General features: G+C 63.1%; 50 protein-coding genes and 1 pseudogene (1 of these 51 running past the window's edge). 14 read left to right on the plus strand and 37 right to left on the minus strand.

Features of this window, described 5'->3' with window-relative positions:
- Window positions 1-202 precede the first annotated feature (202 nt).
- The 4 genes from D0N36_RS04110 to D0N36_RS04125 form a co-directional block, all read right to left on the minus strand.
- Complete coding sequence (locus tag D0N36_RS04110; RefSeq protein WP_190242511.1) at window positions 203-1,990, minus strand: hypothetical protein; 1,788 nt, start codon at window positions 1,988-1,990, stop codon at window positions 203-205.
- 516 nt (window positions 1,991-2,506) lie between these two features.
- Window positions 2,507-4,093: a BatA domain-containing protein gene (locus tag D0N36_RS04115; RefSeq protein ID WP_190242512.1), complete on the minus strand. Its 1,587-nt coding sequence runs from the start codon at window positions 4,091-4,093 to the stop codon at window positions 2,507-2,509.
- A gap of 251 nt (window positions 4,094-4,344) precedes the next feature.
- Window positions 4,345-5,220, minus strand: coding sequence for a DUF58 domain-containing protein (locus tag D0N36_RS04120; RefSeq protein ID WP_116940008.1), 876 nt, complete (start codon window positions 5,218-5,220; stop codon window positions 4,345-4,347).
- 106 nt (window positions 5,221-5,326) lie between these two features.
- The gene (locus D0N36_RS04125) at window positions 5,327-6,304 is read right to left on the minus strand and encodes an AAA family ATPase (protein ID WP_116940010.1); all 978 of its coding nucleotides are present in this window, start codon (window positions 6,302-6,304) and stop codon (window positions 5,327-5,329) included.
- 166 nt (window positions 6,305-6,470) lie between these two features.
- Here D0N36_RS04125 and D0N36_RS04130 point away from each other — a divergent pair, with 166 nt between their 5' ends.
- Both D0N36_RS04130 and D0N36_RS04135 read left to right on the plus strand, forming a co-directional pair.
- Complete coding sequence (locus tag D0N36_RS04130) at window positions 6,471-6,677, plus strand: DUF2059 domain-containing protein (RefSeq protein WP_116940012.1); 207 nt, start codon at window positions 6,471-6,473, stop codon at window positions 6,675-6,677.
- 37 nt (window positions 6,678-6,714) lie between these two features.
- Complete coding sequence (locus D0N36_RS04135) at window positions 6,715-7,137, plus strand: hypothetical protein (RefSeq protein ID WP_116940014.1); 423 nt, start codon at window positions 6,715-6,717, stop codon at window positions 7,135-7,137.
- 16 nt (window positions 7,138-7,153) lie between these two features.
- Here D0N36_RS04135 and D0N36_RS04140 read toward each other — a convergent pair whose 3' ends face one another.
- The 14 genes and pseudogenes from D0N36_RS04140 to D0N36_RS04205 form a co-directional block, all read right to left on the minus strand.
- Window positions 7,154-7,780: a DUF4159 domain-containing protein gene (locus D0N36_RS04140; RefSeq protein ID WP_116940016.1), complete on the minus strand. Its 627-nt coding sequence runs from the start codon at window positions 7,778-7,780 to the stop codon at window positions 7,154-7,156.
- Between the two features lie 91 nt (window positions 7,781-7,871).
- Entirely contained in the window at window positions 7,872-8,294 is a 423-nt protein-coding gene (locus tag D0N36_RS04145; RefSeq protein WP_116940018.1) for a hypothetical protein, read from the minus strand.
- The gene (locus tag D0N36_RS04150) at window positions 8,294-9,298 is read right to left on the minus strand and encodes a phosphatase PAP2 family protein (protein ID WP_199798302.1); all 1,005 of its coding nucleotides are present in this window, start codon (window positions 9,296-9,298) and stop codon (window positions 8,294-8,296) included. The genes D0N36_RS04145 and D0N36_RS04150 overlap by 1 nt, the downstream gene beginning before the upstream one ends.
- A complete protein-coding gene (locus tag D0N36_RS04155; protein ID WP_199798303.1) occupies window positions 9,217-9,633 on the minus strand; it encodes a hypothetical protein in 417 nt (138 codons plus the stop codon). The genes D0N36_RS04150 and D0N36_RS04155 overlap by 82 nt, the downstream gene beginning before the upstream one ends.
- Before the next feature lie 100 nt (window positions 9,634-9,733).
- Window positions 9,734-11,563: a bifunctional alpha/beta hydrolase/class I SAM-dependent methyltransferase gene (locus D0N36_RS04160; RefSeq protein ID WP_116940020.1), complete on the minus strand. Its 1,830-nt coding sequence runs from the start codon at window positions 11,561-11,563 to the stop codon at window positions 9,734-9,736.
- 58 nt (window positions 11,564-11,621) lie between these two features.
- A complete protein-coding gene (locus tag D0N36_RS04165; RefSeq protein ID WP_116940022.1) occupies window positions 11,622-12,359 on the minus strand; it encodes a lysophospholipid acyltransferase family protein in 738 nt (245 codons plus the stop codon).
- A 114-nt stretch (window positions 12,360-12,473) separates the two neighbouring features.
- Window positions 12,474-13,448, minus strand: coding sequence for a phosphatidate cytidylyltransferase (locus D0N36_RS04170; protein ID WP_242478792.1), 975 nt, complete (start codon window positions 13,446-13,448; stop codon window positions 12,474-12,476).
- Window positions 13,449-13,486: 38 nt separating this feature from the next.
- Window positions 13,487-14,083, minus strand: coding sequence for a CDP-alcohol phosphatidyltransferase family protein (locus D0N36_RS04175; protein WP_116940026.1), 597 nt, complete (start codon window positions 14,081-14,083; stop codon window positions 13,487-13,489).
- Between the two features lie 303 nt (window positions 14,084-14,386).
- Window positions 14,387-15,712 (minus strand): TldD/PmbA family protein, encoded by a 1,326-nt coding sequence (locus D0N36_RS04180; protein WP_116940028.1) that lies wholly within the window; start codon window positions 15,710-15,712, stop codon window positions 14,387-14,389.
- 177 nt (window positions 15,713-15,889) lie between these two features.
- Window positions 15,890-17,488, minus strand: coding sequence for a TldD/PmbA family protein (locus D0N36_RS04185; protein ID WP_190242513.1), 1,599 nt, complete (start codon window positions 17,486-17,488; stop codon window positions 15,890-15,892).
- 212 nt (window positions 17,489-17,700) lie between these two features.
- Window positions 17,701-19,019 (minus strand): annotated as a pseudogene (locus tag D0N36_RS04190) (TldD/PmbA family protein).
- 99 nt (window positions 19,020-19,118) lie between these two features.
- The gene (locus D0N36_RS04195) at window positions 19,119-20,768 is read right to left on the minus strand and encodes a TldD/PmbA family protein (protein ID WP_116940030.1); all 1,650 of its coding nucleotides are present in this window, start codon (window positions 20,766-20,768) and stop codon (window positions 19,119-19,121) included.
- 247 nt (window positions 20,769-21,015) lie between these two features.
- Complete coding sequence (locus tag D0N36_RS04200) at window positions 21,016-22,047, minus strand: 5-methylcytosine restriction system specificity protein McrC (RefSeq protein WP_116940032.1); 1,032 nt, start codon at window positions 22,045-22,047, stop codon at window positions 21,016-21,018.
- Between the two features lie 149 nt (window positions 22,048-22,196).
- Window positions 22,197-23,570 carry an AAA family ATPase gene (locus D0N36_RS04205; protein WP_116940034.1) on the minus strand — a complete coding sequence of 458 codons (1,374 nt, stop codon included), beginning with the start codon at window positions 23,568-23,570 and terminating at the stop codon, window positions 22,197-22,199.
- 277 nt (window positions 23,571-23,847) lie between these two features.
- Here D0N36_RS04205 and D0N36_RS04210 point away from each other — a divergent pair, with 277 nt between their 5' ends.
- Window positions 23,848-24,306: a BLUF domain-containing protein gene (locus D0N36_RS04210; protein ID WP_116940036.1), complete on the plus strand. Its 459-nt coding sequence runs from the start codon at window positions 23,848-23,850 to the stop codon at window positions 24,304-24,306.
- 129 nt (window positions 24,307-24,435) lie between these two features.
- Here D0N36_RS04210 and D0N36_RS04215 read toward each other — a convergent pair whose 3' ends face one another.
- From D0N36_RS04215 to D0N36_RS04225, 4 genes are all read right to left on the minus strand, one after another.
- Entirely contained in the window at window positions 24,436-25,473 is a 1,038-nt protein-coding gene (locus D0N36_RS04215) for a hypothetical protein (RefSeq protein WP_190242515.1), read from the minus strand.
- 179 nt (window positions 25,474-25,652) lie between these two features.
- On the minus strand, window positions 25,653-26,516 hold the full coding sequence (locus D0N36_RS04220; RefSeq protein WP_242478804.1) for an energy transducer TonB: 864 nt from the start codon (window positions 26,514-26,516) through the stop codon (window positions 25,653-25,655).
- Window positions 26,450-27,049, minus strand: a complete 600-nt coding sequence (locus D0N36_RS19475; protein WP_242478793.1) for a hypothetical protein — start codon at window positions 27,047-27,049, stop codon at window positions 26,450-26,452. Before D0N36_RS19475 ends, D0N36_RS04220 begins: the two co-directional genes overlap by 67 nt.
- On the minus strand, window positions 27,006-27,440 hold the full coding sequence (locus tag D0N36_RS04225) for a BlaI/MecI/CopY family transcriptional regulator (RefSeq protein WP_116940040.1): 435 nt from the start codon (window positions 27,438-27,440) through the stop codon (window positions 27,006-27,008). The genes D0N36_RS19475 and D0N36_RS04225 overlap by 44 nt, the downstream gene beginning before the upstream one ends.
- A 219-nt stretch (window positions 27,441-27,659) precedes the next feature.
- On the opposite strand from D0N36_RS04225, the gene D0N36_RS04230 reads away from it, so the two are divergent.
- Window positions 27,660-28,895 carry an alpha/beta hydrolase family protein gene (locus D0N36_RS04230; protein ID WP_116940041.1) on the plus strand — a complete coding sequence of 412 codons (1,236 nt, stop codon included), beginning with the start codon at window positions 27,660-27,662 and terminating at the stop codon, window positions 28,893-28,895.
- Between the two features lie 19 nt (window positions 28,896-28,914).
- Here D0N36_RS04230 and D0N36_RS04235 read toward each other — a convergent pair whose 3' ends face one another.
- The 4 genes from D0N36_RS04235 to D0N36_RS04250 all read right to left on the minus strand — a co-directional run bounded on the left by D0N36_RS04235 (window position 28,915) and on the right by D0N36_RS04250 (window position 33,579).
- The gene (locus tag D0N36_RS04235; RefSeq protein WP_116940044.1) at window positions 28,915-29,262 is read right to left on the minus strand and encodes a hypothetical protein; all 348 of its coding nucleotides are present in this window, start codon (window positions 29,260-29,262) and stop codon (window positions 28,915-28,917) included.
- A 15-nt stretch (window positions 29,263-29,277) separates the two neighbouring features.
- Window positions 29,278-31,767: a penicillin acylase family protein gene (locus tag D0N36_RS04240; RefSeq protein ID WP_116940046.1), complete on the minus strand. Its 2,490-nt coding sequence runs from the start codon at window positions 31,765-31,767 to the stop codon at window positions 29,278-29,280.
- 251 nt (window positions 31,768-32,018) lie between these two features.
- Window positions 32,019-32,603: a hypothetical protein gene (locus D0N36_RS04245; protein WP_116940048.1), complete on the minus strand. Its 585-nt coding sequence runs from the start codon at window positions 32,601-32,603 to the stop codon at window positions 32,019-32,021.
- A 160-nt stretch (window positions 32,604-32,763) separates the two neighbouring features.
- Window positions 32,764-33,579 carry a septal ring lytic transglycosylase RlpA family protein gene (locus D0N36_RS04250; protein ID WP_116940050.1) on the minus strand — a complete coding sequence of 272 codons (816 nt, stop codon included), beginning with the start codon at window positions 33,577-33,579 and terminating at the stop codon, window positions 32,764-32,766.
- 367 nt (window positions 33,580-33,946) lie between these two features.
- On the opposite strand from D0N36_RS04250, the gene D0N36_RS04255 reads away from it, so the two are divergent.
- Window positions 33,947-34,861 carry a DUF72 domain-containing protein gene (locus D0N36_RS04255; protein ID WP_116940052.1) on the plus strand — a complete coding sequence of 305 codons (915 nt, stop codon included), beginning with the start codon at window positions 33,947-33,949 and terminating at the stop codon, window positions 34,859-34,861.
- A gap of 35 nt (window positions 34,862-34,896) precedes the next feature.
- On the opposite strand, the gene D0N36_RS04260 is transcribed toward D0N36_RS04255, so the two are convergent.
- Window positions 34,897-35,610: a hypothetical protein gene (locus D0N36_RS04260; protein WP_116940054.1), complete on the minus strand. Its 714-nt coding sequence runs from the start codon at window positions 35,608-35,610 to the stop codon at window positions 34,897-34,899.
- 173 nt (window positions 35,611-35,783) lie between these two features.
- Here D0N36_RS04260 and D0N36_RS04265 point away from each other — a divergent pair, with 173 nt between their 5' ends.
- Window positions 35,784-37,862, plus strand: a complete 2,079-nt coding sequence (locus tag D0N36_RS04265) for a matrixin family metalloprotease (protein WP_190242517.1) — start codon at window positions 35,784-35,786, stop codon at window positions 37,860-37,862.
- A gap of 178 nt (window positions 37,863-38,040) precedes the next feature.
- Here the strand turns inward: D0N36_RS04265 and D0N36_RS04270 are convergent, their stop codons facing one another.
- The gene (locus tag D0N36_RS04270) at window positions 38,041-38,988 is read right to left on the minus strand and encodes a 3-oxoacyl-ACP synthase III family protein (RefSeq protein ID WP_116940058.1); all 948 of its coding nucleotides are present in this window, start codon (window positions 38,986-38,988) and stop codon (window positions 38,041-38,043) included.
- 158 nt (window positions 38,989-39,146) lie between these two features.
- Here D0N36_RS04270 and D0N36_RS04275 point away from each other — a divergent pair, with 158 nt between their 5' ends.
- Complete coding sequence (locus D0N36_RS04275; protein ID WP_116940060.1) at window positions 39,147-39,734, plus strand: hypothetical protein; 588 nt, start codon at window positions 39,147-39,149, stop codon at window positions 39,732-39,734.
- A gap of 149 nt (window positions 39,735-39,883) precedes the next feature.
- On the opposite strand, the gene D0N36_RS04280 is transcribed toward D0N36_RS04275, so the two are convergent.
- Both D0N36_RS04280 and D0N36_RS04285 read right to left on the minus strand, forming a co-directional pair.
- Entirely contained in the window at window positions 39,884-40,600 is a 717-nt protein-coding gene (locus D0N36_RS04280) for a head GIN domain-containing protein (RefSeq protein ID WP_116940062.1), read from the minus strand.
- A 104-nt stretch (window positions 40,601-40,704) separates the two neighbouring features.
- Window positions 40,705-42,756: a M13 family metallopeptidase gene (locus D0N36_RS04285; protein WP_116940064.1), complete on the minus strand. Its 2,052-nt coding sequence runs from the start codon at window positions 42,754-42,756 to the stop codon at window positions 40,705-40,707.
- A 108-nt stretch (window positions 42,757-42,864) separates the two neighbouring features.
- On the opposite strand from D0N36_RS04285, the gene D0N36_RS04290 reads away from it, so the two are divergent.
- Both D0N36_RS04290 and arfB read left to right on the plus strand, forming a co-directional pair.
- Window positions 42,865-43,287, plus strand: a complete 423-nt coding sequence (locus D0N36_RS04290; RefSeq protein WP_147320747.1) for a hypothetical protein — start codon at window positions 42,865-42,867, stop codon at window positions 43,285-43,287.
- A gap of 62 nt (window positions 43,288-43,349) precedes the next feature.
- Window positions 43,350-43,757: an alternative ribosome rescue aminoacyl-tRNA hydrolase ArfB gene (gene arfB, locus D0N36_RS04295; protein WP_116940068.1), complete on the plus strand. Its 408-nt coding sequence runs from the start codon at window positions 43,350-43,352 to the stop codon at window positions 43,755-43,757.
- Between the two features lie 86 nt (window positions 43,758-43,843).
- Here the strand turns inward: arfB and D0N36_RS04300 are convergent, their stop codons facing one another.
- From D0N36_RS04300 to mgtE, 3 genes are all read right to left on the minus strand, one after another.
- Complete coding sequence (locus tag D0N36_RS04300) at window positions 43,844-44,581, minus strand: hypothetical protein (protein ID WP_116940071.1); 738 nt, start codon at window positions 44,579-44,581, stop codon at window positions 43,844-43,846.
- 31 nt (window positions 44,582-44,612) lie between these two features.
- Window positions 44,613-45,530, minus strand: a complete 918-nt coding sequence (locus D0N36_RS04305; protein ID WP_116940073.1) for a magnesium transporter CorA family protein — start codon at window positions 45,528-45,530, stop codon at window positions 44,613-44,615.
- A gap of 76 nt (window positions 45,531-45,606) precedes the next feature.
- Window positions 45,607-46,992, minus strand: a complete 1,386-nt coding sequence (mgtE, locus tag D0N36_RS04310) for a magnesium transporter (RefSeq protein ID WP_116940075.1) — start codon at window positions 46,990-46,992, stop codon at window positions 45,607-45,609.
- 290 nt (window positions 46,993-47,282) lie between these two features.
- Here mgtE and D0N36_RS04315 point away from each other — a divergent pair, with 290 nt between their 5' ends.
- The 3 genes from D0N36_RS04315 (at window position 47,283) to D0N36_RS04325 (ending at window position 50,956) form a co-directional block, all read left to right on the plus strand.
- A complete protein-coding gene (locus D0N36_RS04315; RefSeq protein WP_147320748.1) occupies window positions 47,283-48,125 on the plus strand; it encodes a cyanophycinase in 843 nt (280 codons plus the stop codon).
- Window positions 48,126-48,256: 131 nt separating this feature from the next.
- A complete protein-coding gene (locus D0N36_RS04320; RefSeq protein WP_116940079.1) occupies window positions 48,257-49,507 on the plus strand; it encodes an OmpP1/FadL family transporter in 1,251 nt (416 codons plus the stop codon).
- A gap of 27 nt (window positions 49,508-49,534) precedes the next feature.
- Window positions 49,535-50,956 (plus strand): SGNH/GDSL hydrolase family protein, encoded by a 1,422-nt coding sequence (locus D0N36_RS04325; protein ID WP_242478794.1) that lies wholly within the window; start codon window positions 49,535-49,537, stop codon window positions 50,954-50,956.
- A 169-nt stretch (window positions 50,957-51,125) separates the two neighbouring features.
- Here D0N36_RS04325 and D0N36_RS04330 read toward each other — a convergent pair whose 3' ends face one another.
- Window positions 51,126-52,145 carry a YpdA family putative bacillithiol disulfide reductase gene (locus tag D0N36_RS04330; RefSeq protein ID WP_116940083.1) on the minus strand — a complete coding sequence of 340 codons (1,020 nt, stop codon included), beginning with the start codon at window positions 52,143-52,145 and terminating at the stop codon, window positions 51,126-51,128.
- 291 nt (window positions 52,146-52,436) lie between these two features.
- On the opposite strand from D0N36_RS04330, the gene D0N36_RS04335 reads away from it, so the two are divergent.
- Together D0N36_RS04335 and D0N36_RS04340 are read left to right on the plus strand one after the other, a co-directional pair.
- Window positions 52,437-52,898 (plus strand): hypothetical protein, encoded by a 462-nt coding sequence (locus D0N36_RS04335; protein WP_147320749.1) that lies wholly within the window; start codon window positions 52,437-52,439, stop codon window positions 52,896-52,898.
- A 355-nt stretch (window positions 52,899-53,253) separates the two neighbouring features.
- A complete protein-coding gene (locus D0N36_RS04340; RefSeq protein ID WP_116940087.1) occupies window positions 53,254-53,709 on the plus strand; it encodes a lipocalin family protein in 456 nt (151 codons plus the stop codon).
- Between the two features lie 78 nt (window positions 53,710-53,787).
- Here D0N36_RS04340 and D0N36_RS04345 read toward each other — a convergent pair whose 3' ends face one another.
- The 3 genes from D0N36_RS04345 to polA form a co-directional block, all read right to left on the minus strand.
- Entirely contained in the window at window positions 53,788-54,210 is a 423-nt protein-coding gene (locus D0N36_RS04345; protein WP_116940089.1) for a DoxX family protein, read from the minus strand.
- A 142-nt stretch (window positions 54,211-54,352) separates the two neighbouring features.
- Window positions 54,353-54,832, minus strand: a complete 480-nt coding sequence (locus tag D0N36_RS04350; protein ID WP_116940091.1) for a DinB family protein — start codon at window positions 54,830-54,832, stop codon at window positions 54,353-54,355.
- Between the two features lie 16 nt (window positions 54,833-54,848).
- Window positions 54,849-56,924: the 3' portion of a DNA polymerase I gene (gene polA / locus D0N36_RS04355; RefSeq protein ID WP_116940093.1), read on the minus strand. Its footprint extends 831 nt past the window's final position; the window shows 2,076 of its 2,907 coding nt (coding positions 832-2,907); its start codon lies beyond the right edge, outside the window — the gene reads right to left on this strand; it ends in the stop codon at window positions 54,849-54,851.

Consider the following 56,924-nt stretch of genomic DNA (forward strand, 5'->3'; position numbering starts at 1 on the left):
CAGCCCGGCCGCCACGCGTAGCCCCCGCCGCCGCGTATCGGCGCGGCGCAGGGCCAGCACTGTGAGCAGCACGGCCAGCAGCAGAGGGAGCAGGTAGAGCATTTTTTAGTGCGTAGAGCTTAGCAGTTAGTGCTTAGAGTGTCATTGAACTGATGTAGCGCGAACCGGAGCTTAGCTTCGCTGTCCTTCGGTTCGCGTTGCATCAGTTCAGCAGGTTGAAATAGCGGCGGGTGAGCTGGTTGTTAGGGGCGGGGCGGGCGGTGGGGGCCGGGGCGGGTACGGGTAGCAGATTGGTGAGGGCGCGCTCCAGGGAGGGCAACCGAGTTTTATCAACGGGCTGGCGGGCCCGAAGGGCGGCCGCTACTTCGCGCAGATTGCGCAGGGCGGCGAGGTAGCGGCCGGGCGTTTGCAGGGCAGCGCGCGAAAGCTCGGGCCCTACTTGCTCCAGGGCCGCCGCAGCCCCGGCGGGGGGCGGTCCGGCCGCCCGTAGCTGCCGCACTACGGTCAGCGCGGCCCGTAGGGTGGGTTGCTGGGGTGGGGCATCAAGCTGGCGCTGACGGCGGGGGGCGGCGGCCCCGGTCAGGTCGCCGGTGAGGCGGGTGGTGGCCTCGGGCATGGGCGGCGGCGTGAAGCCGGCCTTTTTCACGTAGGCCCGGGTCTGCTGCTGCACTTCCTTCAGCAGCCGCAGGGCGCGATACTCGAAGGGCAATGCCTCGCGCAGCTGCCCGGTACGCAACCGCAGCTCCGACTCCCACATCTGGGCCAGCACGGCCTGCAGCTTGGCCTTCACGGCGGGCTCCAGAAAATCGGCCGTTTCCGAATCGTCGTGGCGGTGCATGTAGGGTTCCATCAGCTCGGCCGTGCGCGCCTCGGCGGCCGACTGCCCGGTCCCCGCCGGTAGGCCGGCGCTGTGGTCGTGGCCGTCGTTTTCGTGATGCTCCTCGGCAGCGGCGGCAGCAGGTTCGGGGGTGGTGTGGTCTTCGGCTACCACCGAGCCCATGCCCGGCGGGTCGACGGGTTTGGTGGCCTGGTCCTGCTCATCAGGGCGGGTGGCGCCGCCGATGCTTTCGTCGGTTTCCTCGCCCAAAAACTTGCCGTAGCGCATGCGCAGCAGCTTCTGGTCAACGCCGATGCTGTTGGCACGCTCCTGCACCGTGGCGGCGGGCAGCCGGCTCTGCTCGGCCAGCAGCTTTTCGGTGTCGATAATAATCTGGCGCTGGCTGCGGAAATAGGCCGGTGCCGTATTCACGCCCAACGAGGCATCGAGGGTGCTATTCTGCACCGTCGTGTCTTCCCACTGCACCAGGTAGGTGTCGGAGCGGGTCAGCTGTTGGCGGTTGTCCCAGGCCTGCAGGTAGAAGTACACCTCGTCGCCGTAGCTCAGGCCCAGGGCCCGCAGGTTGAGGACGGGGCGCAGCGTGGCGGTAGTCGGCTGGCCGCTCAGGCCGGTGCTCAGCTCGGTTATTACTTCCGTAAACTTCACCGCCTCGCCCTGGCCCTGGGCCACGGTGGCCACCAGCCGGGCCCGGCTCAGGCCGTAATCGTCCTTCAGCTGGGCCTCAATGGCTACCCGCGGCGGCTGGCCAAACTCCACCAGCGTGTAGGCTTTGGGCTGGATGAGGCGAATAACCGGGGCCTGGTCGGGCACTACTTCAATCGAATAATCGTCGGAAACCTGCCCGCCCAGCCGCAGCCGGTACAGCGCCGAGGCCGACAGCACTTCCTCATATCCAAAAGCCAGCGAATCGCCCGGCACCGGCCGCAGCGGCAGCTTGCGGGTACCCAACTCCAGCACCGGCGGCGTTTTCGAAGGGCGACTCAGCCGCACCTGCCAACGCACCCGGCTGCCGGCCGCGCACCGAAATGAGCCCGCCGCTGGCGCAAAGGCGGCCTGGCGGGTGTAAGCGGGCGGCTGCACCCGCAGCCGGGTCTCCACGATGCGCGGGGCCGTGGCGGGTTGGGCCGGAGTTTCCTGAAAGCGCAGGGCCACCGGGGCCCCAACCGTGGCCGGGGACGCTGCCCGCGCCGGGCCGCTGCCACCACACCAGCGCCGCTAGCAACAACAGCGCCGCCGCGCCGCCCAAAGCCGGCCGAAAACTGACGGGTAGTAGTGGTCCGGCGGCAGCCAAGTTCGGCAACCGCTCCTGTAGCCGTTGCTGCTGCAGGTGCTCCAGCAGGTTCAGTTGGTGGGTAGGTTGCAGCAGCAGCGCGGCGCTGTCTTCCAGAGCGGGGTGCTGCTGGTTGAGGCGGCGGGCAATGGTGGCGGGCGACTCGCGCCAGATTTGCCAGAGCGCCCAACCGGCTAGCCCGGGTAGCGCCAGCGCTATACCCGCCACGAAATAGCGCGAGCCGGGCCAGGCGGTGGCTACCGTCAGCAGTAGGGCAACGGCGGCCAGAGTGGGTAGCAGCAGGGCTAGGGTAAGGCGGCGGGCCCGGCTGCGGCCGGCGGCCAGCACCAGCCCAACCGGGGCAGCAGCTTCGGTGGCGACGGAGGCAACCGCGGGGCTCATGCGGGCTGGCGTTGGGCGGTGGAAGATTGGGAAGCAGGCGCGGTGACTGGTGCGGAACGACTGCGGCGGGCGGCCAGCAGCCGTTCCAGCGCAAACAGCAGGCCCGCCGCCAGCACCAGCCAAGGCGCCAGAGCCCGGCGCGGGGCCGTCGGTTCTGCGCCATCAATTACCGCCGCTATCGGTCCGCGCAGCTGGCTCAGGGTCAGCTGCCGCGAGTCGGGCTGGAAGGTAGCGGGAGTGGGCGGTAGCAGTAGCGGCAACAGCAGCACAGGCAGCTCGGGGCTGTCGGCGAGGGTGCTCCAGGGGGCATCGAAGCGGGTGTGCAGCCGGTAGCGGCCGGTTGGATGCCAGCTCAGCAGCGGCCGGCCGGCGGTAGTAATCCATACCGGCAGCGCCCCCGGCCGGGCAGCTGTATCGAGCCGGGAAATAGAACTGATGTCGGCGCTGGCGGCGAACTGGAATTCGGTGGTGAAAGCCTTGGTAGCGGAGCCGGCTTCCTGCCAGACGTGCACCGCTGGGTCAGCAGCCCAACGAGCGGGCAGCGGGGCGTCGCGCAGCCAGAACAGCCAGTCGAGCGAGTCAGGTGGTAGCACTTCTGAGGTGGAAACAACTAGCCGGGGCGGCAGCGGCAGTACCGGGGCCACGGCCCGCAAGGCGGCCGCCAGTACCCGGGCCGAGGCGGCGTGGGCCTTGTCGTGGCTCAGGTGCCAGCGCGGTGTCCGGCGCAGCAGCGGCAAGGTGCGGCGGCGGCCGTTTTCGGTTACGAGCAACTCCTGTTGATTTGCCAGCCTGATTTCCGCCCCGCCCCAACTACCACTTATGGGTTGCCCCAGGTCCGGCCGCCGCACGCGCACTTTCTGGTAGGATATGGCCAACTCCGAGCCGTTCGCTACCAAAATCAGCAGGCTGTCGGGGTGCGTGCGCCAGGCGGCTACGGGCCAGCGGCTCGAATCGGGCGGGGGCAGGGGCAGCCAACGCACGGCCGCCGGCAGCGCCGGGCGGGTTCCCCGGAATGCGGCCACGCTCAGCGGCACAACCACCACCAGCGGCCGGCCGGGCAACGAATCGGCGGCGAGCTGCACGGTGCTCCAGAGGTTGGGCGCGGCTACCAAAACAGTGTCAGCAGTGAGGCGGGCCGGGGCCTGCGCGGTGGTGTCGCCGAGGCCCAGCGCCGCCCACGGCCGGGCTGCACTAACGGGGCGTGAGTTGGAAAGCTGGCGCAACTCGTAGCCGCGCTGCCGCAACGAATCGAGCATTGGGCGCATCGGGGCCAGAGCGGCGGGGGTTATGCCGGGAGCCAGCAGCACCTGCCCGCGGCGGGGCGGCACCGGCAGCAGTTGCAGTGGTTCGGCCACAGCCAGCGCCACCAGCCCCAGCACGGCGGCCCGCAGCAGAAACAGCAGCAGCTGCTCAGGTTTGATGTTGCGTAGGCGCTGGTTGGCGGCCGCTTCCAGCCACCGCACGCTGCCCACCCGCACCACCCGGCCCGGCCGGCGGTTCCAGAGGTAAATGGCCAGCGGTACGGCCAGCCCCAGCAGGGCCAGCCAACCAGCGGCGGCGTGAGAGAAGAAAATCGGCGGCACAGGTTGGACTACTCGAAGGGTAAAATCGATTTCACGCAGTGTTTCGCAGTGTTTCGCAGTGGATGACGCAGGGTCTCGCAGTGCCGTTCAACGGCCACCCCGATACCCTGCGTCATCCACTGCGAAACACTGCGTGCAAAGAATATAGGGCTGGAAGCACGAAAAATACAGACAAGCTGAAAAACAGACGCAAATCGGCGGTGGTAGTTGCGGCGGGTTGTACCGCGAAGCAGCGCTGGGCGGTATGGAGGTTATGATCCCCGGGCACGGCGGCGCAGGAATTCGCGTAACGCGTCGGTAAGAGGTTCGGCGGTGCTTAGGAGCTGGTAGTCGAAGCCGAGGGTGCGGGCGCGGCGGGCGGTGGCCTGCAGCCAGGGTTGCAGCTGCTGCTGCCAGGCGCGGCGTTGCTGGCCGGCATCGAGCTGGAGTTGCTGGCCGGTTTCGAGGTCCTCGAACGTTACGGCCCCGCGAAACGTGAATTCCAGCTCGTTGCGGGCCATCAGGTGCAGCACCAGCACCTCACCCGCGGCCGCCCGCAGCCGTGTCAGCAGCCGCTCGACTTCGCCGTTTTCCTCGTACCAATCGGTTACGCAGATGGTGAGGGCGGGCTGGCGGCGGGCGGTGAGGGGCGCGAGCGTGGCAGTGTCGGGGAATTGGCCGGCGGCGTCGGCGGTTTCGAGGGCGTGGTAGAGGCGGGCCAGCTGGCGGGCGTCGGCCCGGGACGGCAGGTGGCGCAGGCCGGCGGGGTGCAGCACCGTGAGGGCTACCGCGTCGCCCTGCTGGGTGGCCACGTAAGCCAGCGTGGCGCACAGCAGGCGGCCGTATTCGAGCTTGCTCAGGCCGTTGTCGTCGCGGTGGTTCATGCTGGCCGTGGCATCGAGCACCAGGTGTACCGTCAGGCTGGTATCCACCTCAGATTCGCGCAGGTAATAACGGTCAGAACGGGCCGCTAAGCGCCAGTCGAGGCGGCGCAAATCGTCGCCGGGCTGGTAGGGGCGGTACTGGCTGAACTCCATGCCCGCGCCCTTGCGCCGGCTTAGGTGGGCACCGTGCAGCAGCCCCTCGGCGGCAGTTTTGGCGGCCAGCGGCAGGTTATGCAAGGCGTGCAGGTGTTCGGGAGTCAGCATAAGGATTTCACGCAGGGTCTCGGGGTGGGTAACGCAGGGTCTCGGGGTGGCCGTTGAACGACACTGCGAGACACCGCGTCATCCACCCCGAGACCCTGCGTGAAATTTATAACTGTACGTCCCGCAGCAACGCCACCACCGCATCTTCCGTCGTCAGGCCCTCGGCTTCGGCGTTGAAGTTGAGTAGGATACGGTGGCGCAATACGGCCGGCGCCAAGGCCCGCACATCATCCTGCGTAGCAGCGAAGCGGCCCTGCAGCAGGGCGCGGGCTTTGGCGCACAGAATCAGGGCCTGGCCCGCGCGCGGGCCGGCGCCCCAACGGCCGTAATCCTGAATAAATTTGACCTGGGAGGTAGCCGGGCGGGTGGCCCGCACCAAGCGGTTCACCTGCTGCACCAGCTCCTCGCTGATGCTCACTTGGCGGGTCAGGAGCTGCAGCTGGCGCACATCGTCGCCGCTGAGGATGGGCTGCACCTCGGGCCGGGCGGTGCCGGTGGTGCCCGTGAGTACGGCCAGCTCCTCCTGCTCGGTGGGGTAGCCGATGCGTACGTAGAGCAGAAACCGGTCGAGCTGGGCCTCGGGGAGCGGGTAGGTGCCGCTCTGCTCAATGGGGTTCTGGGTGGCCAGCAGAAAGAACGGCTTGGGCAGTGCGTGCTCCTGGCCGGCGTAGGTTACGTGGCCTTCCTGCATGGCTTCGAGCAGCGCGGCCTGGGTTTTGGGCGGCGTCCGGTTGATTTCGTCGGCCAGCACCAGGCTGGCGAAAATAGGGCCGGGGTTGAACTTGAACGAGCGGTGGCCGGTGCCGTGGTCTTCCTCCAGAATCTCGGTGCCCAGAATGTCGGTGGGCATGAGGTCGGGCGTGAACTGGATGCGGCGGAAGGGCAGGTCGGTGGCCTGGGCCAGCGTGCGCACGAGCAGGGTTTTGGCCAGCCCCGGCACGCCTTCGAGCAGGGCGTGGCCGCCGGCCAGCAGCGCCACCAGCACTTCTTCCAGCACCTGCTGCTGACCCACAATTACTTTCCCTATTTCAGCCTTGAGCAGCGGAATTTTCGCCAGCAGGCGGTGTACGTCTTGTTCGGTCATTTGTGGGGTCTGGAAGACTTGGGAACTGGGGCTGAGGTAAAGTCTGGTAAAAGTGTCGGAAGGATGCGTGGCAGGCGGATTCGATGGCTATATTCCTGTCATCACGAAGTCTGATTCAACCCAAACCTGGTTTGTGCTCCGGCAAAGTAGGCGCTTGTTTCGAGCTATGAAAACAACGCTACGTTTTGCCACACTGTTTTTGCTGCTGCTGAGTGGCGGCGCGGCCTTCGCCCAGACGCCCCCCGCTTCGGAGCCAGCAGCAGTGCGGGCGTACCGCAACGTGGTGCGGCTAGATGTTCTCGCGGTGTTCACGCGCAATCGGTCCCGTTTGGTGTATGGCGAAACGGCCCTGCCGCTGCTGCTGAGGCTATGAGCGGCAGGTTGGCCAGCGCCTGAGCGGCAGCGTAGAAGTGCTGCTCAACGCCAACGACTCCAAGGACCATATAACGGGGCTGGCGCTGCAAATGCGCTACTACGTTCCCCAATCGCGTAATCCGGCCGCCCTGACCGGCTTCTACGTGGCCCCTACGCTCAGCACCCGGCGGGTAAAGCAGAGCGATAGGGTGCTGGTGGCCTGCTACGGCACACCGAACTACACGCCGGGGGGACGCAGCCGGGCGCTGGGCGGCGCGGGTCTGCTGGTAGGGCGCCAGACGCCTATCGGCCAAAAGAAGCGCGTTCTGGTAGATGCATCGGTGGGGCTGATGAGCTGGCAACCGTGGGATAAGTCGGCGGCCCCATATGGCTGCCCAGGCTACTCTAACGACTTCACGAAATACGAGCGGCACACGCTCGTGCCGGATGGCCGCCTGAGCCTGGGCTACCGCTTTTAGCAACCCCGTAACGACATCAGGCTGTTAGTGCGTAGAGGATGATGTTGACGCCGAATTTGGTGTTGTCTTCGGCCAGGAAACGCTTGTTGCGGAAGTCGTAGTCCCACTCGCAGCCGTAATCTTTGTTGGAGTACAGCACCCGCAGGCGGCCGTCTATTTCGATGCCTTTGAGGTAGTCATGCACCAGGTCGTCGCCCCAGCCGTTGAGCTCGAAGCCGGTGTTGGGCGGGCCCTCCGGAAACTGGAAAAACTGCGAGTAAACCGGGTGCGACTTCGGCAGCTTCTTCAGCGCCCCGGCCCCGAAACACACCCGCATCTGCTCCTCGAAAGAGCGCGCAAACAGCCCGTCGATATCGTGGTTGCAGTCATCGACAAACACGAAGCCACCGCCGCGCACGTACTGCTCGAAGTTCTTCTTTTCGGCCGCCGAAAACTGCACCAGCCGATGGCCCGAGAGGTAGCAGAACGGGTAGCGAAACAGCTCCTCCGAATCGAGAGCCACTACTTTTTCCTTGGGCGCCACCGGCACCTTGGTGTACTGTACCAGTGAGTGCAGCAGGTTGGCTGGCATCCGCTCATCCACCGCATCCCAGTCGCCGGAGCGGTAACTGAGGCGCACAAAGGTAAAAGCAGCAGCGGGCATGAGGATGGTTTGAGTTGTAATGATACGGGCTGTCAGGCAAGGAAACGCGGCCGCCCCCAGAGTTGCACGCGTGCCGGGCTTTTGTGTCGGTTTAGCGGCCCCAAATCAGCAGCGTTCCTAACGCCAGCAACTGCGCCGCCACAACCAGCGCCTGCCGCATCACCAGCTGCCGGCCCCCGCGCCAGCGGCTTTCCGGCGTCCGGGGCGGCGGGGCGGGGCGGCCCAGAAATTTGGCCAGCGTCGCATCAAAGTCAGCGGTAACTTCATGTTGCTCGTGCAGCAAGGCGAAGAACTCGGCGTCAAGAGCCATACGCCACGCATAGTACTTGGCCAGCGCGGCCAGCAGCAGGGCCCCAACCAGCCCAATAACCACACCCGGTCCCGCCGGCAGCGGCAGCAGCGCCTGCCCCAGCGTGCCCAGCAGCAGCACCGACGAGGCCCCGTCGAGCACCCGGCCGGCCCGCAGAAAGCCCTGCGTTACGCGGTAAATCAGCGGGTTTTCGGGAGGGAGCATCAGCTTAGGGCGGGTTGAGGTTCGACGGCTAAGGTAGCCTGATATGCGGCCAGCACCGCCAAGTGGCGTTCGGTGAGGTGCACCTGGGGCCGGGCGACCCGCAATTGCGCTACGGCTTCGGCGGGTGTAGCGGCGCGGCCGGTAGCCAGCAGCCAGGCCGCCACAACCAGCGCACTCCGCGAGTAGCCCAGGGCGCAATGCACCAGTACCGGCTGGTGCGGCCACAGCGTATACAGGGCCTCCACGGCATGCTGTAGTTCTTCTGAAGAAGGCAGCACTAAATCCAGCAGCGGTACGCTTTGATGGGGCCGGGCACGGGCCTTTGGGTTTAGGTTGAACTCGGCCGTGAGGTCGAGCACCGCGCCATAGGCAGGTTCGGGCCAGTCGGCGCGGCCGGGGGCGCGGCCCAGCCAGAGGCCGGGCAGTACCTCGGCCGCAGGAGCCTGTTGGCGCGTAAACAGGCGCGAGGAAATCCAGGCGCCCAGCCGGTAGGGCGCGAGCAGTAGCCGGGCGGCGAAGCTCTGGCGGCCGTTGTGCTTCTGAAACACCGATGCGCCCAGCCCGGCATAGGCCAGGCTCACGAGCAGCAGCGCGCCGGCGGGCCACAGCAGCAGCCAGCCCCAGTTGCCAAGTGCGGCAGCCGTGGCCAGCAGCAGCGCCGCGCCCAACCCATAGCCAGCCGCCAGTTTGCGCCGCCAGGGTCGGTCGGCGGGGGCTTGTACCGGCCGCCAGGTCCGCGGGGAATCCGGGAACAGGTAGAGGCAAACCACTCCCACCGCTGCCCCGGCCACGCCGTCGATAAAGTGGTGCTGGTAGGTTGTGAAAACCGACAGCGTAATCAGCCCGAACCAGCCCGCCAGCAGCCCGCGCATTAGCCCCCGCGAGTGGCGCCAGTACACCAGCCCCACCAATAGCGCCAGGCTCACGTGCAGCGAAGGTGCCTGGTTGTAGGGCTTGTCAAACCCCGCCAGCACCTCAAACAGCCATCCATTAAACCCATCCACGCCGGCCGCGCAAAGCTGAACTGCAGCGGAAACAGCAGAAACCCCAGCACCGACAATGCGCTGGCACTCAGCAGTCGTTTGGCGTGGGCATCCAACTCGGCGCGGGTGGCGCACAGCAGCAGCGAGCCGGCATAAAACGCATCGAGCGACATGTAGGGCACGATGGTCCAGGCCCAGAACGGGATGTAGTGCTCCCAGCTGAACACCAGCGAATCAACGTGCCCCAACTGGCCCGTCCACCAGTTGGCCAAGCCGTAGGAGAGGAAAAAGAACGGCCCCAGTAGCAGCAGCCACCCCAGCGCCCGCAGCCAAGGGCGGTTTTGGAAGAAGTGCATAAGGAATAGGTGCTTGAGTCGTTTCCTGATGAGGCGAGCAAAAAGGGAGAAGCTCGCGGAGAATTACTTCCGCGAGCTTCTCCAATAAACCATGTGCTTGTTAGCTTACCGCAGCGGTTTCCTGAGCTGCTAGCTGCTTTGTAGCATCCGAGGAACCACCGGTCCGCCGGGCAATCGACACGGTGAAGATGCCCCACTGGTCGGTGAGCTGGTCGAGCTTTTCGAAGCCGGCCTGGGCGACTAGCTCGTCGATTTCGGCCTGCACGCGGCGGCGCATTACCCAGGCGCCGTTGTCGCGGTGGCTGGTGAGCGAACGGGCAATCATTTCGAGCTGCGGGTGCCAGGGCTGGTTGGTGTAGAGCAGGTAACCGCCCGGCTCCACAGCCTCGGCGAGGCCCGCCAGCGACTTGCGCACCAGCTCGTTATCGGCAAACAGCTCGTAGAGGCCCGACACGATGGCCAGCGTAGGGCGGGGCTGCAGGGCCGCCAGACCGGCCGCGTCGAAGGCGTCGCCCTCCTCAAATTGGGCAATGTCGGCCAGGCCCTGCTCGGCAATCAGGCGGCGGCCGTCGGCCACGTTGGCGGGGCTGTAGTCGCGCAGAAGAATATGCTCAACCTGACCAGGATGCTGAGACGCGGCGGCCAAGGCATAGCGGCCGTGCCCGGCGGCAATATCGAGCAGGCGCACGGGCTGGCCGGCGTCGCGCAGCAGCCCGATGGCCCGCCCGATGAGCCGCTCCAGGTGCGCCCGGCGGATGCGGATGCCGCGCCAGCCGATGCTGTTGAGGAACACGCCGTCCACGATTTTGCCGATGGGCGTGAGGCCCTGGCGGCGGTTCTGGTACACGTAATCGAGGGTGCTGCCCGAGTCGAAGCCGGTGGCCAGGCCGTTCTTGATTCCCTTGGAGAACCGGCCGCCCACCTTAATCCAGAACCGTCCCATGGTCCAATACAGCCGGGCCAGGGCCGAGCCGGCGGGGCGGGTCAGCTGGTCGAACTCGGTTTTGGTGAAGCCCTGGCGGTCGGCTTCGAGCAGGCTCAGGGGCCGGGCCGGTGCTTCGGCGAAAACCCGCATGATGAAGGCGCGGGCCATGGCAATGGGCTTGGCGCGGTCCAGCTCGCCGAGCGTGTCGTGCAGGAAGCCGGGGAAGCGGTGGATTTCCTTGATGGGGCTGCTCAGGTTGCCGAAGAAACGGTCCTGGGGCTCCTCGTACACCACTTGGTCGTCGCCCGAAATCAGGATCTGGGCGGGTACGTGGATGGCGGCCGCATCGGCCACCACGCGCTGGCCGGCGTCGGCCACGTCGAGCAGGATGTTGGCTGCAATGGGGCGGGTGATGAGCGAATCGGCCGTGTAGGAGGCAATGCGGGCCGGATCGTGGGTGAGCTGGGTGGGCTTGACGTAGGAGTTGACGAAGTAATTGCCGCGCACCGCGTACAGCAGCCGCAGCCCCGCCAGCGCCCCCGGCACAATCAGGTTGATGCTGAAGGCCGGCGCAGCCAGCACCATGCCGCGCAGCCGGGGCGCGTAGTCGTGCACCCAGGTAGCCAGCGTCACGGCCCCGAAACTCTGCCCGATGGCGGCCACGTTTTCGGTGGCGATTTTGTGAGTTTGGGCGATGTGGCGCATAAATTCGTCCACATCTTTCACCAGCACGCCGTAGTTTTCGGCCGCGCCCCGCTCGCCCGACGAAAGGCCCAGCCCGCGGGCATCCCAGGCAAAAATATCGAAGCCCGGCAGCTCCAGCTCGTCGGCCAAGTGGGCCATGCGCCCGCCGTGCTCGTGGCCCCGATGGAACAGCACCACCGCCTTGCGGGGCCCTTCGGAAGCCTCGGTGGCCGGCCAGTGCCGGTAAAACAGCTCCGCGTTATCAAACGACGAAAAATGGCGCTCCTCGCAGGGGCGGGCAGTGGCGTAAGTAAGTTGCATCAGTGAGTTGGGAAGGTGAGGACTTGGAATATTGGGTCTTGGATAAACGCTGTCATGCTCAGTATGACTGTTCTTTTGGCTGTTGTGACACCTCGTTCAGCTCGTCGGGCAGGTCTTCTTCCTCCCCAGCCGGTGGGGCTATTTTGCCGCGCAGGTGCTCGAAGTTGCTTCGCAGGGAAGCCAGAAAAGTGGCTTTATCGGGGAGCAGGGGCACGGGGCGGCCCACGGCTACTTTCACCTGGAAGGGCACCGGGATAGAGCGGCCGCGGGGCAGCGCGCGGCCCAGCCCGTGCATGAACACCGGCACGATGGGCACCTCGGGGAAGCGCTGGGCCAGATGCCAGACGCCGGGTTTCAAATCGGATAACTGCTCGGGCTGACCGCGGGTGCCTTCGGGAAAGATGAGCAGCACCTGACCCGCTTCGAGGGCCCGGTAGCATTCTTCGAGCGGATCGGCTTCGCCTTTGCGGGCCCCGCCGCGCTCAATCGGAATGATGCCGACGAAATTGCGGGCTAGCCACTCAAACCACTTCACCTTGCAGAAATAGTCGGCCGCGGCGGCCGGCCGCACCCGCGGTACACTCAGGAAGGGAAACAAGGAGAGCAGGACCATGAAATCGAGGTGGCTGTTGTGGTTGGCCACCACAATGGCCGGCCCATTTGCCGGCAGCCGCTCGCGGTGCCGCACCCGCAGCCCCAGCCCCAGCAGCACCAGCGGGTAGGCCACGAACAGCATAAACAGCCACCGTAGCACCGCTTGACCAGCTTTCAGGAAGGGATTGGTGGGAGTGGACATTGAGGAGCAGCCAGGAGATAGTAGCCAGAAGATTGGAATGAGGTAATAAATCGAGTTGTATGGATACTTCCTGGGATGATTAAGGTACTGACAGGACAACCAATTCTAGCTTCTTCAATAATAGAAGTAATAAATGAAGTGGAAGAACAGGGGCGCGGTGTAGGTGAGCGAGTCGAGCCGGTCGAGGGCGCCGCCGTGGCCGGGCAGCAGGCGGCCGGAGTCTTTCACGCCGATGTCGCGCTTGATGGCGGAAATCACCACGTCGCCGGTGAAGCCGAAGAGGCTGATGAGGATACCCGCCAGCACGGCGTCGAGCGGACTGAACGGTGTGAGCCAAGGCGCCAGCAGCCAGGCCAGTAAGGTAGTAGTCAGCACGCCGCCAACCAGTCCTTCGAGGGTTTTGTTGGGGCTCACGCGGGGCGCAATGGCGCGGCGCCCCAGCAGCTTACCCCACAGGAATTGCGCCACGTCGTTGAGCTGGGTGAGCACGAGCAGGTAGAAAACGAGCATCTCGCCGCGGATTGGCCCGTGGGTTCCGGCGTGGACGGGCAGCGCCAGCAGGTAGGCCAGGTGGCTGATGCTGAACACGGTCGTCATCAGGCCCCAGTGCAGCGTGCCGGCGGCCCGCAGGAAGCCTTTGGTTTCGCCGGCTATGACCATGCGCAAAGGCAGCAGCAGGAACACGTACACCGGAATGAAAATGATGAACATGCCGTACCAGGCCATGTGCACCCACAGGTACTGCACCGGAATGGCGAGGTAGACCAGCAGCAGCGTGGGACTATCGACGGGCCGGGTGGGTACCAGCGACACGAATTCCTTGAAGCCCAGGTAGCTCACGAAAGCCGTCAGGCCCAGGGCCACAATCGGGTCGAAACTCAGGGCCAGAAACAGCAGCCCCGCCAGCCACCACCAGGTTTGGATGCGCAACCGCACCGACGTGTAGTTGCGCGCCGGATACCGCCGGATCAGCAGCGCCGTAACGGCCGAAGCCACCACCAGCACCACCAGAATTCCCCCGAAAGCATATGCCAGAACGCCGTGCATTTTTGTAGTGATGAAAGGTGAGAGGTGAGAAGGATGTGTCATGCTGAGCATGACATATTCTTTTACTAACACTTGACCACTCACGCCAACGCCTTGCGGGCCCGGTTCCAGCAGGTGAACAGCAGCAGTAGCGCCAGGGCGCCGAAGAAGTAGTTGAGGTAGGGGCCGACCGGCAGCCCCAAACCCACGGCCAGCGCCAACGCCCCGAACAAAAAGGCCCGGTCGCTCTTGCCGGCAGGGCCCTCGTAGCGACGCTCCTCGCCTACTACCTGGCCCAGCAGGCCCACGAATTCGGTTAGTACCGCCAGCACCACTACCAAGCCTACCAGAGCCGGAGATGCGCCGGGTAGCAGGGCGAAAGGCGCGTACAGGGCCGCGTCGGATACCACGTCGCCGGTTTCGTTGAGCATGGCCCCGAGGCGGCTCTGCTGGTTGAACTCGCGGGCCAGCAGTCCGTCGATGGCGTTGAGGGCCATGCGCAGCAGCAGAAACGCGGGCAGCAGCCCCCAGGCCCAGCGGCTGCCGGGATACAGCCAGAGCCAGCCACCGTAGGCTACCGAGGCCAGCGCGGCCGCCACCGTTACAGTGTTGGCCGTAATGCCAGCGCGGTGCAGACCCGCTAACACGGGCCGCAGCAATTGCTGAAAAAGGGGCTTCAGTTGATAAATAGAAGGCATGGCGGAAGATAGGGAACGTGGCACAGCTTGCATGGCAGCCAGACTATAAGGCTGTGCAAAGCTGCCGCAGTTTCAGTTCGCATGAAAGGTAGAAAAGCCACTGAGCAGACTTGTGGCAGCTTCAGTCAATCAACTTAAAAGGCGGAATTGACAGCGCAGAAGCCTAAAAAGGCTCGCCACATCAGACTTTACAACTGCCAGTCCGGACGGTTCAGGATATCCCACTGCTGCCCCACAAGTAAAAAGCCCACCCGGCAGCTTGCCAAGTGGGCCTTTCAACTTATACCAGCGCAGTCTTACGGCTTACACCGCGTCCGACAAGCTGGTAAACGTAAAGTCGCGGATTTTGAGCGGGGGCACGAGGTTGCCGCCGATGCGCACCGGGCGGCCAATGGCCTCCACGTTGTTGAGCATAATCACCGGCGACTCGTTGAAGCGGAAGTTTTTGATGGGAAACTTGATCTGGCCGTTTTCGATGTAGAACGTGCCGTCGCGGGTCAGGCCGGTGTACAGCAGCGTCTGGGGGTCGACGTCGCGGATGTACCACAGGCGCGTGACGAGAATGCCCTTGGCGGTGCCCTTGATGAGGTCCTGCACGCTCTGGGTGCCGCCTTCCATGATCCAGTTGCCGGGGAAAGCCGTGGCGGGCTTGCCGCTTTTCTGGCCCCAGTAGCGCGAGTAGTAAAGGTTGGAAACCTTCCCCTTATCAATCCAGGTCATGCGCTTTACTGGCAGGCCCTCGCCATCGAACACGCCGCTGGGCACCTCGGCGTTAAGTGGGTCGGAGTAGATGGTGATGCGCTCATCAAAGAGCTTTTCGCCCACCTTGTTTCCGCCGCCTTTCTTACTCAGAAACGAGCGACCCTCGTCGGCTTCGCGGGCCCCGAGGCTGTACATGAGGTTGTTGAGCAGCCCCTCATCCGAGGCCAGCGCGGCGGGCTCCAGAATAACGGTGTACTTGCCGGGCTCCAGCGCCCGGGCGTTGCGCGAGCCGGCGGCTTTGTCGGCGGCCAGCTGAGTCAGGTTTTTGGCGTTGAACTTGGCCGCGTCGGTGTAGTCGGCCGTGGCGTAGCCCGAGCCGGTACCGTCGGGCGTGCGCACCGTGATGCTGAAATCGACGTTCGTGCTCTGCTGATAAGCCTCCAGCCCCTTGTTGTTGCGCAAGGCCTGGAAGTAGGCGCCGTCTTCGAGGTAGCCGGCGGCCGTCAGGTTTTTGGCCGTGCACAGCGCAATACTGTCGCCGGCCGCTTGGGCCCGAAAATCGGGCGTAATGGCGGCGGTGCTGGCGGCGTAGGCCGTGGGCGTGAGGTACTGCTGGGGCCCGAGCAGGGGCATGTATTCGGCGTCTTCGGGGGCGAGGCGGGCAATTTCTTCGGCCCGCTGCACGCAGCGCTTCAGCGTGGCGTCGTCGAACTCGTTGCAGGTGGCAATGCCCGAGCGTTTGCCGAAGCGCGCTTCCACGGCCAGGCTCACGTTGTCGGTGGCCCCAGCGGTGCTCACCGAGTTGCGGGCGTAGCGGACGTTGCCGGTGGTGCGCCCGCTCAGGCTGGCCTGGCACTCATCAGCTTTGCTGAAACCAAGCACCTTTTTCAGGATGGCCTGGGCTTCGTCTTTGGAAAGGATAGCCATGTTTTTCTATTTAAGCTGTTAGCTGAGATACCTGTTCAGGAAATGGTCAATCGTAATCAGAACGTCATGCTGAGCTTGCCGAAGCATCTCTACCGCTTCGTTGCGGTAGTAATCCAACGAAGCGGTAGAGATGCTTCGGCAAGCTCAGCATGACGTTCTTGTGACTTTCTAAACAGCTTAAATTTTACGGGCGACGTTGATCACGTTCACGTTGTTGAAGCGCGTGGTGGCCGAGCCGTGGCTGACGGCCGAACTCTGGCTGGGCTGGCCCTTGCCGTCGTTGAAGAAGCCCGCGAGCCGGTAGTCCGACTGGTCGCAGGAGCCGGCACAGGAGTTCCAGAACTCCAGCGTGTTGGTCTGGTAGGCCACATCTTCGAGCATCTCCGTGATTTTGCCCTTCTCGATGGCGTAGAATACCTGCCCGCCAAACTGCGAGTTGTAGCGCTGCTGGTCGATGGAGAACGAACCGTTGCCGGCAATGTAAATGCCCTTGTCCACCTTGCTCACCATCTCATCGACGCTCATTTTACTGGTGCTCGGCTTGAGGCTGATGTTGGGCATGCGCTGGAACTGCACATCCTGCCACGACTGCGAGTAGCAGCAGCCGTCCGACTCCTTCTGGCCCACAATCATGGCCTGGTCGCGGATTTTCTGGTAGTCCACCAGCTTGCCTTCTTTGATGATGTTCCACTCCTTGGTTTTCACCCCTTCATCGTCCCAGCCCACGGCCCCCAGCGAATTAGGCTGGAGCTTATCGGCCATAATATCAACTACTTTCGAGCCGTAGGGCTGGCCCTTGGCCTTCCACTCCAGCGTGGCGAAACTGGTGCCGGCAAAGTTGGCCTCATAGCCCAGCACGCGGTCAAGCTCCGTGGGGTGGCCCACCGATTCGTGGATGGTCAGGCCCAGGTGGTGCGGGTCGAGCACGAGGTCGTACTTGCCGGCCGTTACCGATTTACAGGTGAGCTTCTGCTTGGCCTGCTTGGCGGCCAGGGCGGCGTCTTCCAGCATGTCGTAGCTGTTTTTGTAGCCGACCACGCCCGAGCCCTGGGGACCGGCCACTTTGTCGGCGGCCTTGGGCTGCAGGTACTCGTAGCCCATGCCCATCGGGGCGCTGAGGGCCGAACGCGAGCGGAACTTGCCCGAGGCGCGGTCGACGACCGTCACGCCGAACGTGGGGAAGATGCGGTGGATATCCTGGTCGATGTAGGAGCCGTCGGTGGAGGCGAAGTACTTCTGCTCGTTCACGGCAAACAGCACCGAATTCACGAACGAAGCGCCGTTGTCGAGGGCGGCGGCGTTGGTGGCCAGCAGCAGGTCCACCTTGTCTTTGATGGGCACTTCGAAGGCGTTGATTTTGATGGGTGCCTTCCACGAAACCTCGCCGAAACCCTTCTGCGGGGCCAGCTGCACCTGTTCTTTCTGCACCTTGCTGTTGGCCTTGGCAATCTGGACGGCCAGTTGGGCCGCTTTGGCAATGCCCGCCTCGGTTACCGTATTAGTGGCCGCGAAGCCCCAGGTACCGTTGGCAATTACGCGCACGCCCACCCCAAAACTCTCGGAGCTGACGATGTTCTGCACCTGCTTTTCGCGGGTGAACACGCCCTGGTTGAGGTAGCGCCCGATGCGCACATCGGCGTACGAAGCGCCGGCCGATTTGGCGGCGTTCAGCGCTACATCGGCCAGGCGCTTCTTCACGGCCACATCGAGGCCCGGCTCCAGCAGGCGGGCGGGGTCTACCAGGTCGCGGCGAAACCGGGAATAGCGGGCAGCCACAGGGCACTGGCGGCCAGGCCGGTCAGGCCCACAAAGTCACGTCGTTTCATAAATCACAGATGGTGCAGATGGTGCAGATGAAAAGGATTCGTTCTGAATCACAGCTGTTGCAGATGGTGCAGATGAAAGGGATTCGTTCTGATGAACGATGCGGGATGCGTGACTAACGGAACGAATCCTTTTCATCTGCACCATCTGTAACAGCTGTGATTTTAGACGGCGTCGGAAAGGCTGGTGAAGGTGAAGTCGCGGATTTTGAGCGGGGGCACGAGGTTGCCGCCCGCGCGCACGGGCTTGCCGAAGGCTTCGAGGTTGTTGAGCATGATAATCGGGCTCTCGTTGAAGCGAAAGTTCTTCACCGGAAACTTGATCTGGCCGTTTTCGATGTAGAACGTACCGTCGCGCGTGAGGCCGGTGTAGAGCAGCGTCTGCGGGTCGACGGCGCGGATGTACCACAGGCGCGTGACCAGAATGCCCTTGGCCGTGCCCTTGATGAGGTCCTGCACGCTTTGGGTGCCGCCTTCCATAATCCAGCCGCCCGGGCGCGAAATGTCGGGTATGCCGGCTTTCTGAGCCCAGTAGCGCGAGGAGTACAGGTTCTTTACCACCCCTTTCTCAATCCAGGCGGTGCGCTGCTGCGGCCGCCATCGCCCGAGAAAACCAGGTCGGGTAATTCGGCGTTGGCCGGGTCGGAGTAGATGGTCACGCGCTCATCAAAGAGCTTTTCGCCCTTGCGGTTGCCACCACCTTTCTTGCCCAGAAATGAGCGGCCTTCGTCGGCGTTGCGGGCGTCGAAGGAGCCCATCATATTGTCGAGCAAATCCACAGCCGCGGCGGGCTCCAGAATTACGGTGTATTTGCCGGGCTCCAGGGCCTTGGCGTTGCGCGAGCCAGCCGCCTTATCGGCCGCAATGCGGGTCAGGGTTTTGGCGTCGAACTTGGCCGCGTCGTTGTAGTCGGCCATGGCGTAGCCCGAGCCGGTGCCGTCGGGTGTGCGCACGGTCACGCTGAACTCCAGGCCCGACTGCTGCTGGTAAGCCTCCAGGCCCTTGCTGTTGCGCTTGGCAATAAAGCCGGCCGAATCGTTGAGGAAAGCGGCCGAGCTAAGCTTCCGCTCGTCGCTGACCACCATGCTGCTGCCCACCTGGGCGGCGCGGTAGTCGGGCGTGATGTCGGCCGTGGCTTTGGCGAAGCTGTTGGTAGCGGGCAGATACTTCTGGGGGCCGAGCAGGGGCATGTACTCGGGGCTTTCGGGGGCGAGGCGGGCAATTTCCTCGGCCCGCGTTACGCAGGTGCGCAGCGTGGCGTCGTCGAACTGGTTGCAGGTGGCAACGCCCGAACGCTTGCCGAACCGGGCTTCCACCGCCAGGCTCACGTTGTCGATGCCGCCGCTGGTGCTGATGGCGTTGCGCGCCGAGCGCACGTTGCCGCCCGACTGCCCGCTAAGCGTGGCTTCGCACTCGTCGGCTTTGCTGAACCCGAGCACTTTGGTAAGAATCGCCTGCGCTTCGGTCTGAGAAATAATGGCCATGTTTTAGTATTTAAGCTGTTAGCTGAGAGCCGTTCGCCAGTAGCTTTTTGCTGGGCCTCCTAAGCGGAGGCTGGCAGCTATGAGCCACTAGCCAACAGCTTAAATTTTACGGGCGGTATTAATCACGTTCACGTTGTTGAAGCGCGTGGTGGCCGAGCCGTGGCTCACGGCCGACACCTGGCTGGGCTGGCCTTTGCCGTCGAAGAAGGAGCCGAACATGCGGTAGTCCGACTCGTCGCAGATGGCCGAGCAGGAATTCCAGAACTCCAGCGTGTTGGTCTGGTAAGCCACATCTTCAAGCATGCCGGCAATCTTGCCCTTCTCGATGGCGTAGAACACCTGCCCGCCAAACTGCGAGTTGTAGCGCTGCTGGTCGATGGAAAACGAGCCGCGGCCGGCAATGTAAATGCCCTTATCCACCTTGCTAATCATCTCGTCCACGCTCAGCTTGCTGGTGCCGGGCTTCAGGCTAATGTTGGGCATGCGCTGAAACTGCACCGTGCTCCACGAGTCGGCGTAGCAGCAGCCATCCGACTGCTTCTGATTCACGATGTGGGCCTGGTCGCGGATTTTCTGGTAGTCCACCAGCTTGCCCTGGTCGATGATGTTCCACTCCTTGGTCGGTACACCCTCGTCGTCGTAACCGACCGCGCCCAGCGAGCCGGGCTGCAGCTTGTCGGCCACAATGTTCACCAGCTTCGATCCGTAGGGCTGGCCCTTGGCCCGCCACTCCAGCGTCGCGAACGAGGTGCCGGCGTAGTTGGCCTCGTAGCCCAGCACCCGGTCCAACTCCGTGGGGTGGCCCACCGATTCGTGGATGGTCAGGCCCAGGTGGTTGGGGTCGAGCACAAGGTCGTACTTGCCGGCCGTCACCGATTTGCAGGTGAGCTTTTCCTTGGCCTGCTTGGCGGCCAGGGCGGCATCGGCCAGTATATCGAAGCTGTTTTTGTAGCCGATGAGGCCCGTGCCGGCCGGGCCGGCAATTTTATCGGCCGCCTTGGGCTGCAGGTACTCGTAACCCAGACCCATGGGCGAGCTTAGGGCATCACGCGAGCGGAACTTGCCGCTGGCGCGGTCGATGGCTGTAACCGAAAAGTTGGGCCAGATGCGGTGGATATCCTGGTCGATATAAGAGCCATCGGTGGAGGCGAAATACTTCTGCTCATTCACCTGGAACAGCACCGAATTCACGAACGAAGCGCCGTTGTCCATGGCGGCGGCGTTGGCCGCTAGCAGCAGGTCAACTTTGTCCTTCACCGGCACCTCGAAAGCGTTGACCAGAATGGGGGTTTTCCAGCTCACCACGCCCTGGCCCTTTTGGGCGGCCAGTTGCACGGGCTCTTTCTGCACTTTGCTGTTGGCCTTGGCAATCTGCACGGCCAGCTGGGTGGCCTTGGCAATGCCGGCCTCGGTTACCGTGTTGGTGGCCGCGAAGCCCCAGGTACCGTTGGCAATTACCCGCACCCCGGCCCCGAAACTCTCGCCGCTGGCAATGTTTTGCACCTGCTTTTCGCGGGTAAATATGCTCTGGTTGAGGTAGCGCCCGATGCGCACATCGGCGTACGTAGCGCCGGCCGATTTGGCAGTATTCAGCGCCACATCGGCCAGGCGCTTCTTCACGGCCACATCGAGGCCCGGCTCCAGCAGGCGGGCGGGGTCTACGAGCGAGCCGCCGAAGCCCGGCACGGCCGGCAGCCATAGGGTACCGGCCGCCAGGCCAGTGAGGCCCACAAAGTCACGTCGTTTCAAATTGATGGATTTTGGGTGGAGGAAGGAATTCGGCAAGAAGGTACAGCCTTCGTTGCATTTGTTGCAACCCACAGACAAAAAACCCGTAGCGGGGCTGCATTTGGTTTGATAAAAGGGAGTAGGGGCGGGGCTTGCTCCGCCCGCCGCACCAACGAACCGGGTGCGTACCGTTTGACGACGGGCGGGGGCACGTCCCGCCCCTACTTCATTTTAGCTGACTGTTCCGGCAGGCGAGTACAGTGCGCCTCTACGCCACCAAGGCCAGCAAATCGGCCGCAATACCTTCCCAAGGTTGGTTCAGGTCGATGGTGACCACGCGCACGGGGTGGCCGCCGAGGGTATAGCGCAGGTCGACGGCCTGGGCCGCGGCGGGATAGAGCAGGATGCCTTCGAGCGTCTGGCCGGGGTGGGCAGGCTGGTTTTGCAGGTAGGCGTAGAGCTGGTAGAGGTGGGGCGAAATCAGTCGGGCCTGGTCGTGGTGGCGCTTGAGGGCGGCGGCGTAGTACTTGGTATCGAGGATGATTTTGCGGTCCGGGCTTTCCAGCGAGGTGTCCGTAATCATGGCCGGCAGCAGCGCCAGCGCCTCGGGCGTTTCGGCCGCCGCCTGCCAGGCAATAGTCTCCGACGATACCCGAAACTGCCGCTGCTCCAGCCGGTAAAAGTTGCGTACGAACTGCTCGAACAGCCGCGCCATTAGTGGCTCGTCGCGCCGGAAGTCGCGGAAGCGGGCCCGGCCGTAGGCATTGGGGGCGGGCAGGGCGCTCAGGTGCAGCAGCTCGCACACGTTCAGCAGAAACCCGCCCAGCCCGGCCGGCCGCAGCCGCCGCGCCGCCCGCAGACTGGCCGCGCTCAGGGGCCGCGCCACTACCGCCGCCGGAAACCGCCGCAGTGTCTGCCGGATTTGCTGGCGCTGCTCGGTCAGCAGGGCCCGGCTGCGGCTCAGCTGCTGCAGCGTACCCAGCAGCAGCCCGGCCAGCGGCGCGTCGGGGCTCAGCTCATCAAAGGCGCACACGGCCCGGCCCCGGCGAGGCAAATCCTGGCTCAGCGTGGGCGTGAGCAGCACCCGACCCCGCAGTTCCGGTAGCTCATCCACCCGCTCGGCATAGGCCACTGGCAGGCCCTGGCGCAGCAGCCGGCGCGTGCCGCTCAGCAGCACCTGCGCCAGCAGCGGCAACGGCCGCCGAAACTCCTGCCCGCTCACCGCCCGCACCTCGGCCTCCTCGGGCAGCCGGTTCCAGGCGTAGCACAGCAGGTAGTACAGGTTCTGGATGGGAATCACGGGCGGGTTGTCAGCTTTTAGTTGTCAGTGCTGGAACGTCATTCAGAGCGAAGCGAAGAACCTCGCGCGTAGCCGTTGCGTGGTCATCCGTTCAAGAATACCAAGCGAGATTCTTCGCTGCGCTCTGAATGACGTTCCTGTACCAACCGTTACAACCCCGCCAGCAGCTTCTTTTTCTGGGCAGCAGCTTTGGCGGGCTGGTCGAGCCAGTAGTCGTCCAGTAGCGGGCCAATTTCCTGCTCCAGAATCAGGCGCAGCCAGCTGGCGGCTTCGGTGGGGTGGGTGGGGGGCTGGCAGAAGTAGCTGTGGCCCACGCAGAAATCGGGGCCCAGCTCGGGGTCGTCGGCAATGGTTTGGTTGAGGTCGAGGAGACGGGCGGTGAGCTGCCGGGTGAGGGTAGATGGCACGCCGTGGGCTGTCAGCAGTTCCCGGAGCGGGTCGCCAAACTCGGGCCGCAGACTTATGAAGGCGAAGCGGCGGCGCAATGCGTAATCGAGCGGCGCCAGGCTGCGGTCGGCTAGGTTCATGGTGCCAATGACGAACACGTTTTCGGGCACGAAAAAGGGCGGGCTGCCGGCCGGCGCATAGGGCAGGCGCACGGCGTGGGCGGGGCCGCGCTTGTCGGCCTCCAGCAGCAACAGCAACTCCCCGAAAATACGCGCCACGTTGCCCCGGTTCAGCTCTTCAATCAGCAGAAAATACGGCTGCTCGGGCTCCTGCGCGGCCCGGTGGCAGAACTCCACCAGCAGCCCGTCGCGCAGCCGGAATGTGCCCCGCTCATCGGGCCGGAAACCCTGCACGAAATCCTCATAGCTGTAGCTCGGGTGAAACTGCACCAGCTCGACGCGGGCCGGGTTGGTGCTGCCCTGCGCCAGCCAGGCCAGCCGCCGCGCCAGAAACGTTTTGCCCGTGCCCGGCGGGCCCTGCAGCAGCAAATTGCGCCGCCGCGCCAGGGCCGCCTGTGCCGCCGCCAGCTCCTCATCGGCCAGGAACAGCTCGGCCCGCGCCATTTCCCGGGTGTAGGGCGTGGGGGCCGGCCGCTGGTAAGTCGCGGGCGGCTCGTGGGCTTCGGCCGGCTCGGTGGCTGAGGTTTCGTCGGTTTCCGCAGCCGCAGCCGCGGCAGCTTCTGCGGCTGCGGGTGTAGTGCGGGTTTTTTTGGCTGGTGCGGCTTCGCGTGGCGAGCCGGTGTAGAGGTCCTCCAGCTGCTGCTGGGCGGTTACGTCGCCGTTGAGCAGGGGCGAGTTTTCGAGGGTGGGGCGCTTGGTGGCAATGGTAAAATCCAGCGCCTCCAGGGCCTGGTTGGTCGGCTCGCCGGCTCGCAGCGGCCACTTGGCGCCGGTCAAGCCGGTGGCCAGCTCGTAGGCCCGCTGGGCCACCCGGCGCGGAGCGTAGCGCCGGCCCCGGTACACGAGGTCGTACACCGTGCTCAGCGGCATCCGCGGCCCCTCGGCATCCAGCTCGCGCAGGGCCTGCAACACCTGTTCGCGGGTAATGGGTGGATTGTCGGGGGCAGAAGTCGGCATCGAAGGCTAAAGTACGAAGCAGGGCAGAACCGGCGGATTAAATTCTGTCATCCTGAACCTATGAAAGGTCTTTATTAGAAAGCGGTGCGGAAATTCCGCTTCGGGCCAAGTGGCACTTGCCAGTGCGAGAGTGCTCCGGCAAACATGCCCCGACAACTCCGGGAAGGGGACAAGTCTGCCCGACAACGCCGAATCTGGCTGTCGGATGGCCCGGTACTTTGGCAATGGCCGCAGGTTTGCCTAGATTCCCAGTCGAAAAAGCCTCTGGCATCCCGACATGTATCACCTGGTTTATACGAGTACCGCCACCATGCCTTTCGCTCCCGCCGAGCTGCAACAGTTTCTGGTGTGGTGGCGGGCCAATAATAGCCGGCTGGGCCTGACCGGAATACTGCTCTACAGCAACGAGGGAGATATTATGCAAGTGTTGGAAGGCGAGCAGCCGCAGGTGGAGGCCTTATTCGCCGTTATCGAGCAGGATTTGCGGCACCGCAACATAATCAAGCTGGCTGCCGGCCCCATTGGGCAGCGGCTGTTCGGCGAGTGGGCCATGGGCTACCGGATGCTGGATTCGGCCGCCTTGCACTGCCTGGCCGGCTACGCCAACCCCAACGAGCCCGATTTTCTGGCCGCCCTCGCCAGTGCCGACGCTGACAACGAGCTGCTAAGCCTGCTGCGCGAATTTGCCGACGCGCCCCCCGATGAGCTGCCGCGCTGGAACCCTGCCGCTACCTGAACCGCTCCTAAAAGCAAGCGCCCCCGACGTATCAACGTCAGGGGCGCTTGCTTTGAATGGTAGCCGAAGTCCGGATGGGCGCCACTGTTACGTGGCGGTTTCCGCCGCGCCGGTTCACGCATCTACCGCTTATTGGTACTGAATGTAGAGCGGCGAAGGCGTGAGGGCAATAACTTCCGAAGGCGTCATGATGTGGTGGGGCTTGGGCCGGGCGTCGTACTCGTAGAAGATTTTGAAGCCGGTGTACTGCACGGGCTCGTTGGCGACGTAGGCCTTGTAGGAGTCCTTTTTCAGCACGGGGTCGCCGTGGCCGTCCATGTGCATGACCACCTGCACGCGGGGGTCGAGCTTGATGTTTTTGTAGTTGCTCACCATCTTGCGGGTGAAGCGGTGCACCGTCAGCACCTTGGGCGGGAGCTTGTTTTCGCTCACGATGCGCGCCAGGAAGTTGATGGTGAAGTTGATGTCTTTGGCGTCGAGGGTGCCGATTTTCTGGTTGGGGCGCACGCCGGGCATGGTCGCCAGCGAAAACTCGGGGTCGATGCCCAAATGAACGATGGGGTCTTTGAGGTACTGCTCCAGCTTGGGAAGCTCGGTCTGCAGGGTGCTGTGGCCCGGCTGAATGTCGAGGAACACAATTACATTGTGCTCCTTGCCCCAGCTGATAACCTCCTCAATAGTGGCTTTGGAGTTCATCAGGCGCCATTTGCCATCTTTGCCAGGTGTGCCCTGGGCCGTGATGGTGACGTTGTGGATGGCACCCTGCACGGGGCGGCTGGGGTCGGCAGCCTGCCACTCGCCCAACACCTTTTTCAGCTTCCGGAACATCTGCTCCTTGGGCTCGCGGCCCAGAATGCCCATGCCCTTCGAGCGGATGTTGCCATAAAAGGCCACAATGCGCTTGCCCGGCAGAATGGCGCCCGGTAGCTGGCCGCTCACCTTCACAATCGAGTCGGCCTTGAGCGAGTCGCGGCGCATAGCCAGGCGCTGTAGCGCAGCCGAATCGAGCGGGGCGGGCTGCGTCACCGAATCGGCGGCCAGGGTAGCGGCTTCGGAGTCGGTGGCCGAGCGCGAGCCGCAGCCGGGTAGCGTAGCGAGGGAAAAGGCGAGGCCCAGGGCAGCCAGTGCGGGGGCCGTGAGGCGAGTAAGCGTAGAGAGGTAAGCCACTAAAACAACGGGAATTGAAGGCGAATGGAATTGCTAAGGTAGGAGGTTTCCACCCGAAATCAGAATGCCCCGGCCGGCAGCTGGCTGCATAAAACGCGCCTGCGCCCGCCTTGCTGCAACTACTAAAACGCCGACCACAGCAGTGCGGGCGGCGTTCTAGGAGAGAAGATAATCGATGCTTATTTCAAGGAAAACGTGATGGGTATAGTGTATTCCACGGCCACCGCTTTGCCCTCCTGTCGGCCCGGCGTCCACTTTCCGGGCAGGTTGCGTACGGCATTCAGGGCGGCGGCATTCAGGGCCTGGGCCGCGGGCGTTACGATTTTAGTGGTCTGCGGCTCCCCCTTGCTGTCCGAATAGCTAATTGAGGTTTCGATGCCTTTCTGAATATCAATAGCCTGCATCGAACCATCGGCCCCAATAATAAACCGCACGAATACTTTGCCCTCCAGTTTCTCATTCAGGGCAATAGGCGGGTATTGCGTGAGCCTGCCAATATCGGTCAGGAGCTGGGTTTGTCCGCCGGCGTATTCGGGCATCTGCTCCACGTAGGTGTAGGCAGGCGGTGGCGGTGGTGGCGGCGGGGTAGTCGCGTTGGCAGCAACAGGGGGTGGCGGCGGCGGTAATACGTTGTCGAGGTCCTGCTCGCAGGCTACAAGCAGGAGCAGGCTGGCGCTTAGGGGCAGTGGGAGCCAGCGTTTCCAGCGGTGGGCGGGGGCGGCGGTAGTCAGCATACGGATCCGGGTTAAGGTGAGGGAGTGAGTAAAAGAATGGGTAAGCGCCAGGTGGGGACTGAGCTGGCGCAGGGCCAAACGGGCCAGCAGGGCCGCGTAGGAAGCCGGGTCGGGAGGGGCGGCAGTGGCTTCGGCCGGTTGCAGCGTGCGCAGGGCGGCGGCATCGGCCAGAAACTCGTGGATCTGGGCCAGGGCCCGCGGAAACAGGTGGGCGAAGGGGTTGAACCAGAGCAGGGCTCGGGCTACTTCCAGCAGCAGGCGCTGGCGGGTGTGGCCCTGGCGTACGTGGGCCACTTCGTGGGCCAGCACGGTGCGGGCCTCGGCGGGCGTGAGCGGGTCGGTTTCATCCCAGAAAATCCAGCGCCCAAACGAGCTAACGGGCCGCCGGCCGCCGGTGTGCACCAGCACGTAGCCGGGCCCCGGGGTGCGGGGCAGCCGGCGGGTTGAGAGCCAGAGGTGCGCCACCTGCGCCAGCAGCGCAGTAGCAGCAACGCCACCCCCAGCACGTATAGCCCCGGCAGCCATTGGGCAAAATCGATGACCACGGCGGGCAGGGCAGCTTCGGGGCGTACCGTGAGGCCGGGTAGCCGGGCCTGCACGAGCGCGCCGGTAGCGGCTATCGGTAATTGGCGCAGCAGGCCGGGCAAGGCCGCCCGCACCAGTAGCGGCCCGAGCAGTGCCAGCCACGGTGCCAGCACCAGAAACCGCTCGTTGTAGCCAAAAAACCGCTCTGTCCGTAGCGCGTAGCGGTAGAGCAGCCAGCCCATGCCCAGCACCAGCGTGCTTTGCAGGCCCCAGCTAAGCAGGGCGGCCGTCGTGGTCGGAAACAGGGTCGGAGGCATCGTCAGGTTCGTTAGGAGTGGGATTGGCTTGGGCGTGGCGCAGCAGCTCTTCCAGCTGGGCCGCGTCGAGGTTTTCTTCCTGGGCGAAAAACGATACCAGCCGGCTGAACGAGCCGCCGAAGTAGCCGCCCAGCAGCTTACCCAGCGAGAAGCGCCGGTACTCGTCGCGGCCTACCAGGGCGTGGTAGCGGTGGGTGCGCCCGAAAGCCTCGTGGCCCACGAAGCCCTTCTGGGCCAGAATGCGGATGATAGTGGACACCGTGGTAACGGCCGGACGCGGCGGTGGCAATGCGGGCACCATGTCCTTCACGAAGGAAGGGCCGTGCTGCCAGAGCACCTGCATCACCTGCTCCTCGGCGCGGGTTAGTTCGGGGAAAGTAGGGTCGGGCATAGATTTCTTATTTGGTTTTCGCTTTCCGATAGCGGTTAGAGGTGAAGCGGAAGCACCGGCTCGATGAGGCCGGCCGGTAAATCAAATATGAAACTAATTTTTTAGTTATACAACTAATATTTTGGCTGAAGGATAAAAAAGGCCTGTCCAGTCGCGGCCGGAACACGGAGGCAGCGGGCGGCGTTGGGTAGATTCGTTTGGTAACTAACCCGCGCATTTGTGCTGAATACCCTTGTTTCCCGTTTCTCCGCGCCCGGCTGGGCGGTGGCGCTGCTGTGGCTGACGCTGCTGGGCGTCGCGCCCGGCTGCAACAGCAGCTCGCCCGAACCCACTGCCGTTGCTCCGCCTACGGCCCCGCCGCCGGTAGCCCCGCCCGCGCCGGTGTTGGTGGGCAGCAGCCTCATCGGCGAGTATACCCCGGCCGAGCTGGCGGCGCGGGTGTCGAACATTCCATTAGTGGGTTCGTTGGCGCGCTATTCGGTGCGGGTGTACCGCCTCACCTACACCACCCAAAACACCGACGGCCGGCCGGTAACGGCCTCGGGGGCGGTGCTGGTGCCGGTGGCCCCGGCGGCCGTGCCGGTTATCAGCTACCAGCACGGCACGCTGCAGCCCGACGAGGAAACCCGCGCCCCTTCCTATTACAGCTCCCGCAGCGAAATCTGGTCGGCCGTGTCGGTGCTGGCGGCTACGGGCCACGTGGTCTCGGCTCCCGACTATATCGGCTATGGTGCCTCTAAAGCCCTGCCGCACCCTTACGAGCACGGCGCCTCGCTGGCGTCGGCCTCGGCCGATATGCTGCGGGCTACCCGCGAGTTCTGCGCGCAGCAGAAAATTGGTGTCAATCAGAAGAACTTCCTGCTGGGCTACTCCGAGGGCGGCTACGCCACGATGGCACTGCACCAGCTGCTGGAAGAAAAGTACGCCGATACGCTGCCAGTTACGGCCAGCGCCCCCGGGGCCGGCGCCTACCACAAATCGGCCTTCGCTCGCTACATCATGAACTCGACCGAGCCGCTGAATTTTCTGAGCACCTACGTGTGGGTGCTGCGAACCTACGACCGGGTGTACCAGCTCAACCGCCCGCTCGGCTACTACTACCAGCAGCCCTACGCCACCCGCCTGCAAACCGACCCATTCAGCGCGGTGCCCCAACAGGCGGCCGAGCTGTTCGCCCCCGCCTTCCGCCAGGCCGTACTCACCAGCTCCGACCCGGCCCTCTCGGCCACGCTAACTGCCAACGACGTGTACGACTGGCAGCCCCGCGCCCCGCTGGCCCTGTTCCACGGCACCGCCGACGATTACGTGCCCTTCTTCAACTCGGAAGACGCCTACAACGCTATGCGCGCCCGCGGCGCCACGAAAGTTGAGCTGCGCCCGATTCCCGGCGGCACCCACTTCACCGCTGCCCCAACATATACTTTGCAGGCCTACGCGTTCATTTCGCAGTTTTAGGGTTGAATGCGTGAACGACTCATTTACTCACTCTCAACCACGCGCCGCCCAGGGCTGCCAGCCCGCCCACCAACCCGGCGAGCAGGCCGCTGAGTAGCACCAGCAGCCAGGAGTTGCCGCCCAGTGGCAGCAGCGTGGCCACACGGCCGGCCAGCAGGCCCGCGCCGTTCAGGTTAAGCCAGGCGGCGGGCAGCCACCAGCTGAGCGCTACGCCCAGCAGCCCGGCCCCGAAAGCGGCCCTGGCCGAACCGCCCCGCCACGCGGCCAGCCCCAAGCACAGCGGCAGCACCACCCACCACGGCAGCAGCAGTTGGGCCAGGCTGGCCAGCACGAAAATCAGCAGGAAGAGGATAAAGAACGATTTCATAGGAATTGGGCTGGCCTACTTCTCCAGCCGCCAGGCGGCTTGTAGGCGGGGGTGGTTTTCGTCGGCGGCTTGCAGAAATACCAGCTCGTCGAGGCGGCCGGTGCGCCAGCTTTCCAGCATGTCGTCGTAATAGGCCGAGGCGGGGTTGCCGCTCTGGCCGCCGGGGAAGATGCCATAGGCGCGCACCGGCGTCGCCAGATCCACCACCATACGCCAGGAGGGGCCGTTGCGCGGGCCGGTGGCATTCACGCTGCCGGGGCTGCCGCCGCACACCACATCCTGGTGGCCGAAGCCGGGCAGCTGGGCCAGGTGGTTGATGTCGGTGCTTTTCTGGTTGGCCCAGGCCCATTTCGGCCCCAGCGGCCCGAACTTGCGGGTCAGCGAATCCAAGGCAAACTGTAGGGAAGTGGTGAGCAGGTCGGGGGTGGTTTCGCGTTGGGGCGTGCGGCGGTCGTCAATCCAGGGGCTGCGGGGCTCGGAAAGCAGTAGCTGGTTGGTCCGGTCGCGGGCCGGTAAGCGCATTTCCAGGCCGGTGGCTTGCTTGCCGAAGTCATCCTCCCAGAGCCGCCGCACCAACTCCTGGTACCAGAGCTCGAAAAGGGTGGCCCCCACAGCTTCCGCAGAATAGTGGTAATCCCAGCGGGCCAGCAGGCGGCGGGCGGAGGCCTCGGAAGTAGCCGGAGTGGTGGTTGCGGCCGTGGCCGGAGCAGCCGTTGCGCCAGTAGCTACGGCGGCGGGCAGATTCGCCAGCATCCAGGGTAGCATCAGTTGCGCGTTAAGCCCCAAATCATCGTTTTGTAGCTCCCGCAGCGTGTCGGCGGTGGCGCGGCGCATGCGGGCCAGCTGCCCGTTGATGCGGTGAGCCCGGTCCCAGGGGGCGTAATCCCAGCCCAGGTAATACGGGTAGCCCGGCCCGGCCGAGTGCTGGTTGGCCGACGACACGTAGCCGCGGGCCGGATTCAGCACCCGCGGCGTCTGGCTCATCGGAATCCATCCCTGCCAGTCCTGGCGCGGGTCGGAGCCGTCGAGGATGAACTTGCCCTGCTCGGCGTATTTGAGCGGGAAGAGGCCGTTGGGCCGAATGGCCACGTCGCCGCTGCGGCTGGCGAAGATAAAGTTCTGAGCCGGTGAGGCGTAGGTACGCAGTGCCCGGTCGTAGTCCTGGTAGTTGCGGGCGCGGTTGAGCTTCACGAAGGCCAGCACCTCGTTGGCCCCGGCGGCATCGTGGGCCGTCCAGCGCAGGGCGTGGCGCACGGGCGTCTGCTTGTTGAAAACCGTTTCGTTCTGGTCGTACACGACCGGGCCGTGGTGGGTGTAGAGTACGGTATCGAGGCGGTCGGGGCGGCCGCGCACGGCAATGCGCTCCACCACCCGGCGTACCGGTTTCCAGCGCCCGGCGTGCCAGTATTCGCGGCGGCGGGCGTCTTTGAACTTCAGCTGGTACCAGTCGAGCACGTCGCCGCCCACGTTGGTTACGCCCCAGGCCACCTCGGCATTGAAGCCGATGATGACGGCCGGCGCGCCCGGAATCGTGACGCCGTACACGTTCTGGCCCGGCCCGTGCAGCTGCACCTGGTACCAGATGCTGGGCAGGTTAAGCTGCAGATGCGGGTCGTTGGCCAGCAGCGGCCGGCCCGAAGCGGTGCGGCTGCCCGCCACCGCAAAGTTGTTGGACCCCAACTCGGCATCGGGCTCGCGGGTGGGCACCAGGCCCGACACAGCGGCGGCAAACGGCACCGGCGCGGGCGGCACCGGCAGCGGCTGAAAACCGAGCGGTGTGCCGTCGGGCACCACTGGGTCGGCGCGGAAGGGGAAGTCGGGGAACAGGTCGCGGGTGACGTCGGGGCCATATTTGCTAAGGATGTTGCTCAGGCGCAAATCGTCGGAGCGGCCGCTTAGGTCCCAGGCCATGAGCTTGAGCAGCAGGGCGCACTTAAGCGGCTGCCACGGCTCGGGCGCGTAGTCGAGCAGCTTGTACTCAAACGGATACTCGCGGGGGCTGAGCTGGCTGATGTAGGCATTCACGCCCGCCGAGTAAGACTCCAGCACCAGCCGGGTGGTGTCGTTTTTCAGCATTTCGCGCAGCGAGTTTTCGGCTCCGAAAGGCAGGCCCATGCGGCGCTGAAACCGGTCGTACTCCAGCGCCCGCTCGCCCACGACTTCCGAGATGCGGCCGGCCGCCACGCGGGTCATAAACTCCATCTGCCAGAGCCGGTCGCGGGCCGTGAGGTAGCCCTGGGCGTAGTACAGGTCGTGGTCGTTGTCGGCGAAGATGTGGGGCACCCGCCGGTCATCGAAGCGCACGCGCACCGTTTGGTGCAGGCCGGGCAGGCGCAGGGTTTGCTGGTCGGGGAAGTCGGCGGCCGATTCGCCGTTCTGCCAGAAGCCCTGGTAGGGGCTCAGCAGCCGGGCCACGGGGGGCACGTCGCCTTGTTTGGTATTCAGCACCCACGCCAGTACAACGGCGGTGAGTAGGGCCAGCACAGGTTTCAGCCAACGCAGCATAAGCAATCCGGATTTTCCAAGGAGCAAGGAGCCGGAAGGTAGCAAATGCCGGGCGTTGTTGCGGTTGAAATAATGGGCTGCCTAGTCAACCGCGTCCCTAGAAACACGGCTTGTCGGTAGTAAACCCGGCGTACCAAAAGCCACAAAGCCCCGGCAGGACGACACCGACCATACAACGGTCGGTGTCGTCCTGCCGGGGCTTTGGCGCGGCAGTTGCGGAGAGTAATGGACCGCAACTGCCAGCGCCGTCGTTAGTTTCGGGGCAGGTAGATGCGGAAGCCCAGGTTAAGGCCCAGCGTCCCGCCCCCAAATACCTCCTTGTCGCCGCTGGTACGTTGGTACGTTACCAGGCCCTCCAGGCCCACCGCCGGGGTGATGAAGTAGGAGTAGCCCAGGCCGGCTTTGGCCAGGAAGTTTACGTCGGTGTTAGACTCATTCATTCTGCTAGTACCGCCTTTAAAGCGGGTACTGTTGAGTACACCGCCCGCGCTCAACTCGCCAAACACCCGGTGCTTGCTCTCCGAAGGCACATAGTAGCGTAACCAAGGTAGTAGCCCAAGGCTTAACCCGCGGTTGCTTATGCCATCGGCCACATCAAGCTTGAGGCGCGAATAGCCAAACGGCACGGCGGCCCCCACGGCTAGGTTATCGGCCACGAAAACGCCCACCGACGGAATCAGCGTTCCGGAAAAACGCTTGCTAAAATCGTTGCTCTGGAACGTGAAGTCGCCACCACTCAAACCCAGTACGCGGGTGCCCTGGGTGGTTTGGGCCTGGGCGGCATTGCCGGCCAGGAGGCCCCCCGCCAGGAGTGGGAGGAAAAGAAATTTATGCATTGGTACTATATAATAGAAGATGAATGGATGCGCGAATAACGGCATTGCAAACCATAAATTGCCCTGTTCAGAGGCCTGAAAGCCCGTTGCGCCACTTTCCCGGGGTAGGAGAGTGGCGCAACGGGCTTTCGTAGGCGGTACCAGTCGTGGGCTGCGGCTGCTACAGGTTTTCGGTTTGGCGTACTAGGCCGGCCACCCCGGCGCGGGCCAGGCGCAGGCGCAGGGCGTTGGCCTCGGCCGCGGTGGCGAATCGGCCAACAACTACCCGGTTAAGCGTTTTGCCCTGGGCCGAAGTGCCGGTGAGCGTGGTGATGAACATAGCAGGCTCCAGGCCCTGAATCTTGTCCATCACGGCGCGGGCATTGCGCACGTCGCCGAAAGTGCCGGCCTGCACCACGAAAGAAGCAGTTGGCTCGGCCTTTAGGGCCAGGTCGGCGACTTCGGTGTTGCCGGCGGCAATGTTGGTGTGCAGCACGGCCGTTTCAATGGCGTCGGCGGCCAGGGCCTGCAGGTCGTCGGGGGCGTTGGTGGGCCCCAGGGGCGTGGTGCCGGGTACCACTTCGGCCACTACCGACACGGCTCCCTGCGTGATGATGCCCAGCGGGCGGGCGGCTACTTCGGCCAGATCGAGGATGCGCTGATGACGGAACGGGCCGCGGTCGGACACGCGCACCACCACCGCTTCGCCGGTTTTGGGATTCGAAACGCGCAAACGAGTACCGAAGGGCAGGGTTTTATGGGCGCAGGTGTACTGGTTGCGGTCGAACCGCTCGCCGCTGCTGGTGCGGCGGCCCTGAAACTCGCGGCCGTACCAGGAGGCGCGGCCCCGCAGAATAGTGCTCTTTTTGGCGGTAGTGGCGGCTTTTTCGTCGTCCGTCAGCTTGGCTGTACGGGCCTCAGCCGATTGCAGCGTCAGCAGGGCCGTTAGGCCAACTAGCAGCAAGCTTGATACATACCGTCGGTAGAGCACTTTCATCCGGGGAATCGGTTGGTGAGTGCGACAAATCTAGAAGCGTCAGCTAAAGCGAAGCTTACAGCCCAAATCGTGTCCCTACAGCTTTAGGCATTAAATTGATCTTTTTTTATAATCGTTGTATTAAAATAATTTGAAGTAACGCTGCCAAATAGGCGTTTGTGTTTAGTTGATACGCTTTTTGTACTCTTTTCAGATGATAGAAGGGCCGGTTGATAAATGCGACTATGCGCCGGTGAAAAAATTCGGGCTTCCGGCAGCCAAAGTAGCCGGCAGGGTGGTTGCAGATGTCGGGAAATTGTGGTAAGAGAAGTAAGGATCAGTTGGCGGTTACCCACTGTCAACCAGCGTCTGATGCTTACCTTCGGGAATGGATTTTGGCCGCCTTTCCGACCTGCGCTACGTTGATTTCCGGCTGCCCGCCGACCACCCCGAAACGGCTGCCGTGCTGGCCCGGGCTCTGCCCGCGCAGCCGGCCCCGCCGGCCGTGTACGTGGGCTGCCCCATCTGGACGAACAAGGCCTGGCTGGGCTCCTACTTCCCGCAGGGCATCAAAGACGCTGACTACCTACACCATTACGCCCGGCAGTTCAACAGCATCGAGCTCAACACCACGCACTACCGCATCCCCGACGCGCCCACCGTGCGCAAGTGGCGCGAGGCGGTACCTGAGTCGTTCCGGTTCTGCCCCAAAATCCCACAAATCATCAGCCACGACCGGGCCCTGTACAACGCCGACGACCTGACTGTGAGCTTCTGCCGCGCCATTGAGGGGCTGGGTCCTACGCTGGGCCACGCGTTTCTGCAGCTGCCGCCCACTTTCGGGCCCGAGCACCTGCGACGTCTGGAGCGCTACCTGCTCGATTTTCCGGCCTTCGTGCCACTGGCCGTAGAGCTGCGCCACCCCGGTTGGTTTTCTGATGCCGGTTTGCTGGCCACCGTAACGGCCATGCTCGAAGCCCTGGGCAAGCCGCTGGTCATCAGCGACGTGGCCGGCCGCCGCGACGCGCTGCACCAGCGCCTGACCACGCCCACGGCCTTCGTGCGCCTCAACGGCCACGGCCTCATCGACTCCGACTTCCGTCGCGCCGACGACTGGGCCGCCCGCGTAGCCGGCTGGCTCGAAGCGGGCCTGCACACGGCCTACCTATTCATCCACCAGAAAGACATCCTGCACTCCCCGCTCTGGGCCGAGCACTTTCTGCGCCGCCTGCACGAGCTGACCGGTATGGCCGTACAACCGCCCCGGGTAATTCCGCAGCCGGTGCAGGGTAGCCTGTTTTAGGAGAAGGAGATTCAGCAGGCGCTCTAGGTCAATGGCTACTTGTGAATCAGACTGATTTTAACGCCTAACTCCAGGCCTATTCCCAGTGCCCGGCTTTGGGTAGGCGCTGAAGCAGGATTGTAGCGGTAGGCACGCGAGTTGGCCACTCCGGCGCCGATATAGGCATCGAGGAGGCCCCGGCTGCCCAGCTGGCGCTGTATGCCCCAGCGCCCCGTTAGGCTGCTGTAGTCGTATTCAAAAGAGCGTCGGTTGAAATTGTAGGGAAGGTCGCGGCGGAAGTAGTTGTTGAGCTGTAGGGCCACGTAAGGCCCCTCGTACGGGCCCGTCCGGCGGCCTTTGGCGTGCCGCTTCTCCTGGTTGTAATAGTGGCGGATACCGGCATCGATGCCCAGCTGCTCCAGCTTCAGGCCCTCCCGGTTCGTTGAAAAGCCGATGCGCCGTTCGCCGATATTCCAGAGGCTGGAGCCGTTGAGCGTAGCCGTCCACCCGGGAGTCAGCTGCTGCTCAACACCCAGCACTAAAGGCAGCGACAAACCCCGGAAGCCTCCGTAGCCCGAACCATCGAACAGCCCCGTTCCAAGTTTGAGGAGAGGCCCGGTCCGGGTGAGGGCGTCGGTGGTTAGGGGGGTGGGGTTCCCCGGTGCCGCAGGGTCTGGGGCCGTGGGGGCCTGCTGGGCGAAGGCGGCCGGACTGGCCAGCAGCAGGGCGGCCGCGGTCAGGCCGGCGGCAGTCAGCAAAGAAATACGCATAACAGATAATGGGGAGAAGGAAGAATTTGATAGCAGGAGTTCGGGCAGATATTACGAGGTTGCATCGAGCAGCTAATTACGATGCATAACCGGCGTAACCACTGGGAATTAACCCGATGAAATATCTCGATTTGACAGCCCGCCGGCCCACTTATTCCCGTATGTATTCCGGTATGAAGTTTTCCGCTCTATTCCTACTACCATTCTTGGCGTTGCCGCTGCCGGTAGCAGCCCAAACGGTAGCACCCGGTACTCCGGCTTCTGCCACCCACTGCCTGCTCGTGCCGCTCGACCCCGCGCTGCGGGCCGCGCGCGCCAGCCGTATCGTGGAGGCGGCCGTTACCAGCAGTGAGGGCCTGCAGGCTGCCAACGGCCGCCTCTACACCCGCCACCAGCTACGAGTGTTCCGGCAGTTGAAGGGAGCCCCCGATTCGGTACTGACCGTGTTTACCGAGGGTGGTACGCTGGGCCTGCGCCGCGAGGTGCTTACCAACACGCTGCAGCTTGTACCTGGCGAGCAGGGCATCTTCTTTCTGGAGCCCACCACTGTGCCGGGTCAGGCGGGTTGGCAGGTGTTCGGCAGTCAGCAGGGCTTCATCCGCTACAATCTGACCGACCTGACGGCCGCCGAGCCGTTTCGGCGCTACGCCAGCCTTACCGCGGCCGTAGCTGCCCTGGTTGCCTTGCCGCGCGAGGTGCAGCCCAACCCGGCCCTGGCAGCAGCCCGCGTGCGGCGCAGCCAGATAGCCGCTGCCCGGCCTCAGGCGGCGTTTATCAGTGGAGTAGCGCCGCTGCGCCTGTCGGCCGGTACGGGGGCGGTGCTCACCGTTACGGGCAGCGGCTTTGGCAGCAGCCGGGGCATGGGCACCGTGGAGTTTCGCAACGCCGATGATGGCGGCGCCAGCTTCACTAGAATTAACGACGATGACTACCTGAGCTGGACCGACACCCGGATTCAGGTGCGGGTGCCGGCCCTGAGCGCCAGCGGCAACCCGGCCGGTACCGGTCCGGTACGCGTAACGCCCGCCGGAACGGGCCAGCTGCCGGTGCTGAGTCTGCAAACGGTGCTCATCGAGTTTGCCGCCACCAACGTGCGCGATACCAACACGGGCCAGCGCGCCGTGCCCGCCCACCGCGACCAGAATGGGGCCGGTGGCCTCACGTTTCGCTTCGAGCCGGGCTTTGCCGCCAACTCCGCTGCCGCTGCGGCCTGGCAGCGGGCCCTCGCCAGCTGGCGCTGCCAAACCGGCATCAACTGGGAGCTGGGCCCGCTGCGCACCAAAACGGGGGTAGCCGCCGACGGCGAAAATGCGGTGGGCTTCGATACCGATAGCCCGCTGCCGGCCGGCGTGCTGGGCCGCACTACCAGCTACTACGAGGGTTGCTACCGACCCGATGGGACGGTGGCTTTCTTCGTGAAGGAAATTGATACGCAGTACGACGATGCGGCCGCCTGGCAGTTCGGGCCGGCCAACCCGGCCAGCACGCAGCTCGATTTCGAGTCGGTGGCGGTGCACGAGCTCGGCCATGCCCAACAGCTTTCTCACCTGATTATGCCCAGTGCCGTGATGCACTTTGCCATTGCCCGCGGGCAGCGCAGCCGCACCCTGGCCCCGGCCAGCGACATAGCCGGGGGCCGCTACGTGCTGCGCGCCCGCAGCTTCCGGCCCGATGTGTGCGGCCCCGTGGCCATGCTGCCTGCCCCGCTGGCCAGCCAGCAGGCCACGCCCGGCCCCGCCGGCGTTGAGGTGCAATGGGCCACCCGCGCCGAGTGCTACCTGAGCGGCTTTGTGCTGGAGCGCGCCTCGCTCGATACGACGGCCGGCTGGCAGCGGGTAACGGAGGTGGCCGCCGGAGCCGGCCCGTACCGCGCCCTCGACCCACAGCCGCTGCCCGGCCTGAGCTACTACCGCCTGCTGCTGAAGCGGCCCGATGGCTCGCTCGACGTAGCCCGGCCACTGCTGGTAAGCCGCGACGCCACCCTGCAAACCGGCCTGGCGGTCTTTCCCAACCCTTTCGACCGAAACGGGCCGGCGCTGCGCCTGCAGTACGGGGCCGGGCCCGCTGCCGGCTCCCTCACGCTGCGCTTCTACGATACCGTGGGCCGCTACTACGGAGGCCGCCGCCTCGATTATGCGCCCGGCCTGGGCCTGCTGAGCCCCACACTTCCCGACCTGCGCCCCGGCCTCTACCTGCTCCGCTGGACCGACTCGAACGGCCCCAGCGGCACTACGCGCCTGCTGGTGCGCTGAGGCATGTCAATGGCAGGTAAAGCCAAAATAAATCCTTCGGCCCAGCCCACAGTGACAATAAGCGCAGAGCCCCTGACGCCAAAATGGCGTCAGGGGCTCTGCTATGTTCTGGCTTTGTCAGTCTGAAAAGGCTGATTCGCTCTGCTTGTTGCTCGAAATGCCAAATGGCTGCTGCGGCTTACCGCTCCAGCAGCATGGCGCCGTAGGAGTAGCCGCCGCCGAAAACCGTGACCACTACCTGGTTGCCGGGTTGCAGGTCGGGCCAGGTGCTGCCCAGGGCAATGGCCGCGCCCGCGCAGCCGGTATTGCCCAGATCCTCGATGTTGGACACGGCCCGCTCGTTGGGCAGGCCCAACTGCTGCAGCACGTTCTTGGTAATGCGCAGGTTGGCCTGGTGCGGAATCAGGTAAGTCAGCTCTTCCACCGGCACGTTGTTGCGGGCCAGAATTTCCTGGGTTACCCGCGTCATGTAGGTGCAGGCGTGGATGAATACATCTTTGCCATAGGGCATCACGATGCCGCGCTCCACGGGCTTGAGCGTCACCGATTCATCAGCCTTGCCAATGTTGCCGGCCCCGCCGGTACGGATGTCGCGCACCCGCAGGTCGGCGGGGGCGAGGCGGTCCAGCGAAACCAGCAGCGCCGCCGCGCCGTCGCCCCAGAGGTGGCCGGCTACGGTGTCGTCCTCGTTATTATAAGCCGTGTTGTGCTCGCTCACGATTACCAGCGCCCGGCGGGCCTTGCCCATGGCGAAGTAGCCCTCCACAATTTCCAGCGCATTGAGCAGCGACGAGCAGGCCGAGGAAATACTCACCACCGGAATATCCGACACGTTGATTTCGCGCTGCACGGCGTGGGCCACGGTATAAATCGTGTCGTGGGGCGTGTAGGTGCCGGCCACAATCAGGTCCACGTCGGCGGCCGCGAAATCGGGCGTTTGGGCCAGCACCCGACGGGTGGCCTCTACGGCCATGGTGTTGGTGTTTTCGCCGGGAGCCGCTTTCCGGCGCGTCCGGATACCGGTGCGCTCGGTTATCCACTCACTCGAAAGGCCGTTGAGGCGAGTGAAATGGGCATTATCGATGATGTCGGCGGGCAGGTAGGACGCGACCTGATGAATATACACGGGTGAGTGGAGCGGTAGGGGCGGGCGAAAATAAAGGCCGCAAGTTACGCGGTTTGCACAGAGCACGACGTTATTGCGCCCTACCGACGTACTTTGTACCTCTTTGGTTGCCTCAACGCGCCGCGCCGCGCCGGGTTCAACTACCCATCTATAAGATTATGACCTTTCCGTTTTTTGCTTGCCCGGCCGGGCCCCGCGCCGGTCTGCTGGCCGCTGTGCTGCTAACGGCCGTGGCCCTGGCCCCATCGGCCGCCCACGCCCAGAAATACATTACTGCCGCCGGTCTGCGGATAGGCGGGGGCCAGTACGGCCTCACGGTGCAGCAAAAAATTCTGCCCAAAGCCACGCTGGAGGGCCTGGCGCTGGCCAGCTCGCGCGAAATCAGCGCCACGGTGCTGGCCGAGCGCCACTTTGGTATTCTGGGTCCCAGCCTCAATTATTACCTCGGCGCGGGCGGCCACCTCGGCCACCATAAAGACGACGGCACGTTCGGCGGCTTCGATGCCATTATCGGGGCCGAATACAAAATAGCGTTCATCCCGCTCGTCGTCAGCGTCGATTTCAAGCCCACCATCGAAATCAACTCCGCCGACTGGGCCCGTTTCCCCACCGCCTTCTCGGTGCGCTACATTATCATCAAGGAGAAAGCCAGCTTCATGGGCGGCATCTTTGATGGCAAGGACAAGAAGAAATCCAAGTCCAAGAAGAAGGATAAAGGCAAAGGCGGCGGCCTGTTCGATTTTTAAGGAAGCGAGAAGGCGAACGTCATTCTGAGCGAAGCCGAAGAATCTCTACCGCAACAGTGACCCTAATGTTAGGATTAGCGTTGCAGTAGAGATTCTTCGACTTCGCCTCCGGCTTCGCTCAGAATGACGTTCTTTTTCTTACCTCTCTTCTACAGCTTATGCACCCGGCCGCTGCCGGCCGTGGAGCTGTTCACGCGGGGGTTGCCGCGCACAAACACGCTGCCCGAGCCGGCAATGCGGGCTTCGAGCGTTTCGGTGGCCTGCACCCGGCAGCTGCCCGAGCCGGCAATGCGGGCATCACAGCTTTTGGTGGCCAGCTGCTCGGCCTGCACGCCGCCCGATCCGCTGATGCTGATTTGCTGACTCTTGGCTGAGCCACCACCGATTTTGAGGCTGCCTGAACCCGACACCGACGAGTCGATGGTTTCGGCCGTTACACCGGCCAGCACGATGCTGCCCGAGCCGCCCACAGCCAGCCGTAGCTTGTTGGCCCGGATGGGCTCGGCGGCCCGCAGACTGCCCGAGCCGCCCACGGCCAGGGCCGTAACGGTAGGCGCGGTCACGTAAATCACCACTTTACTTTTGAAATTATAGCCACTGAACAGGCCGCTTTCCTGCTTGGTGTTGATGCGAAGCTTACCGTTCTCGACCACAGTTTCGAGGTGGGTAAGGTCCTCGGCGTCGCCCTGCACTTCCACTTTCTGGGGGCTGCCCTGGCGGAAAATCACCTGCATCGAGCCGCCCAGACTAACGGCGGTAAAGGGCGCCACGGTGCGGGTTTCGCGGGTGTCGGCGGCGAAGGTTTGGAAGGTGGTCAGCAGCAGCGCGAGCAGCAAACCGGGCAGCAGGAAACGGAGGCTTTTCATGGCGTGGGGATGAAAGGTGGAGAACTTGCGGGGTAGATGCAGGGCCGCCGCGCACAGTTGCCCGGGGGCGGCAAATAATCGGGCCGGGTTCCGGAAATTCGCGGCTACCAGATTTTTACCCGCGCCGAATCTGGTCGGTAGAACTTGTCGCCGGGCTTTACATCGAAGGCCTCGTAGAAGGCGGGCACGTTGGCGAAGGGTCCATTGATGCGGTATTGGGCCGGCGAATGCACATCGGTGAGCAGTGCCTGGGCCAGCCGCTCCTGGCGCTGATGCGTCTGCCAGCCCAGCGCGTAGCCCAAAAAGTAGCGCTGCACCGGCGTCAGACCCCCGATTTTTTCGCCCTTCTTGTATTGCTCGGTCTTCTTGAATGCATCGAGCCCGATGATGATACCGCCCAAATCGGCAATGTTTTCGCCGGCCGTGGCTTTGCCGTTGATGCGCAGCGAATCGAGCACCTGGTAGCCGTCGAACTGGCGCACGATGCCGCGCACGCGCTGGTCGAAGGCCTTGCGGTCGGCCTTGGTCCACCAGCTGCGCAGGTTGCCCTTGTCGTCGAACTGGCTGCCCTCGTCGTCGAAGCCGTGGGTGAGCTCGTGGCCAATGGTGCTGGCCCCGGCGTAGCCATAAATGATGGCGTCGTCAGCGTCGGCATCCAGCAGGCCCGGAATGGCGAAAATGGCGGCCGGCAACACGATTTCGTTGTTGCTGGGGTTGTAGTAGGCGTTATAGGTCTGGGGCGTCATGCCCCACTCGGTGCGGTCGACGGGCTGGCCGAGCTTGCGGGCCTCGTAGCGGTAGCGCCACTGGTTGGCCCGCATCACATTGGCGGCGTACGAGTCGCGTTTGATTTCCAGCGACGAGTAGTCCTTCCACTTATCAGGGTAGCCCACTTTGCGGCTGATTTTGGCCAGCTTCACCAGCGCCTTCTGCTTGGTCGAGTCGCCCATCCAGTCCAGCGCCTCGATGTGCTCACGGAACGAGGCCGTGATGTTTTCGGTGAGCTGCTCGTAGCGGCGCTTGGTTTCGGGCGTGAAGTATTCTTTCACGAACTGCTGGCCCAGCACCTCGCCCAGGGCACTTTCTTCGGCATCGAGCACCCGCTTCCAGCGCGGCCGCTGCTCGGTGGCGCCCTGCAGCACGGTGCTGTAAAAGCGGAAGTTTTCCTGGTCGAAATCCTGGCTCAGGGTGGGGGCGTAGGCGTGCACCAGCTGCCATTGCAGGTAGGCCTGCCAGTCGGCGAGCGGGGCGGTGCGCAGCAGCCGGGCGGCTTCGCGGTAGAACTCGGGCTGGCCCACAATCACGGTGTCGGCCTTCGCAAACGCCATTTCGGCTAGCCAGGGTTTCCAGTTGAGGCCGGGCGTGAGGGCGTCGAGCTGGGCCAGGCTCATTTTGTTGTAGTTGGCGTAGGGGTCGCGCAGGGCTTCGAGCTTGCGCGAGGCCCCGGCCAGCCTGGTTTCCAGCGCCAGCACCCGCTTGGTACTGGCCTGGGCGGTAGCCGCATCCTGGCCCAATAGCCCGAACATCTTGCTCAGGTGCTTCTCATACTCTTTGCGAATATTGACCGTGCGCGCATCTTTGTTGAAGTAATAGTCGCGGTTAGGCAGCCCCAGGCCCGCCTGCCAGAGTTGCAGGGCCATTTTGTCGCTGTTTTTGGCGTCCTGGCCCACGTAGGGGCCAATCAGCGCGTTCACGCCCAGCTGCTGCAGCCGCGCAATGGCTGCTTGCACGCCCGTAACGGTACTGATGTTGCGGATGCTCGTGAGTTCGGCCTGTAGCGGCGCAATGCCCTGCTTGTTGATGGCGGCGCTGTCCATGCCCGTAGCCCAGAAGTCGCCGAGCTTCTGCTCCGTCGAGCCGGGGGCGGCGCTGGCCTTCGCGGCGTCTTCGTTGAGTTTGCGCAGGCGGTCGTAGATTTCGTTCTGCACTTCCTTGCCGATGCCCCAGTTGCTTTCCGAAGCCGGAATCGGGTGCTGCTTGAACCAGGCGCCGTTGGCGTAGTTGTAGAAGTCGTCACCGGGCCGCACGGTGGTATCGAGGTTGGCGCTCAGCAAGTCGGGCTTGGCGGTGCCGGTTTTGCCGTTGGGGCCGCAGGCGGCCACGGCCAGCCCCAGCAGCGGGGCCAGCAGCAGGCCCGGACGAAGAAATTGCTTCATGTTTTTCGTTGTTTGTTTTCTGTGGCTCGTTTGCCGGGGGAAGGTAGCAGTAACGGCTGGCTAATCAACATCGGTCAAACCCGAATAACAAAAACCAAACAGCGAAAAGTGAATCATCTGCTCCTGCTCAACTTCGGCCTGGCCGCCTACCTCACCGGCCTTATCTGGACGGTGCAGCTCGTGCATTACCCCGGCTTTGCCCGCGTAGAACCCGCGCAGTTCGCGCAGTTTCACCGCGAGCATTCCACCCGCATGAGTTGGGTGGTGCTGGCGCCGATGCTGCTGGAGCTGGGCGCGGCCGGGTGGCTGGCCTGGCAGGGCGCGGGCCTGAGCCAAGCCGCGCGCTGGGGCCAGCTGGCGCTGGTAGGGGTGGCCTGGGCCAGTACGTTTCTGCTCAGCGTGCCCTTCCACAATCGCTTGGCCCGCGACGGCTATAACTACGTGGCCATCGACGGCCTCGTGCGTACCAACTGGCCTCGCACCCTCGCCTGGACTGCCCGCTTAGGTTTATTGGGCTATTTGATGTGGTGAGCGGAAAACCGCCGCTCAGGATGACAGTATATTTACCTTCCCGTTCCTCACCATTCAACCGCATGCTTCCTGCCGCCGCCGACTTCCTGCCCGAATTGCAGTTCCAGACCAGCCGCAGCAGCGGGCCGGGCGGGCAGAACGTGAATAAGGTGGAAAGCCGGGTCGAGTTGCGTTTCCGCATCGCCGACTCGCAGCTGCTCTCCGACGAGCAGAAGCAGACGCTGCTCGAAAAGCTGGCCTCGCGCCTCACCCAGGAAGGCGAATTGCTGGTAACGGCCCAGGAGGACCGCAGCCAGCTGCGCAACCGCGAAACGGCGCTGCTCAAGTTTCATCAGCTGCTCACTAAAACCCTGCACCGTCCCAAAACCCGCCGGCCCACCAAGCCCGGCAAAGGTGCCGTGCGCAAACGCCTGGAATCCAAGAAAAAGCACGGCGAGAAGAAGGCGAATCGGAAGAGGTTGAATGATTGAAGGACTGAATTGTTAAATTGTTGGGCCTGCAACTACCCTTCAGAACAGCCAACCACTTAACAATTCCGCTCTTCAGCAATCAAGTTTCAATTCAAATCCAGCCCGAAAAGCACGCCAAACCACGGCCTGCGCTGGTAAATCCAGTGGCGGCCATCGGGACCGAGTAGCTGGTCGAAGCCGATAGCGAGGCCCAGGTTGAAGATGCGGGCGTCGTAGATGGTGGCGGCTCCGGCGTGCACCACGAAGCCTTCGTACTCAGCTACGCGGGTTTGCTGGTTGGTCACGTCGGGGTTGATGATGGTGGAGCCCAGGCCCGCGAAGATGCCGTAGCCCAGCCCCACGGTCCGGATTTGCGGTTCTTGGTGCCCGTTCAGGAGCTGCTTGCTGTTGACGTGGTAGAAATCGAGCCGACGACCAAAGTAGAGGGCGGCGTTGAAGTTGGTGTTGAGCTGCACCGGCACCGGGGCCTGCGGCGGGCGGGCTTTGAACGGAATCGTAAACACGTCGAGGTCGAACTTACGGTTCAGCAGAATAATGTGCTGGCCGCGGCGCACCGGGTAGCTGAAGCGACGCGGCGTGCCGTTCGGCGGCTGCGCCAGAAATAAGAGCGAATCGTGCGCCTGCTCCACGTACAGGCTACGGTCCTTCCCAACGCTGGTGGCCAGAGCCGGGTCGTTGGTGCGAAAAAACTGGTAGTCGCCGGGCTCCAAGGTGGGCACCCGGCCCACGGCCGCGCAACCCGCCAGCAGGCCGGTAGTGGCCAGCAGCCCAAGCAGGGGCCACCGGAAGCGTGGGACGTAGCACGAAAAGCCAGGGCGCGGCATAAAAAACGGCTTGGGGAAGGATGTCTACAACCTAAATCCAGTTTTTGCGCTTGAACCACATAAAAATACCAACCGAAATCAGCACCATGGCTCCCATGGCTCCCGGATAGCCCAGTTTCCAGGTTAGCTCGGGCATATACTCGAAATTCATGCCGTAGACACCAGCAATAAAAGTTAAAGGCAGGAAAAAAGCTGAAAATACGGTGAGTACCCGCATGGCCTCGTTGGTGCGCTGCGACGACAACGACAAATACAGGTTCATGAGGTTGGTGGCGCCGCCATCGAGCTGCTGGTAGAGCGTTTCCACCTTCACCTGCAAGTCCTGGGTGTCTTGCAGTAGCGTGGCGTGGACCGTGACGGCGGCCGTTTGGCGGCGCAGCATGGTCAGAATGTCGCGGGTGAGCAAGAGTAGCTGCTTGGCGGCCGAGGCTTTGCGCTTGAGGAAGTATAGGCCCTGCAAGGCGTTGGGTACTTCGTTTTTCAGAAATATCTCGGCCTCATAGTCGTCCAGTTCCTTGGTGAGCGAGAGGGCGGGCTGCACGTAGCTGTTGAGGGCGTAGCGCACGAGGTGAATGGCTACTTCGGCGGGCGTGTTGCACTCTTGGCCAGGGGCGCGGGCCACGTTTTTCAGCTCGTTCAGCACCGGATGCGGCCGGCGGTGCACGGTAATCAGAAAGTCATCGGTGTAGAAGACGGCAATCTTGGTACTCAGTTCCTGAATGGTATCGGCCTGGCTGTTTTCGGGCGCGACAAACACGCGCAAAATCACGAAGTTGAGGCCATTGCTGGCCTCAAACTTGGGCAAGTGCGTCGGTTCCAAACAGTCGCGCACCAGCGAGTCGGGCAGGTTGTGCTGCTCAGCTACAGCTTGCAGCTCGGCGGCGGAGGGGCTGGTGATATCGAGCCAGGCAAAGTCGCATTGTTGCCGGGTAAGCAGGGTTTCAGTCATGTAGTAGTAGCTAGATAGCAGGAGCTGGGAAGTTATCCATCATCTTCTAATTCCTGGCTCCTCACCGCCTAGCTCTTCAAAGCAACGTCCCGCGCAGCACCAGCGTGGCTACCGTGAAGTAGATAATCAGGCCCGTCACATCGACCAGCGTGGCCACGAACGGGGCCGAGGAAGTGGCGGGGTCGAGGCCCAGGCGCTTGAGCAGCAGCGGCAGCATGGCCCCCGACAGCGCCCCCCATAGTACGATAAACAGCAGCGACACGCCCACCGTTACGGCAATCAGCGACCAGTAGGGGCCGAAATAGCCGGGGTTGATGTACTTGGCCCACAGGATGATGCGCAACGAACCCACCACGCCCAGTAGGGCACCCAGCATCAGGCCCGCCAGCAGCTCGCGCCGCATGATCAGCCACCAGTCGGAAAGCCGGAACTCGCCCAGGCTCAGGGCCCGGATGATGAGCGTAGTGGCCTGCGAGCCGGCGTTGCCGCCCGCCGAGATGATGAGCGGGATGAACAGGGCCAGCACCGCGGCCTTCTGCAAATCGTCCTCGAAGTGGTGCATGGCCGAGGTCGTCAGCATCTCGCCCAGCAGCAGAATCACGAGCCAGCCGCCCCGCTTCTTCACCATCCGGAAGATGGAAATATCCAGGTACGGTTCGTCCAGGGCCTCCGAGCCGCCCAGCTTCTGGATGTCTTCGGTGTCCTCTTCTTCGCGGATATTGAGGATGTCGTCAATCGTCACGATGCCGAACAGGATGCCCTCGCTGTTGATGACCGGCAGCGCCACCCGGTCGTTGCGCCGGAACTCGTCGATGGCCTCCTCCTGGTCCTGCATGGTGTTCAGCGACACGAAGCGCCGGTCGAGCAGCTTGCTTACCGGCGTTTCAGGGTCGGCCAGCAGTAGATCCCGGATAATGACATCGTCGATGAGCCGGCCCCGCTCGTCGGTTATGTAGAGCACGTTGAGCGTTTCCGATTGCCCGCCGTGGCGGCGAATGTAATCGAGTACCTGCTGCACGGTCCAGTGCTCGCGGATGGCAATGTAGTCGGGCGTCATCAGCCGGCCCACCGACGATTCGGGGTAGCCCAGCAGCTCCAGCGTAATCTTGCGCTCGGGCTCCGAGAGGCGCTGAATCAGCTCCCGCACCAAATCGTCGGGCAGAAATTCGAGCAGCGTGGTCCGGTCGTCGGGCGACATCTCGTTGAGAATGTCGGACATTTTCTCCTGGCTGAGGTTGGCCAGGAAGTGCTTCTGAATATCGAGGCTGAGGTACTCGAATACCTCGGTAGCCAGCTGCAGCGGCAACAGACGGAAGATGATGAGCTGCTCGCGCTCTTCCTCCTCCTCCAGTAGCTCCACCACCTCGGCGGGCTCGAAGCGCTTAAGGGCTTCTTTGAGCTTGAAAAACTCGCCTTCCTGAATCAGGGACGTAATGTGTTCGAGGGTCGGGTGCTGATTCATGAAACTGAAGGGAAAGAAGCAGTTTTTCGCTAGGCAGAAGCTATTGGTGACTGGGCCGAACCGGCGCGCAAAAGTACGGCTTTCCCAACCCAATCGGTTCGGCAAAGCGCAACTTTCTGCCACCCGGCCGGCAGCCCGGCGCTCAGCCTAAGCCAAAGGAAGCGCCTGCCTAAACCCCATCAAGGCACTTGGCGCCAGTGCCCGTTGCTCCGCTTCGTGCTGCCGCTTGCTTTGCAGAATGCCCGGCGTAATAGCTGTTGGGCTTGCCGAAACCAATAGGGAGTGTACTTTTGAACTCGTTCCTGCCGCTCTGCCATGCCCCAACCGCCCGCCGCCCTTCCTCTCGGCACGCTCGTCGCCCTCGGCGGCGCGACGACGACGCCATGCTGGCCCTGCTCGGCGAGCTGCTGCCCACGCCCAACACGCCGGTCGAAATAGTAACGGCGGCCTCCTGGACCAACGCGGCCATGACCGGCGCGGCCTACGAGCGCTCGTTCCACGAGCTGGGCTGCCCGACCGCCCGCCACCTGCCCGTCAGTGAGCACCAGCCCGCCGACGCCCCCGCCACGCTGCGCCGCCTGGCTAAGGCGGGCCTCGTGTTTTTCTCGGGCGGCGACCAGGAGCGGCTGCTGCAGCTGCTGGCCGGCACCGAATTCGCCCGCCAGCTGCGGCAGCGCTTCTACGACGACGAGACCTTTATAGTGGCCGGCACCAGCGCCGGCGCCGCGGGCCTGCCCGAGCAGATGATTATCGACGGCTACGGCTGGCGCTCCTTGCGCAAAGGCGGCATCAAAACCGGCCCGGGCCTCAACCTGCTGCCCCGCCTCTTCATCGACCAGCATTTTGCCGAGCGCGGCCGCTTCGGGCGGCTGGCCCACGCCCTGTTGGCCCACCCCGCCTGCCTGGGCCTGGGCCTGGCCGAAGAAACCGGCATCATCATCCGCGGCGGCCGCTATGCCACCGTGTTCGGCGACGGCGTGGCAACGGTGATGGACGGGCGCGAGGTGCACGGCACTAACGTGGGCCGTATTGGGCGGGGCGAGCCCGTGAGCGGCCAGGATCTGCGCCTGCATTTGCTGGTAGCGGGTCAGCAGCTCGATTTGATTTCTCACGAAATCAGCAATTCTGCCTAAATACAAGCCTTGAGGCACGGAAGCGCTTTTGCGCGTATTGCAAAATTGTTCGGCTTGCCTACTATAAATTGGGTTTTTACTTTACATTTAGGAGCGCTAAGCCCTCAAATTCTCACCCTTTCATTATTTGTATGAAATTTAAGTCTCTACTTCTGACAGGAAGTGCGCTGCTTTCGGCTACCGCGGTTTCGGCGGGCGGCTACCAGGTAACGCTGGCCGGCATCAAAAACAACGGCATGGGTGGCGTCGGCGTGGGCCTGTCCCTCGACCAAGCGGCCATGTTCTACAACCCCGGTGCCTTGGCTATGGTCCGCGACCGGGGCGTGCAGCTTGGTGCCAACTTCACGTTTGCCCGCAACTCGTTCGTAGCCGAAGGCAGCAACCAGCAGCGCGAGCTTCGCAACAGCGTGGTTACCCCAGTAAGCCTGTTTGCCGGTTTTGGCCCTCAGGAGGGTAAATTCCGGGCTGGTATTGCGGTTTACACGCCTTTCGGCAGCAAGCTGCAGTACGCCGAAGGCTGGGAAGGCCGCACTTCGCTGACCGACATCGACCTGAAGTCGATTTTCGTGCAGCCTACTGTGAGCTACGCCATCACCGACCAGCTGAGCGTGGGTGCCGGCCTGGTAGTGCTGGCTTACGGGGCTGTAAATCTGCAGCGCGACATTCCACTGCCCGATTCGTTCGGCCACATCGAGCTCGATGGCAAGGCTGAAACCAAGCTCGGCTTCAACGCCGGTATCTTCTTCAAGCCCTCCGAAAAACTGAGCCTGGGTATCAACTACCGCTCGAAGATTGACGCTCAGGTAAAGGACGGCGACGTAACGTTCACCAACATTCCGGCTACTTTCCAGCCTCGTTTCCAGGAAGGTACCAAGTTCGGGGCCACGCTGCCCCTGATTGCCACCACCAGCATCGGTATTGGCATTATGCCCACCGAAAACCTGACCATCGGTCTCGATGCCAGCTTGGCCAACTGGAGCGCCTACCGAACCCTGCGCTTCGATTTCAGCCAGCCTGTCAATGGCGCAGATTTCAGCGAGTCGCGCCGCGAGTATCAGGATGCTCTCACGTTCCGCGTGGGTGCCCAGTACAAGCTCACCAGCGGCCTAGTAGTGCGCGCCGGCGGCTCGTATGACGAGAGCCCGGTGAAAGACGGCTTCGTAACGCCTGAAACGCCCGACAACGACCGTTTGGGTGGCACGCTCGGCGCTTCCTATAACTTCGGCAAGTTCGGCGTGGACCTTTCGGCCCAGTACATCGGCATCAAGAAGCGTACCCAGACCCAGCAGGAGCTGGTAACCAACGGTACTACTGACCGGATTGCCGGTACCTACAAGACCAATATCGTGATTCCCGGCATCGGCCTGAATTACACCTTCTAGTTCTAACCGCGACTCACTCCTGATTCCATGAATACTACTTTGTTTCGCAAATCTGCGCCGATGCTGGCCCTGCTGGGTCTGGGTCTGAGCGCCTGCCAGCCCGACCTGGAAAAGGACTTCGAGCCTAGCAATGGCACGGCCGATTTCTCCAACTACATTGCCGTGGGCAACTCGCTCACGGCCGGCTTCTCCGACGGTGGCCTGTACCTGGAAGGCCAGCAAAACTCGTTTCCGGCTATTCTGGCGCAGCAGTTCGCCACGGTAGGCGGCGGCGAGTTCGTGCAGCCGCTGTTCGGCGCGGGCCAGGAAAACGGCTCGGGCTACCTGCGTTTGGCTAATATCGTGAACGGCGTGCCTGTAACGGCCAGCGTGACCACCAACTTGGCGCTGCGCCAAGGCGCTACGGCGGCCCGGCCGCTCTACACCAAGTTTGCCGGTCAGGTAAACAACCTGGGGATACCCGGCATCCGTCTCTCAGATATTGAAACGGCCGGCTACGGCAGCGTGCTGGGTAACCCCTACTTCGAGCGTATTTCGCCCGATAATAGCAGCCAGACGTACCTGCAGCGGGTAGCGGCTTCTGCCCCTACCTTCTTCACCAACTGGTTGGGTAACAACGATGTATTGGGATACGCTACGGCCGGCGGTGCTGCCAGCTCGCTCACCCCACTGACCGATTTCACCGATAAGAATTCGAAGGTAATTGACGCCCTGACTGCCGGCGGCGCGAAAGGTGTGGTAGCTACCATTCCCGATGTAACCACGGTTCCGTTCTTTACCACCGTAGGCCCTAGTTTCCGGGCTACGCTGGAAGCGGGCAAGGTGCCTGGCTTGGTAATTCAGACGGGCTCTGCGCCCGGTGGTGCTACCTCGGCTAACCGTAAGCAAATCACGACGGCCGATATCAAAGCGGTAGATGGCTCGGGCCGGCAATTGTTCACGCTGCTCTCGTCGCCCTTCCTGCCCCTGTTGGGCACCAAAACGGGCCGCCCCTGGCGCTACGTATACGGCCAGAGCGGCCAGCCCGCTGCCGGTTTCCCGTTGTTCCTGGCTGCCTACGGCGTTGACACCACGGCTGCTTTTGGCGTGTCGGCCGGCAACCCCATCCCGAGCCTGTTTGTGCTTGATGATGTAGAGCAGGGCCTAGTACGGACTGCTACAAACAACTTCAACACGGCCATCAAAACCAAGGCTGCGGCTAAGGGTCTGGCTGTGTTCGACGCCAACGTGTTCTTCTCGACAGTTGCCTCCAATGGCATCGTGGTGAACGGCGTAAACAACACCGCCGGCTTCGTGAGCGGCAACCTGTTCTCGCTCGATGGTGTGCACCCCACGCCTCGCGGCTACGCCATCGTGGCCAACGAGATGATTAAGGTTATCAACTCGACCTATGGCTCCAAGGTGCCCACGGTAAACCCGAACAACTACCGGGGCGTGAAATTCCCGTAGTCATCGGACTATCAGCTTTTATAAAAGCGCCTGCCTCAATTGAGGCAGCGCTTTTTTGCATTTAAGGGTTGGGCCAACAGGGAAAGGGAGCCGGTAAAATGTCCGGCATGCTGAGGTTGCTGAAGCATGACGAACATTTTACCCCGTTATGACCAGCGTTTTTCCCCTTTCAGCTCCCTAACTGCACTGGTTGCAATACATCGGGTAGGGCGGGCACCGGCTCGCCGGCCAGGCGGGCGGCAATAAGCTGGGCGTGGTAGCGGCCGTTTTCAATAAACCAGCGGCTGGTGTTGCGGCCGCCGCATACGGTGCCGGCCAGATATAGGCCGGGGCGGTTGGATTCGAGCGTCTCGGCGTCATGGCTGGGTGTCTGGGCCGCGTCGGTGCCGCAGCTGATGCCCAGTGCGTTCAGAAACGAGAAGTCGGGATGGTAGCCGGTGAGGGCGTACACGAACTGGGCCGGCAGCGTGCGCGGCCCCTCGGGCGTGGCCACCTCTACCGCGCCGGGTGTAATACGAATGGCAGTGCTGTTAAACAGTGCCCCGATACGGCCTTCCTTGATGCGGTTGACGAGGTCGGGCCGAATCCAGTATTTGACGGATTCGGGGATGTCGGGGCCGCGCACGAGCAGGGTGGGGCGGGCACCGGCCCGCAACAGCTGCAGCGCCGCTTTGGCAGCCGAGTTCTTGGCCCCGATAATCACCACATCCTGGTCGGCGTGGGCGTAGGGCTCCTTGTAGTAGTGCGACACGTTCGGCAGGTCTTCGCCCAGCACATTCAAGTAGTTGGGCAGGTCGTAGAAGCCGGTCGCTATGATGACGAAGCGGACCTGCAGGCGGCCCTTGTCGGTAACGACGGTGAAGCTGCCCTGCTCGCCTTCGAGCCCGGTTACCCGCTCGTAGAGGCGCAGTGTCAGGTTTTCGGCCTGGGCTACGCGGCGGTAGTAGTCGAGGGCGTCTTCGCGCAGGGGCTTGTAGTGCAGCGTGGCCATGGGGTGGCCCCCGATTTCGAGCAGCTCGGGCGTCGAGAAGAACTCCATGTTGGTGGGGTAGCCCACCAGCGAATTTACCAGCGCGCCTTTGTCGAGCACTACGGCGCTCAGGCCGCGCCGCTGCACTTCCAGAGCGCAGGCCAGCCCCACGGGCCCGGCCCCTATTACGGCCACATCGAAGGTTAGAGAGTCTTGCATAGTTCCTGCTTTAACCGCCCATTGCGGCGCGGGGTTATGTTGGCTGGCGCGGGCTGTTCAGCAAGTATGCGTGTAGGAGGAACGTCAAAAGCCTTTTGAAGGAAAAACAAGCTTAGCCCAAAAGTCGCGATAGACTATGGATAAGTGTCTGTTATATATATTGTTGAGCGGGTTTCGACGCTGTTGATAAGTCTGATTTTGCTTGATTTGGGATTTTTCGTGAGTGACCAGGTATTAGTTTTGAAGTGCTGTCAGCTACTCCATTCTCTCACGCCTTACTCTTCGAGCATCATGAAAAAAATAATATTCCTTCTGCTGGCTTTAATTGCTGGCAGCGCCTTTGTTGGTTGTAGCAACGACAAAAAATCGGAGGATCCTGCGCCTAAGTCAAAGTCGGAGCTTTTAATGGCGAAGACATGGACGATTACCGCCGAAACAGAAACAGTCGGCACTACAACCAAGAGCGTATTCGAAAACTATGCAGCCTGTGAACTGGATAATGCCACGCAGTTTTTAGCAGGAAATAGCATGAGTTATGACCAAGGCGCAATTCAATGCGACCCGGATGAGCCGCGCACCATTATAGGTAGCTGGGCCTTGTCAGAAAACGATACCAAGTTGGGCCTTGTCGTGTATGGCTTCGGAACGCAGGCTAAAATTGAAGAGCTGACGGAAAACAGGATGGTATTATCCGAAACAGCGACAGTCAACAATCAGAAGGTAGTAACTACAATAACCTTCTCAGGTAAATAACGGAGCGCCTGGAGCTTTCATACTTTTGAGACTTACGCAATTAGGTTGTAGCACGAGGATCCAGTTTCCCTTCTCGTTGCTGATGGCCGCACCGTTCGTTTATCGTTGCAACGACACGCGAGGCTGGAGCTTCGCGCTACATGCCTGCGGCTCGCTTTTGCACAAGTTTTAACTGTAATAGAAGCCCCAGAACTCAGCGTGGAGTGCCGGCCTGCCGATGATCCTCCCGTGAAAAAGACGCGCCCGACCACCGGGCCAGCATCCAGAGAATTGCTGACTTTCAGGGGCCGGCGCGTAGCTATTCCGGTTTGCTGAATACATTGCTGCCTAACACTCCTTTACTTGCCACCTTATTATGAGAAAACATGTACTGCTGGCAGCTATGGCTATGCTCATTGTTGGGTCATTCACATCGTGTAGCAAAGACAAAGACCCCACGCCCATCACCAAGGCCGAGCAGCTTGGTGCTCGAAACTGGCGTATTACGGCCTTCACCTCCAAGCAGGGCAACAACCCCATAATTGATGAATTTGCACTGTACGCCCCCTGCGACAAGGACGACTTCTATCAGTTTAAGGCCGATAAGACCTTTGTGCTTGATGAAGGCGCAACCCGCTGCAATTCGAACAGCCCGCAGACCAGCGTTAGTGGCTGGGACATCAATGCCGACGGTACTATTTTGCTGCTGCTGGAAATGAAGGGTGCCACCAGCGCCGAACTATACGACATCAAAGAACTCAGCAACGACAAGCTGCGGATCGGCCAGTCTGGAAGGAATGCAACAACGGAAATTACCTTCACCTCTTTCTAAGCGAGGATTCCCGGACTTGAACAAACGCCCCGCTGGCACTTGCTGGCGGGGCGTTTTACGTAGTGCTTGTTGGTCTTACTATGCTTTCCTGCGTCGCTTGGCTAGGGCTCCAGTGCTCCACAGCGCCCAGCCAATCAGCACGGGCTGAAAAAACAGGCGGCCCAGGCGCTTGGCGTCGGTGTCGAGGCCGAACGCCGACAGATGGTGCGTGTACTGGTGGATATTGCCCGGAAATACGGCCGCGTAGAATAGGCCCAACCCTAAGCCCATGCGTACCCGGTTGCGGCCCTGCAACAGCAGCAGCCCCAGGCCCAGCCCGATTTCTGCCACGCCCGAGGCCAGCACGACCGTGTCCTTGTCGAATGGCACAAAATCGGGCACCTGGGCCTGAAACGCCTGGCGCTGAAACGTGAGGTGGCCGGTGCCGGCCACGACCATAAAGGTGCCCAGCAGCCCGCGGGCTACGTTTTGCAGGATGGTGGTGTGGGGTTGAGGGAGCATGTGAGTTGCGGTTGAATTAAGTTCTACAGGGTGGCTATACGGCCGCTCAGCCGCTGCGAATAACCGCACCGGTATTCTGCAAACCCAACTGCTCCTTCATCCTGAAGCACTCTTAATTACCTGCAAGAAGCCGCTGCGGCTACTACCAGAGGTGTAATAGCCGCCGAATCAGAATGATTTCGCCGGTGTGATAGGCCGCGTGGTCGCCAATCAGCAGGGCCTCGCGCAGAATCGTCTGGCCGTCGCCGTGCGGAATGAGGGCCAGTAAATCAGTGTCGGGATGCTGCAACAGGTCGATGAAGCGCTGCCGGTCGGTCTGAATCTGGGCAAGCGTCTGGTGCCACTGCGCTTCGTCGGCGGTAGCGGTTTGGGTAGGCCAATAGCCCGCGGGCCAGTTCGGAGAAGTGTGCTCGGCTCCGAGGGAAAACTCCACAATATCCCACTGCGCAATGCGCACATGCTCAACTAACTGCCAGATGGTATACGGCGCCTCGGGCACGTGCTGGTTCCACTGCGCGGGCGTGAGGTCGGCGCAGGCATCCTCAAACGTGACGTGGGCATTGCCCTGCGTGAGCAGACTGATGAGTTCGGTCACAACGCCCTGTTTTGTGGTCTGATCCATTGGTTTACCGGAAAATTTAGTGCGCCTGCAGCCAGTTTTCGCCCGTGCCTACTTCCACTTCCAGCGGAACGCCGTGGGGCAGCAGCAGGGCGGTGGCCATCAATTCCTTGATTTTGGGCGTGATGTAGTCCACCTCCTCGCGCACGGCGTCGAACACGAGTTCGTCATGGACCTGCAGAATCATGCGGGTGCCGAGCTTTTCCTGCACCAGCCATTCGTGGATGTTGATCATGGCCTTCTTGATGATATCGGCTGCGGTGCCCTGGATGGGGGCGTTGATGGCGTTGCGCTCGGTGTAGCCACGCAGTGTGGCGTTGCGCGAGTTGATGTCACGCAGGTAGCGGCGGCGGCCAAGCAGGGTTTCGGCGTACTCCAGCTCGCGGGCCCGGTTGATGCTCTCATCCATGTACTGCTTCACCGACGGGAACTCCTCGAAGTAGGTCTCGATGATATCAACGGCCTCTTTGCGGCCGATGCCGATGCGCTGGGCTAGCCCGAAGGCCGAAATGCCGTAGATGATGCCGAAGTTGACGGTTTTGGCCTTGCGCCGCATCTCGCCGTCTACCTCGCTCAGCGGCACTTTGAACACCTTGCTGGCCGTGCTCGTGTGAATGTCCTGGCCCAGCCGGAAAGCCTCAATCATCGTTTTGTCGCCCGCGAAGTCGGCCATGATGCGCAGCTCCACCTGCGAGTAGTCGGCCGCCAGTAGCAGGTGGCCGGCGTCGCGGGGCACGAAGGCCTTGCGGATTTCGCGGCCCTTCTCGGTGCGGATGGGGATGTTCTGCAGGTTGGGATTGGTGCTGGATAGCCGGCCGGTAGCCGTAACGGCCTGGTTGAAGCTCGTATGCACTCGCCCGTCGAGCTCACAGACCAGCTGGGGCAGGGCCTCGACGTAGGTGGAACGCAGCTTGCTGAGTTGGCGGTACTCCAGAATCAGGCCCGCGATGGGCGCGTCGCCGGCCAGTTGGCTCAGGATTTCCTCGCCGGTGGCATACTGGCCGGTTTTGGTCTTCTTGATTTTCTTGCCCCCGAGGTCCATCTTATCGAACAGGATTTCGCCGAGCTGCTTGGGCGAGCCGATGTTGAACTCCTGGCCGGCCTCCTGGTAAATCTGGCCCTCCAGCTCCGTGATGTAGCCCTGCAGCTCGGCCGAATACTCGCCCATGGCTTCCGAATCAATCTTTATGCCCTCATACTCGATGGCCGCCAGCACCGGCACCAGCGGGTTTTCCACCTCGTTCAGCAAATCGAGCAGGCCCACTTCTTTCAGCAGCGGCTCAAACACATACTTGAGCTGCAGCGTCACGTCGGCGTCCTCGCAGGCATAGTCTGATACCTCGGCGGGCGGCAGATCGGCCATGGTTTTCTGGTTCTTGCCTTTGGGGCCGATGAGGGCCGTAATGGGCACCGGCGTGTAGTGCAGGTAGGTTTCGGCCAGCACGTCCATGCCGTGGCGCATATCGGGCTCCAGCAGGTAGTGGGCCAGCATGGTATCAAACAGCGGCCCTCGAATCTCAACGCCGTAGTGCTTGAGAATGGTGAGGTCGTACTTGATGTTCTGGCCCACTTTCAGAATGGTTTCGGCGTCGAAGAAAGGCCGGAACTCGTCCACCAGCGCCTGGGCCGCCGCGTCGTCGGCCTGGGGCACGGGCACGTAGTAGGCCTCGCCGGGCAGCCAGCAGAACGAGAGGCCCACGAGCCGGGCGGTCATGGTGTCGAGGCCGGTGGTTTCGGTGTCGAAGCTGACTTCGGCTTGCAGCAGCAGGAACTCCAGCAGCTCGGCCCGGAGCGCGGGCGTGTCCATCAGGTGGTACTGATGCGCCATATCTTCCAGCGTGCGGCGAGGGCCAGAAGGCGCACCGGCCGCGCCGGTGCCGCCTTCCTCGGCGCCAATAGCCACGGCCGCATCGGAGGAAGCATCGAACAGGCTACCCTGGCCGGCGGCGGCCACTTTGGGCCGCCGGGCGCCGCGGGGAGTGGGGGTGCCGCCGTTGGTCACGCCGGCCGGGCTGGCCCCGTCGCCGAGGACGCGGGCGGCCAGTTGGCGGAACTCCAGCTCGTCGAAGAGGCGGCGCAACTCCTCTATATCGGG

It is taken from the genome of Hymenobacter lapidiphilus, from assembly GCF_003417065.2.
Taxonomy (GTDB): Bacteria; Bacteroidota; Bacteroidia; order Cytophagales; family Hymenobacteraceae; genus Hymenobacter.

Coding starts and splice junctions, on each gene's coding strand:
- D0N36_RS04120 (WP_116940008.1), bottom strand. CDS start 5,220: ATGCTGACTCCCGAACACCTGCACGCCTTGCATAACCTGCCGCTGGCC.
- D0N36_RS04125 (WP_116940010.1), bottom strand. CDS start 6,304: ATGACCGAACAAGACGTACACCGCCTGCTGGCGAAAATTCCGCTGCTC.
- D0N36_RS04130 (WP_116940012.1), top strand. CDS start 6,471: ATGAAAACAACGCTACGTTTTGCCACACTGTTTTTGCTGCTGCTGAGT.
- D0N36_RS04140 (WP_116940016.1), bottom strand. CDS start 7,780: ATGCCCGCTGCTGCTTTTACCTTTGTGCGCCTCAGTTACCGCTCCGGC.
- D0N36_RS04145 (WP_116940018.1), bottom strand. CDS start 8,294: ATGCTCCCTCCCGAAAACCCGCTGATTTACCGCGTAACGCAGGGCTTT.
- D0N36_RS04155 (WP_199798303.1), bottom strand. CDS start 9,633: ATGCACTTCTTCCAAAACCGCCCTTGGCTGCGGGCGCTGGGGTGGCTG.
- D0N36_RS04160 (WP_116940020.1), bottom strand. CDS start 11,563: ATGCAACTTACTTACGCCACTGCCCGCCCCTGCGAGGAGCGCCATTTT.
- D0N36_RS04165 (WP_116940022.1), bottom strand. CDS start 12,359: ATGTCCACTCCCACCAATCCCTTCCTGAAAGCTGGTCAAGCGGTGCTA.
- D0N36_RS04170 (WP_242478792.1), bottom strand. CDS start 13,448: ATGACACATCCTTCTCACCTCTCACCTTTCATCACTACAAAAATGCAC.
- D0N36_RS04175 (WP_116940026.1), bottom strand. CDS start 14,083: ATGCCTTCTATTTATCAACTGAAGCCCCTTTTTCAGCAATTGCTGCGG.
- D0N36_RS04180 (WP_116940028.1), bottom strand. CDS start 15,712: ATGGCTATCCTTTCCAAAGACGAAGCCCAGGCCATCCTGAAAAAGGTG.
- D0N36_RS04205 (WP_116940034.1), bottom strand. CDS start 23,570: ATGCCGACTTCTGCCCCCGACAATCCACCCATTACCCGCGAACAGGTG.
- D0N36_RS04210 (WP_116940036.1), top strand. CDS start 23,848: ATGTATCACCTGGTTTATACGAGTACCGCCACCATGCCTTTCGCTCCC.
- D0N36_RS19475 (WP_242478793.1), bottom strand. CDS start 27,049: ATGCCTCCGACCCTGTTTCCGACCACGACGGCCGCCCTGCTTAGCTGG.
- D0N36_RS04225 (WP_116940040.1), bottom strand. CDS start 27,440: ATGCCCGACCCTACTTTCCCCGAACTAACCCGCGCCGAGGAGCAGGTG.
- D0N36_RS04235 (WP_116940044.1), bottom strand. CDS start 29,262: ATGAAATCGTTCTTTATCCTCTTCCTGCTGATTTTCGTGCTGGCCAGC.
- D0N36_RS04240 (WP_116940046.1), bottom strand. CDS start 31,767: ATGCTGCGTTGGCTGAAACCTGTGCTGGCCCTACTCACCGCCGTTGTA.
- D0N36_RS04245 (WP_116940048.1), bottom strand. CDS start 32,603: ATGCATAAATTTCTTTTCCTCCCACTCCTGGCGGGGGGCCTCCTGGCC.
- D0N36_RS04250 (WP_116940050.1), bottom strand. CDS start 33,579: ATGAAAGTGCTCTACCGACGGTATGTATCAAGCTTGCTGCTAGTTGGC.
- D0N36_RS04255 (WP_116940052.1), top strand. CDS start 33,947: ATGGATTTTGGCCGCCTTTCCGACCTGCGCTACGTTGATTTCCGGCTG.
- D0N36_RS04260 (WP_116940054.1), bottom strand. CDS start 35,610: ATGCGTATTTCTTTGCTGACTGCCGCCGGCCTGACCGCGGCCGCCCTG.
- D0N36_RS04265 (WP_190242517.1), top strand. CDS start 35,784: ATGAAGTTTTCCGCTCTATTCCTACTACCATTCTTGGCGTTGCCGCTG.
- D0N36_RS04275 (WP_116940060.1), top strand. CDS start 39,147: ATGACCTTTCCGTTTTTTGCTTGCCCGGCCGGGCCCCGCGCCGGTCTG.
- D0N36_RS04280 (WP_116940062.1), bottom strand. CDS start 40,600: ATGAAAAGCCTCCGTTTCCTGCTGCCCGGTTTGCTGCTCGCGCTGCTG.
- D0N36_RS04285 (WP_116940064.1), bottom strand. CDS start 42,756: ATGAAGCAATTTCTTCGTCCGGGCCTGCTGCTGGCCCCGCTGCTGGGG.
- arfB (WP_116940068.1), top strand. CDS start 43,350: ATGCTTCCTGCCGCCGCCGACTTCCTGCCCGAATTGCAGTTCCAGACC.
- D0N36_RS04300 (WP_116940071.1), bottom strand. CDS start 44,581: ATGCCGCGCCCTGGCTTTTCGTGCTACGTCCCACGCTTCCGGTGGCCC.
- D0N36_RS04305 (WP_116940073.1), bottom strand. CDS start 45,530: ATGACTGAAACCCTGCTTACCCGGCAACAATGCGACTTTGCCTGGCTC.
- mgtE (WP_116940075.1), bottom strand. CDS start 46,992: ATGAATCAGCACCCGACCCTCGAACACATTACGTCCCTGATTCAGGAA.
- D0N36_RS04320 (WP_116940079.1), top strand. CDS start 48,257: ATGAAATTTAAGTCTCTACTTCTGACAGGAAGTGCGCTGCTTTCGGCT.
- D0N36_RS04325 (WP_242478794.1), top strand. CDS start 49,535: ATGAATACTACTTTGTTTCGCAAATCTGCGCCGATGCTGGCCCTGCTG.
- D0N36_RS04330 (WP_116940083.1), bottom strand. CDS start 52,145: ATGCAAGACTCTCTAACCTTCGATGTGGCCGTAATAGGGGCCGGGCCC.
- D0N36_RS04335 (WP_147320749.1), top strand. CDS start 52,437: ATGAAAAAAATAATATTCCTTCTGCTGGCTTTAATTGCTGGCAGCGCC.
- D0N36_RS04340 (WP_116940087.1), top strand. CDS start 53,254: ATGAGAAAACATGTACTGCTGGCAGCTATGGCTATGCTCATTGTTGGG.
- D0N36_RS04345 (WP_116940089.1), bottom strand. CDS start 54,210: ATGCTCCCTCAACCCCACACCACCATCCTGCAAAACGTAGCCCGCGGG.
- D0N36_RS04350 (WP_116940091.1), bottom strand. CDS start 54,832: ATGGATCAGACCACAAAACAGGGCGTTGTGACCGAACTCATCAGTCTG.